Below are 57,671 nucleotides of genomic sequence, written 5' to 3'. Positions count from 1 at the left end.
TACGGTCCGCATCTGGCGCCCCTGGGGCTCACGCATCCGCAGTACCTCGTCCTGCTGACGCTGTGGGAGGAGGACGGTCGGCGCCAGGGTGACATCGCCCAGACCGTCCGGCTGGAGCCCGCGACGGTCTCGCCGCTGCTGGCCCGCCTGGAGCGTGCCGGGCTCATCACCCGTCATCCCGCTCCCGAGGACGTGCGCAGTCGGATCGTCCGCCTCACCGACGCGGGGCGCGCCCTGCGCGCAGACGCGGAGGGCATCCCGCACGCCATCCTGGAGGAGCTCCAGATGGACACGGACGAATTGGCCGACTTGCGCGACCGTCTCTTCGCGCTCGTCGCCCGCGTCGAACTCGACTCAGCGGAGGACTGCTGAAAGTCCTCCGCTGAGCCGGTCGGGTCGCGCGATCAGCCTGCCTCTGGATCGTCGCTGTCCTCCGCGAGGATCTCGTGGATGCGTCGCCGGGCCTCGTCGAGCACTGCGACGGCCCGTTCGACCTGGTCGGTCGTGCCGGAGGCGGTGACCTGCGCGACCGCCTGACCCAGGAGCGCACCCGCCTTGGGGACGGAGCCCAGGCGACCCAGGTCGGGGCCCGACGAGAACTCCCAGGGAGCGCGCCGACTGCTGTCCTGCAGGCGCTTCGCCTCCGTCCGGCCCTCGTCCGTGAGCGAATAGGTCTTCCGGCCGGCGTCCTCCTCGACGGTGAGCAGCCCCTCGTCGGCCAGGAGCTGGAGAGTCGGATAGACGGATCCGGCGCTGGGCTTCCACGCACCCTCGGACCGCTGCTCGATCTCCCGGATGATCTGGTAGCCGTGCATCGGCTCCTGGGCGAGGAGATGGATGACGGCCGCCCGGACGTCGCCTCGGTTGGCGCGGCGCCCGCCGTGGTGCCCGTGTCCTCTGCGTCCGGAGCCCGGTCCGCCGCGTCCGGGGCCGCCCCAGGTTCCGCCCCAAGGAGTGTCCCACGATCCGCCGCCCGGGCCGTTCGCCCCCGGCCAGCCGCCCCAGGCGCCGCGGATGCCGCCCAGCAGATCCCAGGGAGTGCTCACGGGGCGGACTTCGTCATCGCCCGGTCCGGGGGTGCCGCCGCCTCCGTAGCTGCGGGGGCCGTAGTCGTCGTCGTGCTGTGATGAAGGTCCATTCATGGTGTCCACATCCTCGAAGCGAGTGCTCTCGATGTATCGCCTGTCAGGCGATCAGGCGGAGAGCGGGCGGATGCCGCCCTCTCTCGATATATAACGATACATCTGCGACAGTCCGAACGATATGCCTCGAGGCTGTGGATCGGCTGCGCCGCGTCCCGAGTTCAGACCCGCGATTCCTCCCACGCGGCATGCAATCGTGCGAAGCGACCGCCGGCCTCGATGAGGACCGCGGGCGCGTCGTCCTCGACGATCCGGCCCCGGTCCAGGACCAGCACCCGATCCGCGATCTCCACGGTCGAGAGGCGGTGGGCGATGATGATCGCCGTCCGTCCCTCCAGCACCGTCGACAGCGCCTCCTGCACCAGTCGCTCCGACGGGATGTCCAGATGTGCCGTCGCCTCGTCGAGCACCAGCACGTCCGGGTCCGCCAGGAACGCGCGCGCGAAGCTCACCAGCTGCCGCTGCCCGGACGACAGCCGCCCGCCTCGCTTGCGCACATCCGTGTCATACCCGTCCGGCAGACGGGAGATGAACGGGGCCAGACCCACCGCCTCGGCGGCCGCGCGCATCTGTGCGTCCGTGGCCCCGGGCCGTCCCAGCCGGATGTTCTCCGCGATCGATCCGCCGAACAGGTAGGACTCCTGCGTCACCATGACCGCGGACTCGCGCAGCTCCGCATCCGCGAGCCGCCGCAGGTCCACCCCGTCGAGGGTCACGCGCCCGGCGGTGGGGTCGTAGAACCGGGTCAGCAGCTTCACGAGTGTCGACTTGCCGGCGCCCGTCTGCCCCACGACCGCGACCGTCTGGCCCGCCGGGATCGCAAGGTCGAAGCAGGGGAGCACTGTCTCGCCGTCCGCGTAGGAGAACTCGACGTCCGCGAACTCGATCGCCCGGCCGCCCCCGGCCCGCGGCGGCAGGTGGGTGGGGCTGGCGGGTTCGACGACCTCGGGAGCGGCGTCGAGGACGACGGTGACCTTCTCCAGCGCTGCGGACGCCGACTGGTACATCGTGATCGCCTGCACCAGAGAATCGAGTGGACCATAGAACCGTCGCACGTACAGCAGGAACGCGGTCAGCATCCCCACCTGCACGGTCTCCTGCATGACGAGCCAGCCGCCCACCAGCAGCACCGCCGCCGTCGACAGCGAGGCGATGAGCCGGGTGCTGGCCGCGAACCACGCGACGTTGAAGAGGCTGGAGGTGGTGGCGCGGCGGTACTCGTCGTCCTCGGCGTCGATGCGGTCGAGGTTGTGCGACTCGCGGCGGAACGACTGCACCGCACGGATGCCGCCCAGCGTCTCCACGATCTGCACGATGACCTTCGCGATCGCCGTGCGGGTCCGGCGCTGATTGCGCCGCTGCGCGCGATTCGAGGCGATCGACACCCACAGCAGCGGGATGAACCCCAGGAACACGACGATCGCCAGTCGCAGGTCCATGACCAGCAGCGTCACCGCGATCGCGCCCATCATCGACAGGCCCGCGACCAGCTCGACGAGCGATCCGGTCAGGAACGTCTGGATGTTCTCCATGTCCGACGTCTGCCGCGCGACCAGCCGGCCGGACGTCGACCGCTCGTGGTAGGCGATGCCCAACCGCTGCACGTGGTCGAAGAGCCGGCGGCGCAGCGCGACCATGAGGCGCTGCGCCAGCGTGCCCGTCATCCGCGTGCCCCAGAAGTCCAGCACGCCGATGAGCAGCGTGAGCAGCAGGAACAGGGTCATCGGGACGACGAGTGCGCGCATGTTCCCCGCGATCGCTGCGGGGATGCCGTGGTCCATCGCCTGCGCGATGAGCGCGGGGCCTGCCGCATTCGCGACCCCGAACGCCACCATGACCGCGATGACGATGACGTACCCGGTCCGCTCCGGCCGGACGAGGTCGAGCAGCAGCCGGCGGGCGCGCGCCGCGATGTCCGGCGGCAGTTCGTCCGGCTCGTGCGGACTGCGCGAGTCCTGCGCGTCCGTCGCCCCGCTCATGCGCTCACCCCCATGAGATCGCGGTACACCGCCGAGGTCGCCAGCAGCTCCTCGTGCCCGCCCACCGCGACGATCCGGCCGGCATCCATGACCGCGACGCGGTCCGCCAGGGCGGCCGTCGAGGGCCGGTGGGCGACGATGAGGGCCGTCGTCGTGTCGAGGACGGTGCGCAGCTGCTGCTGGACGCGGTCCTCGGTCTCCACATCGACGGCGGAGAGCGGATCGTCCAGCACGAGGAACGGCGGATGGCCGGCGACCGCGCGGGCCAGGGCGATGCGCTGTCGCTGTCCGCCGGACAGCGACAGGCCCTGCTCGCCCACCTCCGTGTCGAGGTCGTCCGGCAGCTCGGCCACGAAGTCCGCGGCCTGCGCGATCGTGAGCGCCTCGCGGATCCGCTCCTCGTCGATCGTGGCCGCCCCCTCGATCGCCTGCGTGCCCATTGCGACGTTCTCGCGGATCGAGGCGGAGAAGAGGATCGGCTCCTCGAACGCGACGCCCACGCGGGAGCGCAGGTCCGACAGGGTGAGCTTCCGCACATCCACTCCGTCGATGCGGACGGAGCCGCCGGTCACGTCGAAGAGGCGGGGGACCAGCGCCGCCAGTGCGGTCTTGCCGCTGCCGGTCGTGCCCACGAGCGCGACCGTCTCCGCCGGTTCGATCCGCAGCGTCGCACCGCGCAGCAAGGGCTCGTGCGCATCATCGTGCTGGAAGACGACGTCGTCGAACTCGAGGACGCCGGGCTGCGGCGCGGGGCGAGGTGCGGCGTCCGTCGCCTCCGCCGCGGCACCGACCGCGGGACGTCCGTCGCGGTCCGGGTCCGTGATCCGCGGCTCCTGATCCATGAGCTCCCAGTACCGGGCGGCGGCGGTCGCGGACATGAGGGCATCGCCCAGGAGGAACCCGAACATCTCGATGGGCATCCGCAGATACATCATGAGCGTGAGGGCTGCGACGGTCTGCCCCAGCGTGATCCAGCCGTCCACGACGCCCCACGCGCCCACGATCGCGAAGCCGACCATCGCCAGCTGCGGCAGGACCATGACCGCGCCGAACAGCCAGGCCTCGAGTCGGACCTTCGTGATCTCGTGGTCGCGCAGTCGGTCGACGATCGCGCGGAAGCGGGCCGTCGCCCACGGGCTGCGGCCGAACGCCAGGAGCACGCGGATGCCCTGCACGGACTCCTCGACGGATGTCGACACCTCGCCCATGACGTCCTGCGCGGCGCGCGAGGCGATCTTGTACCGCGACGAGAACCATGCGACCCCCACCATCGTGGGCAGCGCCACGACCAGCAGGATCACGACGAACACGGGGTGGATGAACGCGAGCATGATCGCGCCGATCGCGATGAGGAACGGCGTGATGACGATGAAGGGCAGGCCGAATGCCGCGAAGCGTCGCAGCATGCTCAGGTCGTTCGTCGCCCGCGACAGCATCTGCCCGGAGTCCCACGCATCGTGGTGCGCCACGTCGAGCCGCTGCAGGTGCGCGAACAGCCGGCGCCGCCACAGCACCTCCCACTCCGCCGTCATCGCCGCGGTGATCGTCCGGCGGATCAGCTGCGACGCCGCCTCAACGAGCCCCACGGCCGCGACCGCCGCCACCAACAGCGTGAGTCCCCTCAGGTCCCGTTGCGCGATGGGGCCGTCGACGGCGGCGCCGGTGAGGACCGGGACGAAGAAGCCCACGCCCGTGGAGACGAGCGCCAGCAGGATGCTCACGACGTAGCGCCAGACCCGGGGGCGGACGTCCGGTCAGAACCGCAGCAGATCGTGCATCGGTTCCTCAGCCCCGATCCGACGGGAGGGTCCGGGTCAGGCGGACCACGACCTCGGCGTGGGTGGTGTGCGGGAACATGTCGAGCAGGCGGGCCTCGACGATCCGGTACGAACCCATGACGTCCAGGTCCGAGGCCAGGGTCCGCGGGTTGCAGCTGGAGTAGACGACGTCCTCGATGCCCGAGTCCTCGATCCACTGCGCCAGGTCCCGGCCCAGCCCGCGGCGGGGCGGGTTGACGATGAGGACGTCCGGCGGCGCATCGGTGGTGAAGCCGGTCGCGAAGCCGGTGGCGTCCGCCGTGGCGAACTCTGCGGCGAGGCCCAGCTCGCGGGCGGTGCGGGTGGCGGACTCGACGGCCTGAGCGGAGGTCTCCACACCGATGACCCGACGAGAGCCCTCACCGAGCTGACGCGCGCAGTGCAGTGCGAAACCGCCCACCCCGCAGAACAGGTCCCACACGGTGAAGGGGGCGGGCGCTGATGAGGAGCCGGCGGTCGTGTCCGGTCGGGAGCCGGGGGCGGGCGCTGAGCCGGCCCGGGCCTCGGCGATCGTGTCCACCCAGGCCGCGACCTGCAGGTACAGCTGGGAAGCGACGATCGTGTTCGTCTGCAGGAACGACTGGGGCAGGACGCGCAGCGGCACCCGCCCCTGGACGACGGTGAGGGCGTCGTCGCCGGTGATCGGGACCTCGGTGGGGCCCTCGAGGACCGCGGCGTGGTCCGGCTGCAGGTTGGCGGTGACGACGCGGACCTCGAACCCGGCGGCGGCGACGGCGTCGGTCAGCAGCGCGATGTGCTCGGCCAGGCGGGGGACCGGGCGCTCCGTGCGGAGGACGAAGCGGACCATGACCTGGCCCGAGGGCGCCGCGGTCACGAGGACGTGCTTGAGCTCGCCGCGGCGGCGCGCCACGTCGTACGGGGCGACCTGGGCGCGGCGGATGAGCGCGGGCAGGGCCGTGAGCACCGCCCGGATCGGCGGGGGATAGAGGGGGCAGTCGGAGAGGTCGACGCCCCGGCCGTCCTCGTCGAGCAGGCCGAACGTGGGAGCCTCCGCGGTGCCGCCGGCGACCATCTTCGCCTTGTTGCGGAAGCCGGCCTCCGGGCTGCGGACGGGCGCCCGCCAGGGGGAGGGGGCGCGGGAGAGGTGGGGTGCGTCCTGGACCGGGACGGCCTGGGAGTCGGCGTCCTGGGGAGGGGCAGCCTGCGCGAACGGGGCCAGCAACTGTGACAGCTGCTCCTGCAGGTCGTCGATCCGGGTGCGCGTGCGGACCGGCAGCAGCGTGCACGAGCGGCAGCGGCCCGCATCGTAGTGGGCGCACGGCAGCGGCGGCGGATCGGACGGGATCCCGGTGGAGCCGATGGCCACCGGGGTGCGCGCGGGCGGGGGAGTGGGCATCGCGGTCAAGCCTACCGGGGCGGGAGGCGCCAGGGGAGGGCGCGGACGGCGCCTCGTCGACGGGCGCCCGCGTGCTCCCCGAGCGTCCAAACTCTGATGTCCTACTATCTCAGGCTGTGAGACCAATCGCTGTGCGATTCGATTCCGCGCCCGCCGCTGTGTACTGTCTCACCCATGAACGTCCTTCTCGTCGTCATTACCCAGCGCGCGGTGACCCCGTAGCTGTCGACTGACGACGTCCCGCGCGCCCTTTCCAGAACGGAAGGGCGTTTTTTTGTGCGAGGCACCCCGGGCGGGGAGCGGCGCACAGGCAGGGCGGGACATGAGGGCGTCGCTCCAGACGCCCATCAGGGAATCGATCACCGAAGGAGCCCATCGTGGCAGGCCCAGCACAGACGCAGACGACACGCGTCACACCACCCACCCCCAGTCCGGTGCCCTCCCCGGGTGGGGCCGCGCACCGCGGCTCCCGATCGCAGCCGGAGGTCATGACCGGCGCGCAGGCGGTCATCCGCACCCTCGAGCGGCTGGGCGTCGACACCGTCTTCGGCCTGCCGGGCGGCACCATCCTCCCCACGTACGACCCGCTGCTCGACTCGGAGCAGATCCAGCACGTCCTCGTCCGGCACGAGCAGGGCGCCGGTCACGCTGCGACCGGCTACGCCGCGGCCACCGGACGCGTGGGCGTCTGCATGGCGACCTCGGGCCCGGGCGCGACCAACCTCGTGACCCCGCTCATGGACGCGCAGATGGACTCCGTCCCGCTCCTGGCGATCACGGGGCAGCAGTCGTCCAAGCTCCTGGGCACGGATGCGTTCCAGGAGGCGGACATCGTCGGCATGACGATGCCCGCGACGAAGCACTCCTTCCTGGTGACTCAGGCCAAGGACATCCCGCACGCCATCCGCGCGGCGTACCACATCGCCAGCACCGGCCGCCCCGGGCCCGTCCTCGTCGACATCACGAAGGACGCCCAGCAGGCGGAGCTGGAGTTCGTGTGGGACGAGGAGCTGGACCTGCCCGGCTACCGTCCGGTCAACCGTCCGCACGCCAAGCAGATCCGTGAGGCCGCGTCCCTCATCGCGGAGTCGAAGCGCCCGGTCTTCTATGTGGGCGGCGGCGTGATCCGCTCGGGTGCCCACGAGGAGCTGCTGGCCCTGGCGGAGGCGACGCACATCCCCGTCACCACCACCCTCATGGCCCGCGGCGCGTTCCCCGACTCGCACGACCTGCACCTGGGCATGCCCGGCATGCACGGCACGGTCCCCGCCGTCGCCGCGATCCAGAAGGCGGACCTCCTCATCGCGGTGGGTTCCCGCTTCGACGACCGCGTCACCGGCGACCTCGCCTCCTTCGCCCCGCGGGCCCGCGTCATCCATGCGGACATCGACCCCGCGGAGATCGGCAAGAACCGCGTGGCGGACGTCCCGATCGTGGGCGACGCCGCCGAGGTCCTCGACGCCCTGCTGTCGGAGATGAAGCAGCACCACGCGCAGGCGCTGGAGGATCGGCGCCCCGAGTGGTGGACCCTGGCCGACGGCTGGCGGAAGAGCTACCCGCTGGGCTACGAGGCCAACGATGAGGGACTGTGCGATCCGCAGTACGTCATCCAGCGCATCTCCGCGCTCACCGGCCCGGAGGGCGTCTACGTCGCGGGCGTGGGCCAGCACCAGATGTGGGCCGCCCAGTTCGTCGAGTACGAGCGCCCCAACTCGTGGCTCAACTCCGGCGGCCTGGGCACGATGGGCTACTCCGTGCCGGCCGCGATGGGCGCGAAGGTGGGCGAGCCCGACCGTCAGGTGTGGGCGATCGACGGCGACGGCTGCTTCCAGATGACCAATCAGGAGCTGGCCACCTGCGTCATCAACAACATCCCCATCAAGGTCGCGATCATCAACAACTCGTCGCTGGGCATGGTCCGCCAGTGGCAGACGCTGTTCTACGACGGCCGCTACTCGCACTCCGACCTCAACACCGGTCACGAGTCCGTGCGGGTGCCGGACTTCGTGAAGCTCGCGGACGCCTACGGCTGCGAGGGCATCCGGGTCACCCGCAACGACGAGGTCGATGCCGCGGTCGCCCGGGCGCTGGAGATCAACGACCGTCCGGTCGTCATCGACTTCGTCGTCCCGGCGGACGCGATGGTGTGGCCCATGGTGGCCGCCGGCGTGAGCAACGACCAGATCCAGTACGCCCGCGACATCCGCCCGGACTTCTCCGGCGAGACCGAGGAAGGGGAAGAGGCATGAGCCGCCACACGCTGTCCGTCCTCGTCGAGGACAAGCCCGGTGTGCTGACCCGGTTCACGGGTCTCATCGCCCGTCGCGGGTTCAACATCCACTCCCTGGCCGTCGGCACGACCGAGGTCGAGGGACTGTCCCGCATCACAGTGGTCGTGGACGTCGCGGACACACCGCTGGAGCAGGTGACGAAGCAGCTCAACAAGCTGGTCAACGTCATCAAGATCGTGGAGCTGGAGCCGGAGACCTCGGTCCGCCGTGCTCACATGATCTTCAAGGTCCGCGCCGACGCCGTGACGAGGGTGCAGGTCGCCTCCGTCGTGGAGATGTTCGACGCGCAGATCGTCGACGTGGGACTCGACGCGGTGAGCGTCGAGGCGACCGGCGAGCAGGACAAGGTCGACGCGCTCCAGCGGGTGCTGGAGCCCTTCGGCATCAAGGAGATCGTGCAGTCCGGGATGATCGCGATCGGACGTGGGCCCAAGTCCATGACCGACCGCTCCGGACGCTGATTTCGAGACACCCTTTCGGGCTGAGACCGGCCCGTACTAGATTGGGACGCGGGCATTCGCATCCCACCATTCGAGAAGGAGAAACCCCATGGCAGCAGAGCGCTTCTACGACGATGACGCAGACCTGTCCGCACTGCAGGGCAAGAAGGTTGCCGTCATCGGCTACGGCTCGCAGGGCCACGCGCACTCGCTCAGCCTCCGCGACTCCGGAGTCGAGGTTCGGATCGGGCTCAAGGAGGGTTCGAAGAGCCGCGACAAGGCCGAGGCCGAGGGCCTGACCGTCGGCACCCCCGCCGAGGTCGCCGAGTGGGCCGACGTCATCACGATCGCCGCTCCGGACCAGGTCCAGGCGCAGATCTTCAACGAGTCCGTCAAGGACAACCTGACCGCGGGCAAGACCCTCGTCTTCATCCACGGCTTCAACATCCGCTTCGGCTACATCCAGGCGCCCGAGGGCGTCGACGTCGTCATGGTCGCCCCCAAGGGCCCCGGCCACGTGGTCCGCCGCGAGTTCGTCGACGGCCGCGGTGTGCCGGTCCTCGTCGCTGTCGAGGTCGACGCCTCCGGCAGCGCCTGGACGACCGCCCTCGCCTACGCGAAGGCCATCGGCGGACTGCGCGCCGGCGGCATCAAGACGACCTTCACGGAGGAGACGGAGACGGACCTGTTCGGCGAGCAGTCCGTCCTGTGCGGCGGTGCCTCGCACCTCGTCCAGTACGGCTTCGAGGTCCTCACGGAGGCCGGCTACCAGCCGGAGATCGCCTACTTCGAGGTCCTGCACGAGCTCAAGCTCATCGTCGACCTCATGGTCGAGGGCGGCATCGCGAAGCAGCGCTGGTCGTGCTCCGACACGGCCGAGTACGGCGACTACGTCTCCGGCCCCCGCGTCATCACGCCGGAGGTCAAGGAGAACATGAAGGCCGTCCTGGCGGACATCCAGAACGGCTCGTTCGCTCAGCGCTTCATGGACGACCAGGCCGCCGGCGCTCCGGAGTTCAAGGAGCTGCGCGCCAAGGAGGAGCAGCACCCCATCGAGGCCACCGGCCGCGAGCTGCGCCAGATGTTCGCGTGGCTCAAGGACTCCGAGGACGACTACGTCGAGGGCACCGCGGCGCGCTGATCCCCCCGTGTCCCATCCCTGACACGGATCGACGAGCCGAGCGCCCCGCACCCACCGGTGCGGGGCGCTCCGCGTCCGGCGGCGTGTGACCCACCGCGCGTCGCGACGGTGCTATACCCTGGTCGGGTGACCGAATACCGCTTCGAGACATTTGAACCGGCTCTGGAGGACGGCGCCCCCGACCAGCGCACGACGGCGTACATGCAGGCGGTGCGCGCCGGCTTCCACGACAAGCGCGTCGAGGGGGAGAAGCTCCTCAAGCGCACACAGCGGGCGATCGCGGATGAGCGCGTCTTCACCGCTGTCTATGCGGACAGCGCACCTGCCCTCGCCCTGGACCCCACGATCCCCGTCGCCACGTTCGCCCACTTCGAGAAGACGATGAACGTGGGAGGGGGAGTCCTGGTGCCGGCCCACCTCATCACGTGGGTGACGGTACGACCCACCCACCGCCGGCGCGGTCTGCTGCGCAGCATGATGACCGCGAACCTGGCGAAGGCCGCCGAGGCCGGCTACCCGTTCGCGGCGCTCACCGTGACTGAGGGCAGCATCTACCGCCGCTTCGGCTTCGGTGCGGCCACCTGGTACAACGAGGTCGAGGTCGACACCCGCGCGGGCTTCGCGATGGCCGTCGAGCCCGACCGGCGCGTCGAGATGGTCGACCCGCACGTCCTGCGCGACCTGGGCCCGCAGCTCTACGAGCGCTTCCAGCACAAGTCCCCGGGCGCCACCGGACGTCAGCGCGTCCTCGTCGATGTGGCCTCGGGCGACCTCAACCTCACGACGGACGAGGCGGACCCCTCCACCCGGGCCGCCCTCCACTACGACGAGCACGGCGAGCCGGACGGCTACGTGAGCTACCGCTTCGCGGGCTGGGACGTCGCCCCGGCAACTCTCGAGGTGCTCGACTTCGTCGCCGCATCCGATGCCGCCTACGCCTCGCTGTGGGCGTTCCTGGGGGCCGTCGACCTGGTCGAGCGCGTCCGCTTCGGCTACTCTGCGCAGGAGTCGCCGCTGCCGTGGCTGCTGACCGACCCGCGGCGGGTGAAGATCACCGGACAGAGCGACGGCATGTGGCTGCGGATCCTCGACGTCGTCGACGCACTCGAGGCGCGTCCGTACTCCGTCGCCGGTGAGCTGACGCTGGCGGTCCGCGACGACATGGACCATGCCGAGGGCGTCTACCGACTCCGCTCGGACGGCAGGGCCGGCACTGTTGAGCGCATCGCTGACTCCTCCGACTCTCCGGAGGGCCGCGCGGCGGACCTGCGCATGGGTGTGCCGGAGCTGGGCTCCCTGTACCTGGGCGGTGCGGACCCCGTCGTCCTCGCCCGCGCAGGCCGGATCACGAAGGCCTCCGATGAGGCCGCCGTGAGGGCCCGCGGACTGCTGGCCCTGGAGCGGGCGCCGTACGCGCCGAACGACTTCTGAGGAGTGGACTCATGCCACTCCTCAGTTCGACGACCAGCGCCCGCTGCATCCGCTCGTGGCCGCTCCTGCAGCGCGGCGACGAGACGCACACCCCAGCCTGCGCGCACGCGCACCGTCCCGCGACGGACGGCTGTGATGCTCCTCTCATCGCGTTCGACCGGATGTGTCGCACCGGAGTCCACGGGGCCTCGGACGCCGGTGATCTCGCACCCAACCCCGCCAGCTGCGCCCGGAGGTGCCGTCGCCCGCGCGGGTGACGGATTGTGACAATGTGACGAAGCGCGGCGCGCTGTGTCGGCGCGAGACCTACCGTTGATCGCATGTCCTCAGCACCCTCCATCCGGGCCGCGGATCTCCCGCCCGCTCTCACCCCCGCTCCCACCCCGCATCCCCGCTTCACCGAACTGCCGCAGGCGGACCACGCGAAGACGCTCCGGGCCTCGGGCACCGGCACCGGCTCGCAGCAGACGCGGGTGCGGGTGCGCGACTTCGCGTTCGTCTCCGACGAGCCGGTGGCGATCGGCGGCCGCGACGAAGGCCCCACGCCCATGGAGTACCTGGCCGGTGCGGTGAACGCGTGCATCACGGTCGTCATCGATCAGTCCGCTGCGCGCTGCGGCCTGCCCGTCGACGCGGTGCAGACGTACACGCTGGCGAAGCAGGACACCCGTGGGCTGGCGGGCCGCGCGGACGTCCAGCCGTACATGTACGCGTACCGGTTGCAGATCGTCATCGCGACCGGCGAGACGCGCGAGACGGAGCTCGTCTCCTTCGCCGCGGCCGCCGAGCGGACCTGCCCGGCCATCAATCTCCTGCGCGATGCGAACACCGGCCTCGAGGTCGTGTGGTCCTTCGTCGCCGAGGCCGAGGACGGTGCCGCGGAGGCGCTCAGCAACGCGGCCTGGGGCTACCCCGTCGCGGGCGCCGCACCCCAGCCGTTCCTCACCGTCGTGAACGCGGATCGCGCGGGAGACCGCGCATGACCGCCGTCGGCCTCTGGACTTTGGGGCTGGCCCTGGCCTACACCGTCTGGCTCGTGGTGGGCGGGCGATGGCTCGTCGCCCGCCGGTCGACCGGCTCGAACTTCTTCGTGAGCGGCCGGTCCTTCAGCCCGTGGACCGTCGCCTTCTGCATCACCGGTCTGTTCTCCGGCTCCTCCTACATCGCGATCGTCGAGCTGAGCTACCGCACCGGCGTCTCCGCCATCTGGTACGGCGTCGCGGAGACCGTGCAGATCATCCTCATCGCACTCCTGCTGGTGAAGCCGCTGCGCAGGAAGCTCGTCGTGACGGTCACGGGCATCATCGGCGACCGGTTCGGCCGCGCCGCACAGGGTGTGGCTGCCGTCATCACCGGCTTCACCTTCCCCATGTACTCGCTGGCGACCGCGATCGCGTTCGCCTCCGCGCTCACCGTCATCACGGACGTGACGCTGTGGCAGTCGATCGCGCTCACCGCGGTCATCCTCTTCGCGTTCCTCGTCTTCGGCGGCATGCGCTCCGTCGCGTTCAGCCAGACGATGAACGTCATCGTCATCGCGGCGATGTTCCTCGTGGGCGTCTGGGCGATCCTCGCCTCGCCGGGCCTCGATGGTCTCGGTGAGTACACGCGCGCGAACCCGGAGATGGTCGCGCCCGCGAACGCGGGCGTCTCGCTCATCGTCGCGTGGTTCGGCACGTTCATCGTGAATGTGCCGCTCGCGCAGGCGGCGTTCCAGATGTCCATGTCGGCGCGCACCCCGGAGGACGGGCAGAAGGGCCTCTTCCTCGCCGCCGTCATCGGCGCGCCGCTCATCCTCCTGGGCGTCGTCGTGGGAGTCGCATCCGCCGCGGTCGTCCCCTCCGACGGCCGCCCGCTCCTGGCGATCTCCGAGTACATCACGCAGACGCTGCCGCCGTGGGCCGCCGCGGTCTTCTTCGTGGGCATGTGGGCGTGCGCGCTGGGCTGGGCCGGCCCCTGCCAGTTCTCCGGCGCGACGTCGCTGGGCCGCGACCTGGGTGGAGCCCTGCGCCCGCAGGCCAGCCAGGAGCAGCTCGTCCGCTACACGCGGGTCGCCCTGGTGCTGCTCACCGTCGTCCTCATCGTGTTCAGCATGCTCCGCGCGGAGGACTCCGCGTGGTGGAACATCATGGCCTGGACCCTGCGCAACGGCGCGACCTTCGCCCCCGTGCTCGCGGCGTTCTTCTGGCCGGTGGCCACGCGCTCGGCCGCGATGGCGTCCCTGCTGGGCGGCTTCGGCGCCGGCTTCGCGTGGTACGCCCTGTCCGGCTTCGATTCGACGGAGTTCCTCCTGGGCACGCACCCCGTGTGGGTCGGCATGATCGCGAACATGGTCGCCCTCGTCGTCGTGAGCCTGGCCGCGGGACGCTGGACGCTGGCGCAGGACCGGACACGGCGGGTCCGCGGGGCCTCGGCCCTGGGTGCCGCCGTCGTGCTGGCCGGCGTGCTCGTGACCTTCTGGTCGTGGGCGGCGACGCACGGGCTGGTGGGCCTGGGCCTGTTCCTCGTCGTGACCGCGCTGTTCGCCGCGGTCCTGCTGCTGACGGTCCCGGATGGGTCTGCGGATCCGTCGGAGGACACCGCCGCCGAGGCCGTGGCCGGCCCTGCGGACGCCGCACCTGCCGACTCGGTCCCGGAGGACGCAGTCGCGGGGGACACCTCACAGCGCTGAGTCCTGCGGTCACACCGCTCTGCCGCGAGCCTCCATGCGCCGAATGCATGGAGGCTCGCGGCTTCTGCCGTGCGGAGCGCATGGAGTCCTGGCAGGCTGAGGGAGTGGAAGCGCGAATCTGCACTGCGCTCTCGTAACAGGCACCACCTCGAAAGGACCCCTCTGTGATCACCCAGACCCGCGACGGCGACATCCTCACGATCGCGATCGACAATGCAGCGAAGGCCAACAGCCTCACGGCGGAGATGCTCACGCAGCTCATCGACGCGTTCGACGCGGCCTCTGCAGATCAGTCGCTGCGCGGTGTGCTGCTGACCTCCCGCGGGGGCGCCGGCTTCTCCGCCGGCATGGACACCGCGCAGTTCGACCACGCGGACTCGGAGCGCGCGTACGCGACGATCACGCATCTGGGCGAGGTCTGCGAGGCGGTGAAGAACTGCGATCTGCCGGTGGCGACTGCGATCCGCGGCTACTGCGTGGGCGGGGCCCTGGAGATCGCCGCTGCTGCGGAGTACCGCGTGGGTGCAGAGGACTCCTGGTACTCGATGCCGGAGGTGAGGATCGGCATCCCGTCCGTCCTGGACGCCGCCAACCTGTGGCGCGTCATGGGCTGGACGAAGGCGACGGAGCTCATCATGACCGCGAACCGCTTCACCGGGCAGGACATGGATCGCTGCGGCTTCCTCAACGCACTCGTCCCGGCCGATCAGGTCGAGGAGCGGGCGCTGCAGTACCTGCGCGACACGATGGAGTCCGACCGTGCGGTCATCGCCCAGCAGAAGCGCCTCTTCCGCACGTGGCGCAACACGCACGAGCAGACCGCGATCGCGGACAGCCGCAAGGAGTTCGCGCTCGCCTTCGCGCGGAAGGGCGACGCGCAGCGCCGGGACGCGCAGTGACGGCCGCGGCGCAGTCCGCCGGTGTCGCGCAGCCGGCCGGCGCGCTCGCCGGCGTCCGCGTCCTCGAGCTGGCGCGCACGCTCGCCGGCCCGTTCGCCGGGCATGTGCTGGCGGACCTGGGTGCGGACGTCCTCAAGGTCGAGCAGCCCGGCAGCGGCGACGAGTCCCGCCGCTTCACCCCGCCCACCTACGCGGGTGACAGCTGCTACTTCCAGGCCGTCAACCGGAACAAGCGGTCGATCGCGCTCGACCTCACGGATCCGGACGACCGGGCGACCCTCTACCGCCTCGTCGAGGACGCGGACATCGTGACAGAGAGCTTCCGCACGGGCGTGACCCAGCGGCTGGGTGTGGACTACGAGACCCTGCGGCAGATCAACCCGCGACTCATCTACCTGTCCGTATCCGGGTACGGGCGTGAGGGGTCGCGGGCGACCTGGCCGGCCTATGACATCGTCATGCAGGCGGAGACGGGCCTCATGTCGATGACGGGCACGGAGGCCGGCGAGGTCGTGAAGATCGGACCGTCGATCGCGGACATCTCGACGGGGATGTACTCCTCGATCGGGCTGCTGACCGCGCTCTACCACCGGGAGCGCACGGGTGAGGGGCAGTACTTGGACGTGGCGATGTTCGACGCGCAGTTCGGCGTCATGAACAACTGGGCGCTGTCCGTCCTGGGCACCGGGGAGGCGCCGCGACCCATGGGCGTGGGCAACCCCGCCCTGGCGCCGTACCAGACGATCGCGACGGCGGACGGCGACTACATGCTGGGCTGCGGGAACGACGGACACTGGCGCCGGTTCTGCGAAGCGATGGGATTCGAGGACCTCCTGGCCGATGCGCGGTTCACGACGAACGACGACCGGGTCGCCCACCGCGCCCCGCTCATCGCAGCGGTCGAGGATCGGACCCGCGGGCTGACCCGCGCGCAGCTGGATGCGGTCCTCAAGGACGCAGGCGTGCCCGGCTCGCCGGTGAATGACCTCCAGCAGGTGCTCGAGGATCCCTTCGCCGCAGAACGGGGCATCCTCCAGCCGCTCACCGGCCGCGAGGGCGTGAGCGCGGTCAAGTTCCCCGTCACCTTCGCGGGCACGCCGGTCATGGAGTACCGGCCCGCACCGGATCTGGGTGCCGACGAGGCCCAGTGGCAGGAGCGGTGAGGCCGCGGACCAGCTGACCCTCCGGTCCAGCTGGCGCGCCGGGCTGACTCAGTGGGCCAGCCCGGCGCGCCTCACCCCTCCAGCAGTGCGTCCACGAAGTGCCGGGCCAGGGGAACTGGCTCGACCTCCGGGATGACGATGCACACGACCCGCTCGTAGCCCGGCAGCTCGGCGGTCGCCAGGTCGCGCACTCGCATGAGGCTCAGGTTCGAGGTGGGCACGACCGACCAGCCCAGTCCCGCCTCGACGAGGCCCGCGATCGTGAGCGGCGAGTTCGTGAGCGTCTCCACCTGCACGCTCACGCCCTCCTCCTCGGCGATCCGCTCGAGGCAGCGCTGCACGCCGGAGGTGGCCGTGTACCCCACGCCCAGGTGTGCCAGCGCGAATTCCCAGGTCGGTGACGGGGGCAGGTCCGCCGAGGCCGGGGCCACCAGGTGGAACCGCTCCGATACCAGCGGGGTCACCGTCACCCCGCGGGTCTCCGGGAAGAGCGGCCGCTCCTCGCCGTCGGGCAGTCGCAGGCGGGCCGCGGAGATCGCGACGTCCGTGTCGCCGGACATGACGGCGGTGATCCCGTTGCCGGAGACGTCGTCCGTCGCCGTGAGCGTCGCCCGCGGGTGGCGCTCACGGAACAGGTTCGTCCAGATCGCCATGCGCTCGAACGCCATCGACGGGAGGACGGAGACCCGCAGGTCGCCCGCGTCGCCGGCGATGCGGCTGGTGAAGGCCCGCATCTCGCGGGTGCGGGCGTCCAGGATGGCCTGGGTGGTCCGGGCGAACTCCTGCCCCTCCGCTGTGAGACGCAGCCCCGCGGTCGACCGGTCGAAGAGCGGCACGCCCAACCGCCGCTCCAGGTCGCGCAGGATCCTGCTGAGCTGGGACTGCGACAGGTGCAGCGTCAGTGCGGCCTCGGTGATGGTCGGGGAGTCCGCAAGGGTCCGGAAGACCTCGAGGTCCCGCATGCTGGGGCTCTCCTCACCTGTTCGCGTCATGGTCACATCCTGCCGCGCGTGAGTCCCGCCGCTACTCCTGCCCCAGTCCCTGCGCGGGCGCGACCCGCGACATGCTGCGCGCCGGCAGGGCGGAGGCCAGCACCGCCGCCACGAGCGCGGCGACCGCGACGACCGCCAGCGGGATCGGTGGCACGGACAGGACCGGAGTCGCCGTGTCCACGATGAGCGAGGCGGTGCCCACCCACCCGAAGAGCACGCCCAGCCCCACGCCCACGACCAGCGCGATGACGGTCATGAGCAGCGATTCGGTCGTGATCATCCGGCCCACCGCTCCGCGGCTGAAGCCCAGCGCACGCAGCAGCGCGCCCTCCCGCCGCCGATCGATGACGGACAGCGTGAGCGTGTTGCTCACCCCGATGACCGCGATGACGACGGCGGCGGCCAGCAGGCCCAGCACGACGGCGATCGCCACCTGGAACGTGTCCGCGTACTGCGCCCGCAGCAGCGCCGGGCCCGCTTCCGTCGTCACGTCCAGAGCGCCCAGTTGCGAATCGACCGCCTCGATCTGCGACAGCGACGCGTCGTCGGCCAGCCGCACCCATGTCTGGGCGCTCGCCTCCGCACCGGCGGCCTCCGCGATCCGCGCGGCGTCCTCCCCGCTCACCAGAGCGGTGCCGCTGGGAGCGTCGCGCGACGGCTCGACGGAGAGGGTGAAAGCCTCCCCGCCCACGTCGACCCTCGCCTCGAGGTCCGCGTACTCATCCGTCGCGGCCTCGCCGCCCAGGTCGGACGGCGCCAGCCGGATGGTCCCCTCCTCGATGTCGAAGCCGTCGCTGCGCAGCACCGTCTCCTCCGCGTCGTCCGCACTCACGACGGTGAGGTCGCCGGTCAGGTCCGCCGCGGCCTCGGCAGAGGTGTCCCCGCCCGAGGCCGCGGCCGGCGCGTCCGCGATGGTCACCTCTGCGCGGGCCGCGGGGACGGCCGCGTGCTCGTCGGTGATGGGTGCGTCGTCCAGGACGGAATCGACCTGCGCGCCCGAGCCGTCGACGACGAGGTCGACGGGCGTGTCCTCCGCCGTCTGCTGCTCGATCGTGCGCTGGAGGCTCGCGGCACCGATGAGCACCGCGGACACGAGGGTGACGCCGATGAGCAGTGCCGCGGTCGTCGACGAGGACCGGCCCGGTGCGGAACTGGCCGATCGGCCCGCCAGGAGGACGGTCGTCGACCGCCCTGTGAGCCGGGACAGGACGCGGCCCATGAGACCCAGCAGCGGCGGCACGAAGGCGCGTGCGGCGATGAGCACCGCGACGAAGAGCGCGAAGCAGCCCAGGATGCCGATGGGGACGGAACTCGTCGTCACGGCCAGCAGGCAGCCGGCCAGACCGGCCGCGCCCAGCGCAGCGCCCACGAGCGCGCGGATCCACGGGAACCGCGACCGCGCGGGGGCGACGTCGGCTGGTCGCAGAGCCTCGATGGGGGAGGCGCCGCCCGCCTTGAACGCGGGGACCATGCCGGCGAGGACGGTGACCGCGATGCCCACGAGCGGACCCACGAGCAGCGCCGCCGGTGTGACGGAGAGCTGTGCGAAGTCCGGCATCCAGAAGGCGCGTGCGACACCGGACAGCCCCCAGCCCAGGAGGAGTCCCAGGGCCACGCCTGCGGCCGCGCCGACGATCCCCAGCACCAGTCCCTCGATCAGCGTCGCCCCGCGCAACTGGCGCGCGGTCGCGCCCACGGCGCGGTAGAGGGCGAGGACCCGGGCGCGGGAGGCGACCAGCACCTGGAACGTGTTCGAGATGACGAGCGAGGCGACCCCCACGGACAGGAGGCCGAAGGCGACCCCCACGATCGCGAGCATGTTCGACGACCCGGACAGGTCCTCGAGCTGGTCCTGGACGACCTCCTCGACGGTGAGCACCTGGACGGATGCACCGTCGACGGCGTCCCCGATCGCGGAGGCCAGCGCGGCCTGGTCCGTGCCGTCGTCGGCGCGGACGCGGATGGCGTCCGGGACGACCTCGGCCGGAGCCTGCTCCAGTCCCTCGTCGGTCATGTGGAGGGTCAGCCGCATCGACGAGGTGTCCGGCAGCAGGCCGGAGACGGTGACGGACTCCTCCTGCGGGCCGGACGTGACGCCCTCCAGCGCGATCGTGTCGCCCACCGCCACGCCCAGCGCGTCCGCGTCCTCCTGGGTGAGCGCGACCTGGTCGGCGGCATCCGGCAGCGAGCCGTCGACCGGCTCCGCGTCGGTCGTCGGCAGTCCCGTGACCGAGGCGGCCACGGACGTCGTGCCCGCGTTCGCCATGAGGAAGCCGGACTCCTCGAGGTGGGCGTCCGCGACACCGTCGACCGCGGTGACGTCCGCGAGAAGATCCTCGGTGAGCACCTCCGCATCCTCCTGTGGTGCGGAGGGGTCGACGGATTCATCGACCATGACGGCGACGTCCGCGTCCGACCACGAGGAGCGGACCTGGTTCTCCATCGTGTCTCCGAAGGCCTGGGAGAACAGGAGAGCCGCGACGATGAACGCGACGGACACGGCGATCGCGATGCCCGCGGCGACGAGGCGGCCCGAAGCGCTGCGCAGGTTCGAGAGTGCGATTCGGATCATCGGGCACCCCCGGTGTGGGTCGTGCCCGCGGCGTGGCCCGGGACCGGGGCCGCGCCGGCACCTGCGGGAGCCGCGCCCCCTGCTTGCCCGGCACCCGCGGTGACGCGGGTGAGAGCGGCGGCCACGGCCTCGGCGGTGGGGGAGTGCAGTTCGCCGGCCGGGCGGCCGTCGGCCAGCAGGAGGACCCGGTCGGCGCGGGCGGCGGCCTGCGGATCGTGGGTGACCATGACGACGGTCTGCCCGTAGTCGTCGACCGAGGCCCGCAGCAGTCCCAGCACCTCGTCCCCGCTGGCGGAGTCGAGGTTGCCGGTGGGCTCGTCCGCGACGATGACGTCCGGGCCGGTCACCAGGGCGCGGGCGACGGCGACGCGCTGCTGCTGGCCGCCGGAGAGCTCGTGGGGCCGGTGGTGCAGGCGGTCGCCGAGGCCCAGCCGGTCGACGATGCGGCGGACGATGGTGCGGTCCACCGTGCGGCCGGCCAGCTGGGAGGGCAGCAGGATGTTCTCGCGCGCCGTCATCGCGGGCACGAGGTTGAAGGCCTGGAAGATGAAGCCGATCCGGTCGCGCCGCAGGGCGGTGAGCCGGGCGTCCGACAGGCCGGTGAGCGGGGTGCCCGCCAGGATGACCTCGCCGGAATCGGGGGTGTCGAGGCCCGCGAGCATGTGCAGCAGGGTCGACTTGCCGGAGCCGGACGGGCCCATGATCGCGGTGAAGCATCCGGCGGCGATGTCGAGGGTGAGCCCGTCCAGCGGCCGGACGCGGGCCTCGCCCTCGCCGTAGGTCTTGACGAGGCGGATGGCGCGGATCGCGGGCTCCGAGGCGGGGGAGTGGTGCGGCTGTGGTGCGTACTGAGTGCCGGGTGCGTGCTGCGGTGCCGGCTGCTGGGCGTGTGGGTCCTGCGACTGCGGCTGGTGGGGCACGGGCTGTGGCTGCTGTGGTGAGTGCATGTCTCCAGCGTCGTCGCCGGCGGGGCCGCGCACATCGGACTGCGGGATGGTCATCAGTGTGGTGGAGACCACTGTGCACTGTGCGGGGAGGCCGCGGTGTCATACCGGGGTACGACGCGGCGTGAGTGCGTGGAGCTCAGGCGCCGGGGCTGACGATGCCCGCGTCGTAGGCGAAGATGACCGCCTGGACGCGGTCGCGGGCGCCCAGCTTCATGAGGATGCGGCTCATGTGGGTCTTGACGGTGGGCTCCGCGAGGACGAGCGCGTCGACGATCTCCGCATTGCTGAGGCCCTGCCCCACGAGTGCGAGGACCTCGCGTTCGCGCGGGGTGAGGGAGGCGAGGATGCGGGTCCGTTCCGGATCCAGGGGCGGGTGGGAGGCGCCGGTCGTGGGCGTGTGTGCGGAGGTCGGTGCCGCGGGTGACTGTGCGGACGGTGACGCGGACGCGGGAACATGCCCTGATGTCGTAGGAGACGCTGTCGTCGTGGTGTGGCGTGTCGAGTCGCTGTCAGCGGGACCGTCGACCGGCATGGACGGACCGTCATCCGGCGCGGATGACAGGAGGAGCTGGGTGTCGAGGAGTCGGCGGGTCGTCGAGGGTGCGATGACCGCGCCGCCGTCGACGACCGTGCGGATCGAGTCCAGCAGGATCTCCGGCAGCACGTCCTTGAGGAGGAAGCCGGACGCGCCGCCGCGCAGCGCCGCGAGCGCGTACTCGTCCTCGTCGAACGTCGTGAGGACGATGATCCGGGGCGCCCGGACGGTCCCCGCATCGGCGAGCTCCAGGATGCGGGAGGTCGCCTGGATGCCGTCCAGCCCGGGCATGCGCACGTCCATGAGGACGACGTCCGGCTGGACCCGTGTGACGAGGCTGATGGCCTCGTGCCCGTCACCGGCCTGCCCCACCACCCGGAGGTCGGTCTGCGAGTCGATGACGAGGGAGAATCCCGCCCGCACCAGGGACTGGTCGTCGACGAGGGCGACGCGGATGGGTGCGTCCGACGAGGCGGGAGCATGCGGCGAGGCGGGAGCGTGCGGATCCGTCATCGGGCGCTGTCCTCGATCGACTCCACGGGTGCCGGAGACGGATCCGCTCGTGGTGCGGCGGGCGCGCTGGGCGGCGTGGTCGTCGACTCGTCGGGCGAGCCACCGGATGACGCGTGGGTCTGATCGTCCGGCGACGCAGAGTCCGATTCGGAGTGATCCTTCGGGGTTGTCGCCGGGAACCGCGCGGTCACGGTGAAGCCGGGCTCCCTGCGGTTCCGCCCGGCTGTCACCGAGCCTCCGTACAGGGCGGCGCGCTCGCGCATCCCGGTGAGGCCGTTGCCGGTGCCCTCCGCGCTGTCCGGGTCACGTGGTGCGGAGACGCCGTCGTCGGTGATCCGGACGATCACCTCCCGGTCCGTGTCCCTCAGGTCCACCTGCGCCCGTGCGCCTGAGCCCGCATGCTTGAGGACGTTCGTGAGCGCCTCCTGGACGATGCGGTAGACGGCGAGTCCCGCGCCCTCCGACAGACGCTCCGCCGACCTCCCGCTGTCGAATCCGTCGATGCTGACCGCCAGCCCGGTCGCGCGGACGTCCGACACGAGCGACGGGACGGAATCGATCCCCGGCAGCGGCGCGGTCGGCTGCTCCGTCAGCCCGTCCGCGCGCAGGACGCCCAGCAGGCTGCGGGTCTGGGCGAGGGCGTCGCGACCGGTCGTCGCGATGGTGGTGAGGGCGGCCTCGGCGGCGTCGGGGTTGCTCGCGGCCGCATAGCGGCCGCCGTCCGCCTGCGCGATGACGACGGACAGCGAGTGGGCGATGATGTCGTGCATCTCGCGGGCGATGCGCATGCGCTCGGCGTCCGCGGCCAGCCGCGACTCCGACTCCCGCTCCTTCTCCAGGAGGCGGTTGCGCTCGCGGATGTCGTCGACGGCCGCGCGGCGGCGATGGAGGAGGATCCCCCACAGCCAAGCGGAGAGCACGATCGCCGCGCTGAGGGCGATGAGGACGACGAGGGCGATGTGCTCGGAACGGTCGACCGGACGTCCGCCGGGACCCATCGCGCTCTGCAGAGCCAGCATGTACGCCCAGACGCCGATGGCCAGCGAGCCCACGAGGCCCAGTCCCAGCACGATCCGCGAATCGCGGCGCGACCCCCACACGGCGGTCGAGAACACCGTGAGCGGGACCGCGAGGACCGCCATGGACGGACCCGTCCCCACGAGGACGGCCATCGTGCACCCCACGGCGATGAGGACGGAACTGGTGAGAGGAGTGATGCGTCGCAGAGCCAGAGGGAGAGTGATGAGCAGCGCGATCGTCGCGTCCAGCCACCGGGGGGCGATGCCGGTGGTGTTCACCAGCACGCGGGCCATGATCGAGTTCACACTGACGACGGCGACGGGGAGCGCCCAGAGGAGACCGTCGGAGATCCACGGATGAGCGCGGAGGACCCCGCGCAGCCGTGACCATGCGCTGCGCGGGGTCGATGCGGTCGTCGACGAGGGCGGGGTCATGCGTCCCACGCTAGTGGTGAGCGGCGGGCGGGACATCGTCCTCAGGGATGATCTCCGCCCGGACTCAGTCACCGGCGGTGGCCGCGGCCCGATGCGTGCGGAGGGTGCTCACGATGTTCCAGGCCGTGAGGACCCAGATGAGCGGGATGAGCCAGACCTCCGTGTCGAGGAGGGAGGCGTTCCCCAGGTCCGGATGCATGACCTCCTGAGTGAGGAGCGCGACGGTGAGGAATGCCGCCATGAGGATGTCCACCCCGATCGTCGCGATCCGTGTGGCTGCCGTCGTCCGGTTCGTGGCGACGTGGACGGCCGCGATCGCGGCGAGGCCGGCGAGCAGTGCCCAGTAGCCCACGAACCAGCCCACGCCCAGATCCGGATTCACGAAAGGCTCGCCGTCGTTCAAATGCCCCACGTAGAGGAACGTCGTGGGGACGAGCGGGAGCGCGGCCAGCAGGACGAGGAGGATGAGGGAGACGATCCCGTCTCCGCGGACCGAGCTGCCCGATGGCGCGATCTCCTCCAACTGGTCGACGGTCCACCGGCGCGGAGACCTGCCGGGTGCTGTGCCGGATTCCGCCCGATCGACGAGCGCGAAGACGAGGGTGAGGACCGCGAAGACGGTCAGCAGCGCGGACACCGTCCGTCCGATCGCGGTGCCCAGCAGGCCGCCCAGTTCCACCGGGTGCACGGTGAGTGAGTGGGCGAGGCCGCTGGCGACGAGCGTGATGACACCCACGGTGGGCAGGAGCCACGTGAGCGCCCACAGATACGTGCGGTAGAACCGCGGTCCGATGAGGTGCTGAGGCGTGCGTGCGAATTCCCGGGCCAGGGACTCGGGTGACCCGAGCTCCTCGAGGACCGCGGCCTCGGCGGCGGGGTCCGGGTGGGGGAGACCGGGGGATCGGCTGTGATCGAGGTCGGCGGCCTCGGGATCGGGGTCGACGGCCTCGGCGCGGGCCTCGAGCATGTCGGCGATCATGGCGCGGACCTCGGCGACGACCTCGTCGCGCTGGGATTCCGGCAGTCGCCGGGCGACGGAGCCCACATACCTGTCGGTGAGGGTGCTCATGGTGTGGAGTCCTTCCAGAGGTCGGTGAGGCTGGCGGTCAGGGCCAGCCATTCGGTGCGGAGTTCGTCAGCGACGCGGGAGCCCGCGTCCGTGAGCGTGTAGTACTTCCGGGGACGGGGTTCGTCCGTGTTCCACTCGGCGGTCAGCAGGCCCTGCTTGTCGAGTCTGCGCAGGAGGGGGTAGAGGGTGTTCGCCTCCACCTGGATCCCGGCCTCCGCGAGCGTTTCCAGCAGCGCGTACCCGTACTGCGGCCGCCGGCAGGCGACGAGGCACGCGAGCACGACGGTGCCGCGTCGCACCTCTTGGAGGTGGAGGGCGAGGGCATCGGGGGCGTCCTGCTGGACGGACGGGTCGGGGGTGGCCATGCACAGCACGATACTGTGTCACACACACTATGACAAGAGACGCAGGGTTGTGCGGGGGCTGCGGTGGGTTCGAGCAGGGCGGCGTGTCGTTCACGATGTGAACCCCCGCGCGCACCTGAGAGCCGGAGTCACTACAGTGGGGTGATCCGCGAAGACGCTCCAGGAGGAGAACTGTGTCCAAGCCCGTCGTGCTGCTCGCCGAGAACCTGTCGCCCGCCACCGTCGAGGCCCTGGGTCCCGACTTCGATGTGCGCCAGGTCGACGGTACGGACCGCCCCGCACTCCTGGAGGCGCTCGCCCAGGCGAACGCGGTCCTCGTCCGGTCCGCCACCCAGATGGACGCCGAGGCGATCGCCGCAGCGCCCCGCCTCCAGGTGATCGCCCGCGCGGGCGTGGGCCTCGACAACGTCGACGTGCCCGCCGCCACGACTGCCGGCGTCATGGTCGTGAACGCGCCCACCTCGAACATCATCTCCGCCGCCGAGCTCACGATGACGCACCTGCTGGCGTCCGCCCGCTTCTTCGGTGCCGGCCACGCCTCCCTCAAGGAGGGCCGCTGGGAGCGCAAGCGCCTCACCGGTGTCGAGCTGTACGAGAAGACGCTGGGCATCGTGGGCCTGGGCCGGATCGGCGGTCTGGTCGCCGAGCGCGCCGCTTCGTTCGGCATGAACCTCGTGGGCTACGACCCCTACATCTCCGCCTCGCGCGCCGCTCAGATGGGCGTCAAGGTCGTCGACCTGGACGAACTGGTCGCCACCTCGGACTTCATCACCGTCCACATGCCCAAGACGCCGGAGACGATCGGCATGATCGGTCGCGAGCAGCTGGCGAAGGCGAAGCAGGGCGTCCGCGTCGTCAACGTGGCCCGCGGCGGCATCATCGACGAGGAGGCCCTCGCCGAGGCCGTCGCCTCCGGCCGTGTGGGCGGCGCCGGCATCGACGTGTGGAGCCAGGAGCCGCCGGAGCACTCCGCGCTCATGGAGCTGGACGCCGTCAACGTCACCCCGCACCTGGGCGCCTCGACGGACGAGGCGCAGGAGAAGGCCGGCGTCGCCGTCGCCCGCTCCGTCCGCCTGGCCCTGGCCGGCGAACTGGTCCCGGACGCGGTCAACGTGGCCGGCGGCCGCATCGACGAGGACGTGCGCCCCGGCATTCCGCTCACCGAGCGACTGGGCCGGATCGTCGCCGCGCTGACGGAGACCGTCACCCACTTCAAGATCGAGGTGAAGGGCGAGATCGCGTCGAAGGACGTGGGCGCCCTCAAGCTCGCAGCCCTCAAGGGCCTGTTCCGCGGACGCGTCGACGTCCCCGTCTCCTACGTCAACGCACCCGTGCTGGCGGAGGAGCGCGGCATCGACACGGAGCTCACGACCTCCAGCGTGGCCGACGGCTTCCGCAACGTCATCACGCTCGTGGCGACGACGGCCTCGGGCGCGCAGGTGTCCGTGTCCGGCACGCTCACCGGCCCCAAGCAGGTGCAGAAGCTCGTCGAGGTCAACGGCTTCGAACTCGAGATCACGCTGACGGACCACCTGCTCATCTTCGAGTACGTCGACCGTCCCGGCGTCATCGGCATGTTCGGCCAGTCGCTGGGCCGCAACAACGTGAACATCGCCGGCATGCAGGTGTCGCGCGCCTCCGAGGGCGGCAACGCACTGTCCGTCCTGGCGGTCGACTCCGAAGTCACGGCGGAGATCGTGCAGACCGTCGCCGCCGCAGCGGACGCCGCGCACGCGGCCGCAGTCAACCTGACGGAGGACTGAGCCCCCGCGCAGAATGCGCGACAGCTGAGCAGCACGGAGCGGCCGGATCGCACACGACCCGGCCGCTCCGTCATGCAGAGGATCGGAAGGAACGGACGACATGGCAGAGCAGGACGCGACCCGCGCAGGAACCGGGGCCGGTGGAGGTGCCGCGACCCACGGTGGGGGAGCGGCGGGTGCGGGGCAGACCGTGCCGGCCGGGGCCTCGGCGGCGGAGGCACCGGTCGCACCGACCCGGTGGACCGGGTACGTGCGGATGCTGGGACCCGGCATCGTGCTGGCACTGGCGAGCGTGGGCGCCTCCGACATGGTCACGACGCTCAACTCCGGAGCCCAGTTCGGACTGGCACTGGTCTGGGTGTTCGTCGTGGGACTGCTGCTCAAGTACGGGCTGTCCGAGGCGATCGCGCGCCTGCAGCTGACGGCGGACCGGTCGTTCCTGTCACATGCGACGGACGCGGGGGGTCGACTGTTCCCCGTGCTCCTGCTCATCGCAGAGCTGCTGGTGGGGCTGTTCTTCGGCGCCGGTGTCGCGGCGATCACGACGCTGGTCGTGCAGGCGCTGTTCCCGTCGCTGCCCTTCTGGCCCACCCTGCTGGTACTGGTCGCGTCCGCGGTGGTGCTGCTGTGGATCGGGCGATACAGCGCGGTCGAGAAGGCGATGGTGGGCTTCGCGATCCTCATGTTCCTGGGCATCGTGTCCCTGGCGATCGGGTCGCTGGGCGATGGCGACGCGCAGCGGACCGCGGTGCAGACGATCGTGCCGGTGTACCCCAGCGACTCGCCGCTCGCGGTGCTGTCGCTGATCGGCGGTGTGGGAGGTGCGACCGGCATCATGGCCTACACGTACTTCGTGCAGGAGAAGCGGTGGAGCGGGCCCACGTGGAAGAGGGTCGTGCGCGTGGACCTCGCGTTCAGCTACATCCTCATCGGCGTGTTCGCCGTCGCGATGAGCGTCGTGGGTGCGTTCTGGCTGTTCGGGCAGGGGCACACGATCGAGAGCAACGACGCGGTGTTCCAGGTGGGCGATCTGATCGGAGATCAGCTGGGCGCGTGGGCGTGGGTGCTGTTCCTGCTGGCGTTCTTCTGCGTGACGTACTCGAGCCTGCTGGGCGGTTTCCAGGGCATCGCGTACGTGACCGGCGACTGCCTGCGCGTCATCCGCCGGTACCCGCATCAGGACGAGCCCCGGTTCGCGATGTCCGCGAAGGCGGTCGAGTTCAAGATCGCGCTGGTCTGGCTCACCGTCTGCACCCTGGGGCTGCTGACGGTCGAGCGGGTGCTGGGCTACGACCGGCCCGTGACGCTGGTCCTCGTGTACGCCGCGATCAGTTCCTTCATCCTGCCGATCCTGGCGGTGCTGCTGCTGATCCTGCTGAACCGCGGATCCGTGGCGGCGTCGCTGCGCAACGGGTGGCTGTCGAACTCCGTGCTGGTCCTGTGCCTCGTCCTCTTCACCGTCCTGGCGGGCGTCCAGGTGGTCGAGACGGTGCGGGGGCTGCTGGCCGTGTGAGGGGGAGTCGCAGGGTTCCGCAGGGTGCTGACAGCGCCCCGAATCCTGCCAACCTGGCGGATCTCTGATTGACTGGGGAGAGTTCCATGCGATTCCGGCGACCCCCAGCGGACGTCCGCGCAGTACGACGCCGCGGATCGCTGCAGTCGACAGGGAGGCGCGATGGCGAACCCGGAGCACGAAGCAGAACCGACAGAGATGGCGGGGACTGCGGTCTCAGCTGACAACGAGAGTGAGACCCAGACGCCGATCGCGGCGGAGCCGGACAGTGCACCGCCATCCGACGGCGCGCAGACGGTCGTCACCGGGGAGGTGCACCCCCGGATGAAGATCAAGGACTCCGACACCGACGAGGAGATCACCGCCAAGCTCATCAAGCAGGGCGTGCGGCTGGGGAAGGGCACCATCGCGCCGCGGGTGTTCTGGCCCTCGCTCATCTTCGTCCTGGGGTTCGCACTCTTCGCGATCATCGCCCCGAACGCGACGGACACGGCCCTGACGGGCACGCAGAACTGGATCGTCACGAACCTGGGCTGGTTCTACCAGATCGTCATCGCCGTGTTCATCGTGTTCGCGATCATCATCGCGTTCAGCCGGTTCGGCAAGATCACGCTGGGCCGTGACGGGGAGAAGCCGGAGTTCGGCGTCCTGTCGTGGTTCGCGATGCTCTTCGCGGCCGGCATGGGCATCGGCCTCGTCTTCTACAGCGTGGGCGAGCCGCTCACCTTCGCCACGAGCGGTCCCAAGCCGGGCTGGCCGGGCACGGAGACGGTGGACGGAGTGACCTCGGTCCTGCCGGGCAGCGAGAGTCAGGTCGCGCTGCTGGCCATGGCGCAGACCTTCGTGCACTGGGGTCTGCACCCGTGGGCCTGCTACGCCGTCATCGGACTGGCGCTGGCCTATGCGATCCACCGCCGCGGCCGTCCGGTCTCCATCCGGTGGGCGCTGGAGCCGATCTTCGGCGAGCGGGTCAAGGGATGGATCGGCGACCTCATCGATGTGCTGGCCGTCTTCGGGACCCTCTTCGGCATCGCGACGTCGCTGGGCCTGGGCGTCCAGCAGATCTCGTCCGGCATGATGGCGATGGGCGTGGTGGACAGCGTGGACAACACGCTGCTCGTCATCCTCGTCGTCATCATCACCCTCCTTGCGACGACGTCCGTCATCTCCGGTCTGGGACGCGGCATCAAGTGGCTGTCGAACATCAACCTCAGCATGGCGGGGATCCTGCTGATCTCCGTGCTGCTGCTGGGGCCCACGCTGTTCCTCTTCCAGAACCTCGCGCAGTCCGTGGGCGTCTACCTGGCTGAAGTGCTGGGGATGACCTTCGACGCCGGTGCCTACACCGGTGAGGACGGTGCGGCGTGGTCCGCGTCCTGGACGATCTTCTACTGGGGCTGGTGGATGGCATGGGCTCCGTTCGTCGGCGTGTTCATCGCGCGCATCTCGCGCGGCCGCACGGTCCGCCAGTTCATCGCCGGAGTCCTCCTGGTGCCCACGACGGTCGGCTTCATCTGGTTCGCGATCATGGGAGGTGCGGGACTGCACCGCCAGCTGTTCGGAGAGGCGGGCCTCGTTGATCCGGTCGAAGGTGTCATCCCGGAGGCCGCGCTGTTCGACATGCTGGGCGGTCTGCCGCTGGGGTCGATCCTGTCGGTCATCGCGATCGTCCTCGTTTCGATCTTCTTCATCACGTCTTCTGACTCCGGTTCGCTGGTGGTGGACATGCTCGCCTCCGGCGGTCATCCCAACCCGCCCACGTGGTCACGCGTCCTGTTCGCGATGCTCGAGGGGCTGCTGGCGATCGGGCTGCTGCTGTCCGGCGGTCTCACCGCGCTGCAGGCGGGGTCGCTCGCGACCGCGCTGCCCTTCAGCGTGATCCTCCTGCTCATGTGCTGGGCGACGTTCCGGAATCTGAGCCAGGATCAGAAGCGCCGGGACGAGATCGAGTTGCGGGCGCGGTACGAACGGTTCAGCCGCCAGCTGGCCGACGACTTCGATGATGCGTTCGGTGGACAGGTCGACTCGCGTGTCGACGAAAGGATCGACTACAGGATCTCCCGGACGACCGGGGTCTTCGATCGTCGGTCGCGTGAGGGCCGTGGTCAGGAGCGCGGCCAGGAACCGGGGGAGAAGAAGCACTTCGGCTTCGGCCGCCGGAAGGAATGAGGACCGGGAGAGTCTGAGCCTCCGGCCCGGGGCTGTGCGGTGCTGACAGCGCGTCGGCGCTCCGCGACCCCGGGCCGTTCGCGTGTCAGCGGTAGGTGACCATCTCCGGCTGCTGGTGGGTGTGCTCGTTGAACGAGACGAGGCTGACTCCGCCGCGGCCGGTGACGATCTTCGTGATGCCGGTGTTGATCGTCACGCGGGTGAACGCCATCCACTGGTCGAAGTCGCCGCCCATGAGGCGGGAGACCGTCCGCCCGATCGACCCGGCGCTCGAGACGATGAGTGTGCTCTCCCCGCTGCCGGTGGCCGCGCGTGCGTCGTCGAAGGCACGGTCGACCCGTGTCGTGAAGGCGGAGTGCGTCTCCTCGTAGTCCCCGTCGTTCCGGCTGTCCGCCCACCGGGCGATGCCGCGCTCCAGTTCGTCCTGGAACACCCGCGAGTCATGTGCGGCTCGCGGGTCCGTGTCCGTGAGAGCACCGGTGATGCTCCATGCGGAGTACTCGTTCCAGCCGGAGTCCAGGCGCGTGGGGATGGCGGTGGCGTTCGTGCGGCTCGTGTCGTCTGTGGTTGTCGTGGACAGAGGGGGCGCCTCTGCTGGGATGGTGGTGCCGGGGTCCGAGTGGGCCGTGGCACCGGGGCCCGTCCGGACGACCGTGCCCGGATCCGTCTGCGCGAGTGCGGACTCCGCGGTGCCGATCGCCCCGGGGGTCTCCGGAGCACTCACGGCGCCCAGTCCCTCGAGGATGCCCTGGGCCGTCTGCTGCTGGCGGAGCATGGACCCGTGGATGATGCGAGTGGGACGGACACCCAGGGACGCGAGATGTGCGCCGGTGATGCGGGCCTGCTGATGCCCCGTGTCGGAGAGACGGTCGTAGTCGTCCGTTCCGAACGACGCCTGTCCGTGCCGCACCAGATACAGAACACCCATGTCGCTCCTCGCTTCCTCTTCCCGCCGCACACATCCTTGTGCGAGCGATCGATCGCCACGTGCAGTCTACGAGGTGCGCAGTTGGTGCTGTGTGAGCGTCCGCGAGACGGAGCTGCGCAGGCGGGCCGCAGTGCATGCAGCGCAACACTGAACACGTCCGGACGGTCGTGCGTGGAGAAGTGCGCGGTTGACTGTGCACTTCCGTTGTTGAGTGAGTCACTTTCAGCACCGTTCAGGTGCGTGGATTGCACACTCAATCCACAAACTGCACACTCAATCGGCTGAGTGCCACGGCGCAGTGCGTCTTTCGCAGCGATATGTCGTGCGCACCGTGTCTGGCGCCCTGCGTACACACACGTGTGAAGTGCGACATGCGGATCCACAGCGGTGAGCGAGGACGTATTCGAGCTGATGCAGAAGGCTAGCGTCAGGCGCATGGAACGACCGACCGAGCATCCTCTGCGCGACTCGCAACCGCTCCGTCGGGTCGAGGTGCCGGTACTGGTGCACAGTTCGACGATCCAGGACTTGGGTCTCACGCCGTTCCATCTGACTCGGCGTGCCGGATTCACTCGGGTCGTCCGCGGAGTCGTCGCCCACCCGACGCGGAAGGTATCGGTCGACGTCCCACGATGGGCCGACGAACGCTGGATGGGCGTCCGACTTCGGGTGGCGGCGCTTCAGCTCTCGCGCCCCGAGGCTGTGGCATCACACGGGACAGCTGCGCTCTTGCACGGGTGGGTGCTTCCCGGCCGGATGCAACGCGGTGACCAGATTCACCTGACGACGGATGTGTCCGCCGTGCGCCGTCGCGAGGTCGTGTCGCATCGGTACGAGGTGTCTGACGTCCTCGACGCGTACGGCATCCGCCTCACTGGTCTGTCGGAGACCCTCCGCGACATCGCGGACGGCCTCTCCGACGTCCAGCTGCTCGAGCTCCTCGAGGGAGTGTGCGGTCACTGGCACGGCACGCCCTCCGTCACTCCCGAAGAGCTGCTCGCGGCGGTCCCGCACTGGCCGCGCTTCCGGGGGAGTGCTCGGCTGCTGCGCGTCCTCCCGTATGTGCGCGCGGACGTCGGCTCACCGCAGGAGACCCAGCTGCGCCGGACGATCGTGGCAAACGGGTTGCCGGAGCCTCGGGTGGCGCACCCGGTCGTGATCGCCGGGATCACGTTCCATCCCGACCTCTCCTACCCGGACCTGCGCATCGCGATCGAGTACGAGGGCGACCACCACCGGACGGACGCGCGCCAGTGGGACTCGGATATACGCCGGGAGGGGCTCTTCCGCGACGTCGGCTGGGCCTACTTCCGCGTCACGCGCTCGACGAACATGCGCGAGTTCCTCGATCGGCTCGAGGCGGAGGTCACCCACCGCAACAGCACGTGACGAGACCCCACCTGACGCGATCCTGCCTGGCCCGATCCTGCCTGACCCGCCCCTCGCCGATCACGCGTTCCAGAGGCCGTACGACGAGGCGAGCTCCTGGATCTTCCGGGCGCGCGCCAATCGCGGCAGGTAGGAGCCGTCGGTGATCTCCGCGCCCTCCTCCGCGTCCAGGAGCAGCTCGCGGGCCCAGCGCTGCTCGTCCTCGGACGGGGCCAGCGCCTCGTTGATGGTCGCGGTGAACGAGGGCGACAGCGTGAGCTTGCCCGCCATGCCCATCTTGATCGTCCACGCGCAGTCGTCGCGCAGCTGCTGATCGGTGGCGCCCAACCCGGACGGCCCGTCGATGGCTCCGGGCAGTCCGCCCACCCGCGACGCGATGACGAGCCGCGACCGCACGTACGCGAGCGCCAGCGGATCGTCGGACATGCCGGTGTCCTTGCGCAGGTCGTTCGTGCCCAGCGCCAGGCGGAACGTGCCCGGCGCCCGCGCGATCTCCGTCGCGTTCTCCACGCCGATCGCCGTCTCGATGAGCGCCAGCACCGGCACGCCGGCACCGCCCCTCATCGCCGTCCACGTGACCTGCTCGGGCGCCTCCGTGTTGGGCAGCATGAGGCCGCGCAGCCCGGGCAGCCCGTTGAGCGCCGCCAGGTCGTCCTCCCAGTACTTCGACTTCACGTCGTTGATCCGCACCCATGCCGTCATCTGCGGCTCCCCGCTGTCCGGATCGAGCTCCGACAGCGCCCGGACCACGTTGTCGCGTGCCTCGTCCTTCGCCTCATCCGGGACGGCCGCCTCCATGTCGAAGATGACGGAGTCCGCCTCCGACCGCTGGGCCGGCTCGAACAGCTGCGGTTTGACGGCGTTGACGAGCAGCCAGGTGCGGGACAGCTTGGCGGGCAGGGACGCGGCACGGGCATTCCGGATGGGGGGTGTCGACATGAGAACGAGTCTAGGGTGCGGACGCGCGCGTCCGCGCCCTCGGAATCCCGCCAATCCCACGACTCGAGATCCCCAGTCGAATGATGAGACCGCGCCGCTACGATCCCTTCCATGACCACGTTCAAGATCGCAGTGATGCCCGGTGATGGCATCGGCACGGAAGTCGTCCCCGAGGGCCTCAAGGTCCTGTCCCGCGCGATCGAGGTGACCGGCACGGACGCGACCCTCCAGACGGAGCAGTTCGAGGCGTCCGCCCGCCGCTGGCACGAGACCGGCGAGACCCTCACGGACGACGAGCTCGAGCGCCTCCGCGACTTCGACGCGATCTTCTTCGGCGCGTGCGGCGACCCGTCCGTCCCCTCCGGCGTGCTGGAGCGCGGCATCATTCTCAAGCTGCGCTTCGGCCTGGAGCACGGCGTCAACCTGCGCCCCTCCAAGCTGTACCCCGGCGTCGCCTCGCCCCTGGCGAACCCCGGCGACATCGACTTCCTCGTCGTCCGCGAGGGCACGGAGGGCTCGTACACCGGCCAGGGCGGCACGCTGCGCGAGGGCACTCCGCAGGAGATGGCGACGGAGGTCTCCGTCAACACCCGCTACGGCGTCGAGCGCACGGTCCGCTACGCCTTCGAGCGCGCGCAGGCCCGCGACAAGAAGCTCGCCTACCTGCACAAGACGAACGTCATGGTCCACGCGGGCCACCTGTGGCGCCGCACCGTCGAGTCGATCGCGCCGGAGTTCCCGGACGTCGAAGTCACCTATCAGCACACGGACGCCGCCATGATCTACATGGTCGCGAAGCCTGAGGACTACGACGTCATCGTGACGGACAACCTCTTCGGCGATCTCGTCACGGACCTGGCCGCCGTCGTGACGGGCGGCATCGGGCTGGCCGCCAGCGGCAACATCAACGTCGAGGGCACGGCTCCCAGCCTCTTCGAGCCCATCCACGGCTCGGCCCCGGACATCGCCGGCCAGGGCAAGGCCGATCCCACGGCCAGCATCCTCTCCGGCGCCCTCATGGCGGAGCACCTGGGCCTCACGCGGGTCGCCCAGGCCATCCAGGCCGCCGTCGAGGCCGACCTCGCTTCCCGCGGCGACGCCCCCCGCACCACGTCCGAGGTCGGGGACGCCATCGTGTCCCGCCTCGCCTGAGAGGCCCGTTCGTACGGCACCCGGCCGCGGCCTCGGGAACACCGCTCCCGAGGCCGCAGCCGGTCCGGTCTCCCCAGCCCCTCCCAGCGCTCCGCCCACCTGCGGAGCGGGGTGGGGTCCGCAGGCGACCCTGCGTTAGAGTGACCGCAACCACACACCATCTCGCAGAGAGAGAAGGACGCAATGACGACGTTCGCACTCCAGAAGAATCCGCAGCCGCAGACCCCGTCTGTGCGCGATGTGATTCTGGGTGCTCCCGTGTTCGGCACGCAGTTCACGGATCACATGTCCCACATCCGCTACACGACGGAGCAGGGCTGGCACGGGCACGAGGTCGTCCCGTACGGCCCGCTGTCGATCGACCCCGCGGCGGCCGTCCTCCACTACGCGCAGGAGATCTTCGAGGGCATGAAGGTCTACCGTCATGCCGACGGCTCGGTGTGGACCTTCCGCCCCGACCGCAATGCGGAGCGCATGAACAGGTCGGCGGAGCGCATGGCTCTGCCGCAGATGGACGACGGGGACTTCCTGGACTCGCTCCGCGCACTGGTCGAGCAGGACAAGGACTGGGTGCCCACCCCGCGCGACGACCAGGACGAGGTGAGCCTCTACCTGCGTCCGTTCATGATCTCCGTCGAGCGGTTCCTGGGTCTGCGCCCCACGCAGCAGGCGGACTACTACGTCATCGCCTCGCCCGCGGCGGCCTACTTCGCCGGCGGCGTCAAGCCGGTGCGGATCTGGCTGTCGGAGAACGTCAAGCGCGCGGGCAAGGGCGGCACCGGCTTCGCGAAGTACGGCGGCAACTACGCGGCGTCGACCGCGGCGATGATCGAGGCCGGCCAGAAGGGCTGCGACCAGGTGCTCTTCACGGACGCGACCGACGGGACGCACCTGGAGGAGCTGGGCGGCATGAACCTCATGCTCGTCACCTCCGACGGGAAGCTGCTGACCCCGCCGGTGTCGGAGACGATCCTGGACGGCGTCACCCGCCGGTCGATCCTCGACCTGGCGCCGCAGCTGGGTCTCGCCCCGGAGGAGCGGCCCATCACGGTCGACGAATGGCGCACGGGCGCGGCGGACGGCACGATCGTCGAGGCGTTCGCGTGCGGCACCGCCGCCGCCGTCACCCCGATCGGCAGCCTCGCCGCCGAGGGCTGGTCGTTCACCCAGAGCGAGCAGCCCGGCGAGGTCACCATGAACGTCCGCCGCACTCTGCTGGACATCCAGTACGGCCGCGCCGAGGCCCCAGCCGGCTGGATGGTGCAGCTGGCCTGAGCTGACGGAGACATCCGGACCGCTGCGGTCCGGAGGAGGGGAGTGGGTCCCATGAGAGCAGATCTCACGCTCTGCGCCGCGTGCGGCGTGGAGGCGGCGGACCCGCTCCCCTCCGTCTGTCCCATCTGCGAGGACGAGCGGCAGTTCGTCCCCCGTGGCGGCCAGGTGTGGACGACGACGGGTGAACTCGCGGAGTCCGGACGGCGGATCGTCCTCGACGAGGTGGAGCCGGGTCTGCACTCCCTGCGCGTCGAGCCGCGCACCGGGATCGGGCAGACGTGCTACCTCGTGAGGACGTCCTCGGGGAACGTCCTCTTCGACGTGCCCCCGTACCTCGACGACGAGGCCGTGGCGGCGGTCGCCGGGCTGGGCGGGATCGACGCGATCGTCGCGAGCCACCCCCACATGCACGGGCTGCAGGTCGCGTGGAGCGAGGCGTTCGCGGGTGCCCGCATCCTCGTCGCCCGCCGCGACCGGTCGTGGGTGCAGCGTCCCTCGCCGCACGTCACGGAGTTCGAGGATGAGGCGGAGGTGCTGCGAGGCGTCCGCGTCCGCCGCGTGGGCGGGCACTTCCCCGGCAGCTGCGTGGTGACCTTCGAGGCCCGCGACGGGGCGCTCGTCCTGCTGGGCAGCGACTCGATCTCACCCGTCGCCCGGGAGGGGTGGGTCACCTTCATGCGGTCGTTCCCCAACTACCTCCCGCTCTCCGCCGGTGCCGTGCGCGGCATCGCCCAGCGGGTCGCGGACCTGCCCGTCGAGCGCATCTACGGCAGCTTCGGCCAGCGGACCCGTCAGGACGGAGCGCGGGCGATCGCGGAGTCTGCGGAGCGCTACGCGGAGTGGGTCTCCGGCGTGCACGACGACCGTGTGGGCCACGACGACGAACCCGTGGGGCACGACTGAGTCTTGGTCACAGAATGATCACGATGCGGCACGCGTCACCCCCTTTTTCGCAGAAGCGCGAAAAAGGGGGTGTACTGTCGCACGCATGTCATCTTCAGAGGCTCGCGCAGGTGCGGGCACAGCCACCGTCGGCTCCGCTCTGCCGACGACCGCGGACGTCATCGCGGACCTCCCCTGGCGCTGGCGCGTCCAGGGCTCGATCTTCCTGGTGGGCGGCCTGGGCTTCATGTTCGACGCCTGGGACGTGGCCCTCAACGGGTTCCTCATCCCGCTGCTGAGCGACCACTGGAGCCTCTCCGTCGGCCAAGCCGCGTGGATCGCGACGGTCAACCTCATCGGCATGGCCGTGGGCGCGTTCGTGTGGGGCGGCATCGCGGACCGGATCGGGCGGAAGAAGGCCTTCACGCTCACCCTCCTGTGCTTCTCGATCTTCACCGCGCTGGGGGCGCTGAGCCCCAACATCTGGATCTTCTGCCTCCTGCGGTTCTTCGCGGGGTTCGGTCTGGGCGGCTGCATCCCCGTCGACTACGCGCTGGTGGGCGAGTTCTCCCCGGCGAAGCACCGCGGTCGTGTGCTCACGGCCCTGGACGGCTGGTGGCCGATCGGGGCGACCCTGTGCGCCTTCGTCTCCGCCTGGCTCATCTCCTTCTCCGACTGGCGTGCGGTCATGCTCATCATGATCCTGCCTGCCCTGCTGGTCTTCGGCGTGCGCCTGTTCGTGCCGGAGTCGCCCATGTACCTCGCGAGCGTGGGCCGGCACGAGGAGGCGGACGCGATCGTGCGGAGGCTCGTGCGGGCGACCGGCGCGGAGGTGACCCAGTGGCGTCGTGCAGAGGTCGCGCCTCCCGCAGCGACCCCGGGCACCTGGCGCGGGAAGCTCGCGGCGATCACCGGCCAGATCGCGGACCTGTGGCGCTGGTCGACCCCGCTCACACTCGTCGCGTGGTCCCTCTTCGTCTCCGTGCTGCTGCTCTACTACGCGGCGCTCACGTGGCTGCCCAAGATCCTGCAGACGCAGGGGCTGGCGGACGAGGCCGCGTTCATCGTCACCGGTCAGATGACCGCCGTGGGCATTGTGGGCGTCGTCGTCTCCGCCCTGTTGGTGGAGAAGATCGGCCGCAAGTGGCAGCTGGGACTGTCCGCCATCCTCGCGGCCGCCGCACTCGTGGGCTTCTCGTGGGTGCTCGAGGCATCGGGGGTGGAGCTGTCCGGTACCGCGCAGACGCTCATCCTGGTCTTCGGCTTCCTCATCCAGATCGCGATCCCCACGCTCTACACGTACGTGTCGGAGCTCTACCCCACGAGCCTGCGGGCCTCCGGGTTCGGGTGGGCGTCCGCCGCCTCCCGCGTCGCGACGGGCATCGCCCCGCTGGTGTTCGGCTCGTTCCTGTGGCCGGTCCTGGGGCTCACGTGGACCTTCGCGCTCACCGGCGGACTCGTCGTCATCGCGATCATCCTCATGGCGGTCCTCGCGCACGACACGACGGGACGCGAGCTGGACTGACCTTCCGGTCGGGTCGGCCCCGCGGCTGCCCGGGCCGACGGCGCACTGCGGGTCCGGACCGAGGCCGGGGTGCGTCCGTGCCCGTCGCTAGGGTGGGTGCCATGACGGAACGCATGGCACCCACCCCGCCCGACCCGCACCTCTGGCTCGAGGACATCGAGGGCGACGACGCCCTGGCCTGGGTGGACGCGCAGAACCGCCGGACGCTCGACGCGTTCTTCGACGCGGACGCGCAGGCGACCTCGGACGCCATCCGTGCGGCCCTGGACTCGGAGGACCGGATCCCCGGCGTCAGCAAGCTGGGCGAGCACTACTACAACTTCTGGCGCGACCGGCAGCACCCCAAGGGACTGTGGCGGCGCACCACGTGGGACTCCTACACGACGGACGCCCCGCAGTGGGAGGTCCTCCTGGACGTCGACGCGCTCGCGGCCGCAGACGGTGTCGACTGGGTGTTCCACGGTGCGCGGGTGCGCCGCACGGACCGCCGCCGTGCGCTCATCCTCCTGTCCCCGGACGGCGGCGACGCCCACGAGGTCCGCGAGTTCGACCTCACCACCCGCACCTTCGTGGACGAGGGGTTCCACCTGCCCACCGCGAAGGCGCAGGCCGCCTGGTTGGACGACGACACGCTGCTCATCGCGACGGACTTCGGTCCCGGCTCGCTCACGGACTCCACGTATCCGCGCAGTGCCCGCGTGCTGCGCCGCGGGCAGGGCCTGGACGAGGCGCGGGAGATCCGGTCCGTGCCGCAGGAACTCCTGTCGATCTTCACCGGTGTCGACCGCACGCCCGGGTTCGAGCGCGCCCTCATCGTCGAGGCGATCGACTTCTACCGGTCGCGCACGTGGGTGCGGGACCTGCCGCTCACGGATGCGGGCCTGGTGCCGGAGGACGACCTCACCGCCGGGTGGACCCTCATCGACGTGCCGGAGGACGTGTCGGTCGACTTCGACCGCGACGTGCTGCTCTTCCGACCCCGCACGGAGTGGACGGGTACCGGCTCCGGCGGCGCGCCGTTCACGATCCCGGCCGGTGCGCTGGCCGTCGCCCCGTACGACGCGTACGTCCACGACGGGGGAGCCGCCGCGGTCACCCCGCGCGTCCTCTTCAGCCCGGAGACCGGTCCACAGCCGCGCACCTCCCTGCAGGGCTGGTCGTTCACCCGCGATCACCTGGTCCTGTCCTTCCTCACGGACGTCCGCTCGCAGCTGCGGATCGTCGACCGCGCAGACCTGCTGGGGGACACCGTCGCCGAGGCCGCGGCCGGCTCTGCAGACCGCGGTGCGACCGCGGGTGCGGGTTCACCGGCTGCGGGTGCTGAGGAGACCGCACCGGGAGGATCCGACCTGCCCGGCCGGGAGTTCCCGGGGCTCGACCCGCTGCTGTCCGTGGGCATGGGCGCCGTCGACCCGGACGACGATGCGACGGCCAACGACGTGTGGATGACCGTGAGCGGCTTCCTCACCCCCACGACCCTGCTGCGCGGCACACTGGGGGCCGGGGACTCCCCGGACCAGGCGCCTGCGCCGGTCAAGCGGGCGCCGGAGCTCTTCGACGCGACCGGCCTGCAGGTCACCCAGCACATGGCACAGAGCCAGGACGGCACCCGGGTGCCGTACTTCCAGGTGGGGCCCGCGGCCTCGGCGGCGGGGGCGGACGGCCAGGCGAGCCCGGCACCCGTCCTGCTGGACGGGTACGGAGGCTTCGAGGTGAGCCGGCTGCCCGGCTACGCGGCCACGATCGGAGTGGGCTGGCTGGAGAAGGGCGGCACCTACGTCCTGGCGAACATCCGCGGCGGCGGCGAATACGGCCCGCAGTGGCACACCGCCGCGCTGCGGGAGAACCGGCACCGAGCGTACGAGGATTTCGTCGCCGTCGCCCGCGACCTCGTGGCGCGCGGGGTGACGGTGCCGCAGAGCCTCGCGTGCTCCGGGGGCTCGAACGGCGGGCTGCTGGTGGGCAACATGCTCACACAGTTCCCCGACGACTTCGGGGCCGTGTCCTGCGGCGTCCCGCTGCTGGACATGCGTCGGTACACGCAGCTGTCCGCGGGTGCCTCGTGGGCCGCGGAGTACGGCGATCCGGACGATCCGGACGACTGGGAGTTCATCCGCACGTTCTCGCCGTACCACCTGCTGGACGGGCCGGGGGAGCGGTCGTACCCGCCGGCCCTGTTCTGGACGGCGACCTCGGACGACCGGGTGGGGCCGGTGCAGGCGCGGAAGATGGCCGCGAAGATGCAGGCGCTGGGCGTCGAGGACGTGTGGTTCTACGAGGACCGGGAGGGCGGGCACTCGGCGGCCTCGGACAACGAGCAGGCGGCCCGGACCCGCGCGCTGTCCTACGCGTTCCTGCTGCGCAGCCTCACGGGGGCGCGCACGCAGAGCTGAGTCATCGGTGGCCTCAGGCCGACGACGCCGGGACTGTACGCACGGAGGGGGTCCGCACGCGCGGAAGAAGGAGCCCCGGTTCCCCTCATGCACTGCGGGGAACCGGGGCTCCGGTCCGGTGTGGTCGTGGCGATCGGGCTGTGTGGTTCGGCCTCAGGCAGGTCCGTCTCAGGGGGTCGAGCGGCGCAGCGTCAACCAGCCCGCCAGGGCCGCGAGGGCGACGAGGACGCAGAGGACTCCGGTGACGCCCAGTGGGCCGGCCTCCGCGAAGACGCGCACGACGTCGCCCCACAGCTCGAACCGTGTGATGACGAACAGGGTGCCCACGACGAGGACGCCCAGGCCGATCGCCGCGAGGGTGACGACGAGCGCCCCGCCGCGGCGGTAGAGGGTCGCCATCCAGAACCCCACGAAGAAGACCAGCAGGGTGAAGGAGAGGTAGAGGAGTCCGGCGACCGCGCCGCCCTGCTCCCACAGCCACGGCAGGCGGGAGATGTACCCGTTGATGCCGTAGCCGTTCGTCGCCTGCTCGAGGTAGCCCAGCAGGACGACGACGAGTGACAGGCCGCTCGCGGCCAGGAGCGCCGCCAGTGCCGTGCCCAGGAAGAACTCCCGGCGGGTGGCCGTGAGGGCCTGCGCGAACGGGAACGTGAGGCCCATCGCCTGGACGCCCGCGCCCACGAAGTACCAGAGCGGGGCCTGGACCGCGCCGCCGTACATGGGGCTGTCGGCGCCGATCATCGCGTAGATCGCGATCGAGACGACGACCGCGGCGGCCAGGATGATGAGGGGGATCCCCACGAACGTGTAGCGGTTGAGGTACTGGATCCGCACGACGCCCCAGATCCGCGAGGCCGCGGACGGCACCGGTGCGGGGGCCTGGGAGACGGCGGGTGTGCTGTCGACTGCGGCGGTCATGATGCTGCCTTCTCTGTGGTCTGGGTCGCGGACCGGGCGGAGCGCTGGTCGCGCTGGGACAGGCGGACGATGAGCTGCTGGAGGGGGACGGGGGAGTGCTCGAGCCCCAGGCGGTGGGCCTCGTCCGCCTCCGCCGCGGTGAGGGTGCCCATGACCGTGACGGATGCGACGCGTCCCAGGGACTCCCGGTGCAGGATCTCGCGCGTGCCGATCACGTGGCTGACGGTCTCGGCGTCGCCGGTCAGGGTGACCGCGCGGCCGCGCAGCGCATCCGTCGACTCGTGCAGGAGGAGCCTGCCGTCGTCGATGAGGAGGACGTTCTCGATGAGGTCGGCAATCTCATCGATGAGGTGCGAGGACAGGATGATGGTGCGCGGATGGTCCGCGTAGTCCTGCAGGAGCCGCTCGTAGAAGAGTGAGCGCGCGACCGCGTCCAGGCCCAGGTACGGCTCGTCGAAGAACGTGATCTCCGCGCGCGAGGCGAGGCCGATGACGACGCCCACCGCGGACAGCTGACCGCGGGAGAGCTTCTTGATGCGCGTGGTGAGCGGCAGTCGCAGGTCCGCCACGAGCGTGCGGGCGAAGGCCTCGTCCCAGCGCGGGAAGAACATCGCCGCCGCGCGCAGTGCGTGCCCCGCGGTGAAGTCGTCCGGGTACTTCTGGCTCTCCCGCACGAAGCATAGGCGGGAGAGCACCCGCGCGTTCTCCAGCGGATCCTCGCCGAAGACCCGGACGGTGCCCGTGGTGGGGAAGTCCTGTGCGGTGAGGATCGACATGGTCGTGGTCTTGCCGGAGCCGTTGCGGCCCAGCAGGCCGGTGATGGAGTTCTCCTCCACCTGCAGCGTCAGGTCGTCGACCGCGGTGACGTCCTTGAAGGTCTTGGTCAGATGGGCGACGTCGATGACGGCGGTCATGATGTCTCCTGTCGTAGGGGTGCGCCGACCGTCGAGGCGGCGTCGGTGGAGTGGTCGGGGGAGTGGAGCGCGGCGGAGTGCGCGCCGGGTGCGGGCTGCGGCTCCGCGGCGCGGTGCTCGATGAGGTGCCGCACGTCGTCGCGGGAGAGCCCCAGCCGTTCCGCCTCCGCCAGGAGCGGGGCGACGTAGGTGCGGGCGAAGGTCTCCCGCCGCTGGGCCAGCAGACGTTCGCGCGCGCCGGTGGCGACGAACATCCCGATGCCCCGCTTCTTGTAGAGGATCCCCTCGTCCGTCAGCGACGCGACGCCCTTGGCCGCCGTCGCGGGGTTGATGCGGTGGAACGCGGCGAGTTCGTTCGTGGAGGGGGCCTTCTCCTCCTCGCCGAGCGAGCCGTCGACGATCGAATCCGCGATCGACTCGGCGATCTGGAGGAAGAGGGGACGCCCGGGATCGAACATCGTCTCTCCTGTCTGCCTGGCCGCCCGCAACCGGGATCGCTCCCGTCGAGGTGGATTGGTTACTTACTCGACTAGGTAACCATTCAACCGATGGTCCGGTCAAGGGGTGCAGCGGATCATGACGGAGTAGGTTGGGGACATGACGACTTCGGAGAGCGGCGGCACCCGGCAGCATCACGCGGAGTACAAGGTCCCCGGCGGCAAGCTGGTCGTTGCGGACCTGGAGACGGCGGGCGGTGAGATCACCGCCGCGAAGATCTCCGGCGACTTCTTCCTCGACCCGGAGGAGGCGTTCGACGCGCTGGCTCCGGCACTGGTGGGGGCCGCCGCGACGGCCTCGTCGGACGTGCTGACCGGCCGGCTCGAGTCGGCGCTCGCCCCGTTCGCAGACGACCTGGACCTCCACGGCATGAGCCTCGCGGACGTCGCGGTCGTCGTCCGCCGGGCGCTGGCGGATGCGCGCGAGATGGCGGACCTCGACTGGGAGGTCGTCCACACCCCCGTCCTGCCCACGCGGCTGAACGTCGCCCTCGACGAGTACCTGCTGCGCGAGGTCGAGGCCGGACGCCGCGGTCCCACCCTGCGGATCTGGGAGTGGGAGGACCGGGCCGCCGTCATCGGCGCGTTCCAGTCGTACGTGAACGAGCTGGACCCGGACGGCGTCGAGCGCCACGGGGTCGAGATCGTCCGGCGGATCACCGGCGGCGGTGCGATGTTCATGGAGGGCGGCAACTGCATCACGTACTCGATCTACGCGCCCGTCGACATCGTCGCGGGCCTCGACTACACGGACTCGTACGCGTATCTGGACCGCTGGGTCATCGAGGCGCTCCGGGCACACGGCGTCGATGCGTGGTACGTGCCGATCAACGACATCACCTCGTCCAAGGGGAAGATCGGCGGCGCCGCGCAGAAGCGCACCCGGAAGGCCGTCCTCCACCACGCGACGCTCAGCTACGACATCGACGCGGACATGATGACGGACGTGCTGCGGATCGGGAAGGCGAAGATCTCCGACAAGGGCATCGCCAGCGCGAAGAAGCGCGTCGACCCCGTCCGCAGCCAGACCGGCGCACCGCGGGAGGAGATCATCGCGACGTTCATCGATACCTTCGTCCAGCGGTACGGCGCCCGCGTCGGCGAGCTCTCCGCCGAGGAGATGGCCGGCGCTCAGGAGCTGGTCGAGCAGAAGTTCGCGACGGAGAAGTGGATCCACCGCGTGCCGTGAGCGACCGCAGGGTCGACGCATGTCGATCATGACCCGCGAAACCGTCGGCGACGGATGAGGATATGGGGGTCACGGAGATCCGGATGGTGCGGTAGCCGGCGGTCCGTGGGCGCCTCCTCCCGGACGCCGCCGCGGTCGTTGCAGGTGGCCGTAGTCCGGTCGGTCCGCACTGCGGGGATCGCCGCTCGGGTGACTAGACTGGGACCCGATCTGCGGGGTCGCTGCGGACACGTCCCAGCCCCGCCCCGCAGCCTCGCGACAGACCGTCCCGTCCCCGACAGAAGGGCCCTCCCCGTGCGCCACGTCGAACCCGTTGTCTCGCTCATCGCCAAGCCGCAGATCGACTGGGAGGCGATCGATGCGTACCTTGACGAGGTGGGCGGGCGGTCCTGGTCCGACCGCGTGCAGAACGCGCCGTCGCCGGACGCCGAGGACCTCCTCGAGTTCTCCGGCCGCATGTGCTATCGCTCGTGGGAGCCGGGCCTCAACCCCAATGTGTCGCGAGTCCGCACCGACTCCGCGGCGTACCTGGGCAACGTCATCGGCTCGCAGCACGGGTCCGTCCTGGAGCACGCGAACTTCACGTTCATCCTCCACAACGTCTCCCGCGTCCTCACGCACGAGCTCATCCGCCACCGCGCCGGCTGCGCGTACTCGCAGGAATCCCTGCGGTACGTCCGCCTCGACGAGGTCCCGTTCTGGTTCCCGGAATGGGCGCGCGAGGACGAGGAGCTCATGGAGCGCAGCCTCAAGGTCCTCGAGACCCTCGAGGAGCACCAGAAGTGGATGGCGGAGCACTTCAAGCTCGACGAGGAGGGCACGAACTTCGCGCACAAGAAGCACATGACCTCGTTCATGCGCCGCTTCGCGCCGGAGGGCCTGGGCACGGGCATCGTCTACACCGCGAACCTCCGGTCGCTGCGCCACGTCGTCGAGATGCGCACCGCGCCCGGCGCGGAGGAGGAGATCCGTCTCGTCTTCGACAAGATCGGACGGATCATGCAGCAGGAGGCACCGGCGATCTTCGCGGACTACACCGTCGAGGACGGCGCCTGGCTGCCCGGGACCAGGAAGGCCTGAACCACTATGGCTGACATCCACGCCGCCCAGTTGGAACCCACCAAGCCCGAGGCCGTCGCGACATACCTGTCGGCCCGCCTGGGCGCGGGGGTCACCGCCGAAGACCTGCGGATGATCACGTCGTTCCGCTTCGACGATCCGGCCGGCGAGGTGGGCTGCGAGACGCACATCGTGGCCGTCACGGTGCCCCAGCGGGGCGAGCTGCTGGTCCAGGTGCCGTTCACCTACCGCGGTGCCCCGCTCGAGGGAGCGCCTGAGGAGGCGCTCGTGACGCGGATGGACCACTCGGTGCTGGGCGACCGGTGGGTCTACGACGCCGCCTTCGACCCCGTGTACGCGACGGAGCTGCTGCTGGCGATCACGGACGCCGGCGGTGCCGCGGAGCAGTTCGCGGTGGGCTCCGACGGCAGTCGCACCCAGATCACCGAGGGCCTGGCGAATGTCCGCGGAACCGGCGCCCCGACGGATCCCGCGGACGCTGCCATCGACGACATCGCGGCAACCGACGACGCGCTCCTGCCCGCGGTCGAACGCACTGCCGAGGCGACCGCCATCCGCCTGCGCGGAGCGAGCGTCGCGGTGCTGACCGTGCTCGATGCGGACGGCCGCTCCGACGGAGCCGGCGGACGTCTCCTCGCGACGTGGGACGGGCAGCAGACACCGGTCGAACTGGCGCGCCTGGCACGCTGATCCGTCCCGCCGCCCCCGGCGCTAGGGTGGGCTCATGGATTCCGATGGCGCAGTTCAGACCCCCGCCGGGGCACCTCTCCTGCTCGACCGGCCGGAGCCGGGCATCGCCCGGATCACCCTCTGCCGACCGGACCGGATGAATGCCGCCGACCACGCACTCGTCACCCGGCTGCATGCCGTGCTGGACGAGATCGACGCGGACCTCTCGATCCGGGTCGCCATCCTCACCGGGCGGGGACGGGCGTTCTGCGCAGGGCTCAACCTGACCGGATACGGCGACGACGAGCTCGTCGCTCAACAGGGAGCGCTGCCCCGCACGATGGCGCGGCAGAAGGAGATCGCCTCCCTCGTCGCGCGGGTCCGCGGCCTGCGGGTGCCCGTCATCGCTGCGGCCAACGGGGCGGTGGCGGGGCTGGGCCTGTCCCTCCTCTGCGCCGCGGACGTCCGCTATGCCGTTCCGGAGGCGAATCTGGCGGTCGGGTACATCCGCGCGGGCTTCTCCGCCTGCGACATGGGGCTCTCGTGGATGCTTCCGCGGATCATCGGGGTCGCCCGCGCGCAGGAGCTCATGCTCACCGGCCGCCGCTTCACCCCGGCCGAGGCCTGCGAGGCCGGACTGCTCGCGGACGTCGTGCCCGCGGAACAGCTGTGGGACCGTGCGCTGGAGACCGCCCGGCAGATCATGCGCAACGCACCGATCTCCGTCGAGATGACGAAGGAGGGGCTGTGGAAGGCGCTCGAGAACCCGTCGTTCGAGGCCGCCGTCGAGTTCGAGAACCGCCAGCAGGTCTACACCGCGATGACGGAGGACCGGCAGGAGGCGACGGCCGCATTCCTGGAGAAGCGGACGCCGCACTACGTCCGGCGCTGAGCCGCGGTCGCCGCACTCATCAGGGCCGGCGACCGGCGGTCGTCACGGCCGGATGATCGTGAGGCCGCCAGCGGTCGCGGGGCGGCCCAGCGCCTCCAGCGCGGCGGGTGCCTCGTCCAGGCCGATCGTGCGGGTGACGAGGTCCTGCGGGCGCAGACGGCCCTCGAGGACGAGGTCCAGCAACGGCCCGTAGTCCGCGGCAGCCATGCCGTGCGAGCCCAGGAGGCTCAGCTCCAGGGACACGATGCGGGGGATCGCGGTGGTGGGCGGACCGGTGAGCAGTCCGATCTGCACGTGACGGCCCAGCGGTCGCAGTGACAGCAGCGCGGCGTTCATCGTGGCCTCGAGCCCCAGGGCCTCGACGGTCACGTGCGGACCGGTCTCGGAACCCAGCTGGGCAGCGGCGGTCCGGACGGCCTCGGCGACCTCGGCCTCGCTGAGCCCCGTCGAGTCGACGGTGGCGCCGGCGCCCATCCGGGCCGCCAGCTCGAGAGCATCGATGGAGATGTCGACGGCGATGACGCGGGCTCCGATCGCGTGGGCGATCATGACGGCGGAGAGGCCCACGCCGCCGCAGCCGAACACGGCGACGACCTCGTCGGTCTGCACCTGCGCGCGGTCGTGCAGTCCGCGGAACGCGGTGGCGAACCGGCAGCCCAGGGGGAGGACGGCCTCGGCGGGCAGGTCTGCGGGCACTGCGACGAGGTTCGCGTCCGCGTAGCGGATGACGACCTCCTGAGCCCACGAGCCCCAGTGGGTGAAACCGGGCTGGGTCTGCGCGGGACAGACCTGCGCCTGGCCCGCCAGGCAGAACTCGCACGTGCCGCAGCCGTTCACGAAGGGGACGGTCACGCGGTCGCCCGCAGCGAACCGGGTGACCTCCGCACCGACCCGTGCGATCGTGCCCACCAGCTCGTGGCCGGGCACCTGCGGTGCGGTGACGGAATCGTCGTGACCGGCCCAGGCGTGCCAGTCGGAGCGGCACACGCCGGTCGCCTCGACGGCGATGACGACGCCGTGGGCGGGCGGGGTGAGCGGATCGATGTCGACGACGGCGGGGGTCTGACCGAAGGATTCGTAGAGGACTGCGCGCATGGACGGGAGTCTATGCGGCGGCGGTGATCCCGGCCGCGTCGTTCGCCGTGATGAGACGGCGGCGGATCTCGTTGCCACGGCCAGCGAACGCGCTGGCGGATCACAGCTGGAGTGCGGTCCGTGTCCGGGTGGTCGAGGTCTCCACTGCGGCCTCGGACTCGTCCCGCGTGGCCAGACTGGGGATCGCCCGGGTCAGTGCATGCGCCCAGTCCTCGGACCACGCGTCGGGGAAGCAGCGGCGCAGCAGGTCGATCATGATGGGGACCGCCGTCGAGGCGCCGGGAGACGCGCCCAGGAGACCGGAGATCGAGCGATCACCGCTGGTGACGAGCTCCGTGCCCTGCTGCAGAACGCCGATCCTGCGGCGATCGGGAGTCACGAGTTGGGCCCGCTGACCGGCGGGGAGGAGCTCCCAGTCGTCGAACCTCGCACGGGGGAAGAACCGTTGGACCTGCGCGAACTTCGTGCGCGGCCGTGCTGCGAGCTGCGTGATGAGGTAGCGCACCAGGGGAAGGTTCTGCAGCCCGGCCGCGGCTATGACGTGGACGTTGTGCCAGCGGAGCGTGGTGAAGAAGTCCGTGAGCCTGCCGTGCTTGAGGAGCCGGGTGCTGAACGTCGCATAGGGGCCGAAGAGCAGGTGGCTCTGCCCGTCGACCTCGCGCCGGTCCAGGTGCGGCACAGACATGGGCGGTGCGCCGATGGGCGTCTGCCCGTAGACCTTGGCCGCATGCTGCTGCACCACCTCTGGTGAGGAGCAGCGGTAGAACGCGGCGCCCACCGGCAGGACCGCGTATCCGCGAACCTCCGGCAGGTGTGCGCGCTGGAGGAGGCGCAGAGCCATTCCGCCGGCGCCCACGAAGACGTGCCCGGCGCTGATCGCGAAGCGGTCTCCACGGGGTCCCCGCCCCTCCACGACCCACCCGCCAGTACCGTCGCTGCGCAGGGTCCGCACCTCGTGACCCAACCGAATATCCCCACCGCGGTCGCTGATGACAGCGGCGAGTTGGCGGGTGAGGGCGCCGAAGTCGACGTCCGTCCCGTGCGGGTGACGGGTCGCTGCGATCGGCTCGTCATCGGTTCGGCCCGCCATGACGAGGGGCGCCCACGACGCGATCGTCTTCCGGTCCTCGGTGTACTCGAGATCGGCGAAGTGCGGATCGCGCACGAGCGTCGCGTGCCGGCGGCGGAGCATCTCGACATCGCGAGCGCCGAACACCACATCCATGTGCGGGGTCGTGTGGAGGAAGGCGTGCGGATCGATGAGCCCCTGCTCCGCCAGGTGCGCCCACCACTCGCGCGTGGTCTGGAACTGCTGCGCGATGCTGATCGCCTTGGCCCCGTCATCCGGGTCCGGCATGTAATTGAGTTCGCAGTAGCCGGAATGCCCGGTGCCGGCGTTGTTCCACGGGGCGGAGCTCTCCGTCGCGAGATCCTCTGCCCGCTCGAGCATGACGATGCGGCAGGAGGGCTGGAGGACGGCCAGCATCGATCCCAGGGTCGCGGACATGATGCCGCCGCCGATCAGCACGACGTCAGCGTCGTGTGTCGATGAGGTCCGAGTGTGTGCGCGGGAGTTCATGGATCTGCCTCTGCTCGATGGGTGGATGGGTCAGGGGTCGACCGCTGGATGTGCCCAGTGCCGGTGGGTGATTCCAGACTGGTGCCGACGCGTCTGATCCGTCCAATGAATGATGTAGTCAGTAGAATCCACATATGGATGAATGGATGCCGCGGTTCGCCCCGCAGCTGCGCGCGCTCGTCGAGCTCGGCGCGCAGGACGGGCACATGACCGAGGCTGCCGCCGCGCTGAATGTGCCGCAGTCGTCGATGAGTCGCCGGATCCACGCGCTGGAGACCGACCTGGGCGTGCCGCTCCTCGTGCGGACGGGGCGCACTGTCTCGCTCACGCCCGCAGCGCGCGCTCTCATCGCCCGCGTGCAGGGCCCGCTGCACGCGTTGGAGCTGGCGGTGGGTGAGGCGACGGGGACGATGGATGCGGAGCACGGCACCGTGCGATTCGGGTTCCCCCTGACGATGGGAGCGGGGCAGGTGCCGGATCTGCTCGCGGAGTTCCGTCGTCGGCATCCCGGCATCCGGCTGCACCTGACGCAGGCGCACGGGTCCGCGCTGACAGCCGCGCTGAGGTCAGGCGACCTCGACCTGGCCCTCACGATCCCACCGCCTGACGATCTGCCGCACAGCGTCCTGGGCACGCAGCCGATCGTCGCCGCCCTTCCGCGTGATCACCCGCTCGCCGGCCGGGCGCAGCTGCGTTTGGAGGAGCTGGCCGAGGAGACCTTCATCGCGAACCCGCCCAGCTTCCACCTCCGGCAGCGCACCGAGCACTGGTGCCGCGAGAGCGGGTTCGTCCCGTCGATCCCGCTGGAGATCACGGAGTTCGCGACGATCCGCGAGCTGGTGGCACGCGGCCTGGGCATCGCGCTCCTGCCGTCGCGTCACGAGCCCGACGCGAGCGTGGTCGAGGTGCCGCTGTCAGGCACGGGCCACGACGGTCGCGACATGGACTACCGGCGGGACATCGCTCTCGTTCGCAGCCCGCTGCCGGTGTCACCGGCGACAGAACGACTCAGCGACCTGCTCCAGCAGCAGCTGGAATCCCGGCCGCGTCGATCGCCGTGACGAGACGGCGGCGGATCTCGTTGCCACGGGCCGCGAACGCGCGCTGACGGCGGACGTACTCCGCCTTGCCCTCCGGGGTCTCGATCGCGACGACGCCGTAGCCCCAGTCGCGCACGTCGTAGGGGCTGGCCTCCATGTCGAGGGTCCGGATGTCGCGGGCCAGATCGAACGCGTCGAGGACCACCTCGGACGGGACGATCGGGATGAGTTTCATCGACCACTTGTAGAGGTCCATGCCGCCGTGCAGGCAACCGGGCTGCTCCATCTCGCGCATCGACTCGCGGGTGGGCTGATGCTCGTTGAGCGGGCGCGCCTCCGGGGTGAAGAAGCGGAACGCGTCGAAGTGCGAGCAGCGGACGCGGTGGTTCTCCACGACCCGGTCGGTCTGCGCGTGTGTGAGGCGCAGCGGCACCTGGTCGTGGCGGACCTCGTCCGGGTCCTGCCGATAGACCATCGCCCACTCGTGCAGGCCGAAGCAGCCGAACGTCCCCTCGCGGGACAGGGTCCGCTCCAGGAGGTCGCGGATGAAGAGTGCGCCGCTGCCGCGTGCCTCGTGCCAGCGGTCCAGGTCGATCTCGGTGAGGCCATCACGGGTGCGGTACCACTTGCGCTGAGCCAAGGTGCGGACGTAGGACTCTGCTGCTTCAGACCCGGTCGCATCCGCCTCCACTGCTACGCCCGCGCCGGGATGCCAGGTGGAGAGCTGGCCCGGCGTGAACGGGTAGTACGTGTAGAGGAAGTCCTCGACCGGATGGGCCTCGCCGCGGGACCGGCGGTCCAGATGCGCCTGTGTCCGCGCAGCCACAGCGGCAGAGTGGGCCTCCGCCCGGCGGGCGGCCTGGGCTGCGGTGAGGACGGTCGGGGAGAGCACCCCACCAGTGTAGGCGGGCACTCTGGCGCGAGCCGGTGGTGCATGGCGGTGTGCGGACGGTTGGCGCAGGCCCGTTCGTGCGGGCACAATCGCTTCATGCATGAGGGGACCCGGCCGCCGCTTCGCACGCTCCTCATCGACAATCACGACTCGTTCACACTCAACCTCTTCCACTCGCTGGCACGGGTGAACGGCCGCGAGCCGCTGCTGGTCCCCAACGACTGGGACGGCTGGGATCCGCAGGTGCTGGAGACGGTCGACAGCGTGGTCCTGTCCCCGGGTCCCGGCACCCCGTTGCGTCCAGAGGACGTGGGCATCTGCGCCGAGGCCGTGGCCGCCGCCCGCGTCCCCGTCCTGGGCATCTGCCTGGGTCACCAGCTCATCGCGCACCTGCACGGAGCGCACGTGGGGCACGCGCCGGAGCCTCGGCACGGGCGGGTCTCAGCTATCCAGCACGACGGGACCGGTCTGTTCGCGGGGATCCCCGCACCGTTCAGCACCGTCCGCTATCATTCGCTGGCCGCGACCGAGGTCGTGGAGCCCCTGCGCATCACCGCTCGATCCGAGGACGGCGTCGTCCAGGGCATCGAGCACAGCACCCTGCCCCTGTGGGGCGTCCAGTTCCACCCGGAGTCGATCCTCACGGAGCACGGCGAGACGCTCCTGGATAACTTCGCGACGCTCACACGCGAGTGGCACGCAGCGCGGGGTGCCGAGGCCGGTGCGGGGGAGCCAGCCGCCGCTGGTGACCGCTCGGCAGCAGGGACTGGATTCGAGTCCCAGGCCTCCCCGCAGGCCGAGCCCACCCGTGTGATCCCGGTCGTCCGGGCGACCGTTCCGTACACGGGAGACACAGCCCACCTGTTCGACGCGCTGCACGGCGCGGACCCGTGCGCGGTTCTACTCGATGGCAACCTGCCCGGCGATCCACGTGGCCGCGTCTCGATCCTGGGCGCACCCACCGGTCCGCACGGCCGCATCGCCGAGGCCCGCGTCGCGGCGGGCACCGTCACGATCACGGACGTCCCCGCGGGGACGCGGGGTGCCACCGAAAACGTCCCCGCGGGGACGTCCGAGTCAGGGGGGACGCCTGAGTCGACCGTCGTGCGCTCGGGGCTCTTCGATTGGCTCGAGGCGGAGCTGCGCCGATTCCGTGTCGACCCGGCCGATCTCGACGGCCTGCCCAGCGGCTTCGGCCTGGGCTGGGTGGGGAACCTGGGATACGAGCTCGCGGCCGAATGCGGCGGGCCAGCGCCCCGGATCGCTGCAGGCTCCGGCAGCGACGACTCGGCGACAGCGTCCTCCGACACACCGCCGGAGGTGACACTCGTGTTCCTCGACCGCGCCATACTCGTGGATGCGCAAGAGGGTACGGCGCACCTGCTCGCCCTCGACTGGCCCGAGGAGCCCGGTGAGGCGACCGCGTGGCTGGAGGCGGCCTCGGCGGCGGTGACGGAAGCCGGCACCCGAGCAGTTCAGTCGGACGCGGCCCGAGAACCGAGCAGTCCGCCAGCGTGCGTCAGCCCCCCGGAAGACGCGCCGGTTCCCCGGCATGAAGGAGTACCCGCAGAATCCAGCCCTGCCGACCGCGGCCGAGCCGCGGAGCGCGCAGCCCAGGCAGGCGTCGTCGCGCGCGTCACGCGGGAGGAGTACCTCGACCAGATCCGGACCGCGCAGGACCTCATCCGTGACGGCGAGACATACGAGGCCTGCCTCACGACGCAGTACGAGGGACCTGTCACGGCACTGGGAATCGACGCGCCCACGGCCAGCACCGACGTAGCCGCGGACCTCATCAGCGCCGACCCGCTCTGGGACGTCTACCTGCGGATGCGGCGGGACAACCCGGCCCCGTTCGGCGCCTACCTGCGGCTGCCGGGCGCGACCGTGCTGAGCGTGTCCCCGGAGCGGTTCCTGCGCATCGATGCGACCGGCCGCGTCGAGTCCTCGCCCATCAAGGGGACTCGGCCCCGGGGTGCGACGCCGGAGGAGGACGCGGCACTCATCGAGGACCTCGCGACCTCGGAGAAGGACCGGTCGGAGAACCTCATGATCGTCGACCTCGTCCGCCACGACCTGGGTCGCACCGCGGTGACGGGATCCGTCCGCGTGCCCACGCTCTTCGGCGTCGAGACCTACGCGAGCGTCCACCAGCTGGTGAGCACCGTGACCGCGCAACTGCACCCGGACGCCAGCCCCGTCGCGTGCGTGCGGGCGGCGTTCCCGCCCGGTTCGATGACGGGCGCGCCCAAGCGGCGCACCCTCCAGATCCTCGACGCGCTGGAGCAGGGCCCTCGCGGGGTCTACAGCGGGGCGATCGGCTGGTTCTCGCTCACGGGAGCCGTCGACCTGAGTGTCGTCATCCGCACTCTCGTCGTGACGGGCGACCGGCTGTCCTACGGCGTGGGCGGCGCGATCGTCGCCCTGTCCGACCCCGCCGCCGAGCACGACGAGACCCTCGTGAAGGCCCGCCCGCTCCTGCGGCTGATCGACCGATGACCGGCGCCGGTGTGTGGGAGTGGGACTCCGCCGCCGGGATCTTCATCCGGGAGGACGAGGGCTCGGGTTCGGCTGCGCCCGCGGCTCAGTCCGAGCGCCTGCTCGTCGCTGACTCGTGGCTTGTGACCGACGGCCGCGTCCGTGCATTCGACGCGCACCACCGGAGGTTCGAACGGTCGTGCCGGGTGCGCACCCATTCGATCGATGCCGCCGAGGCCGTGGTCACCGCGGCTCCTGCGGCCGCCGCCGAGGCCGCATCCGATCGCTTCCGGGACGCGCTCGTCGCGCTCCTGCCGCGCACGGGGGACTGGTTCCCTCGGGTCGAGCTGGTGGACGGCGGGCCGTCACAGACCGAGGATGCCGTCCGCCTCCGCCTCCGCGTGCGCCCCGCGCCGGCCCGCGGGATGACCGTCATCGTGTGGGACCCGCAGGTCCCCGACTCACGCGTGCACCCGCAGATCAAGGGACCGGACCTCGACCAGCTGGGGGAGCTGCGGACGAAGGCGCTCGCCCTCGGCGCGCAGGAGGTGATCCTGACCGATGAGGCCGGCTACGTCATCGAGGCCGCGAACTCCTCCGTCTTCTGGTGGGAGGACGGTGCCCTCTGGACCCCGGCCTCGGCGGTGGTGCCCCTCGAGGGGGTGACCGCGAGCCTCGTGGCGGAGATCGCCCAGCGGCGCGGGATCACGGTGCGCAGTCGCCGGATCACGCGGGCGGAGCTCGAGACGCACGAGGTCTGGCTCACGAACGCCCTGCACGGGATCCGTGCTGTCTCCGAGTGGCGCATGTCAGGACGAGGCTCGGCAGGCGACGCACTCACCGGGTCAGAACCACCCGGCAGCCCCGCGACCCACGCCCCGATCGACCGGGGTCGTCTGCAGGACTGGCGCGATGAGTGGGACGCGCACGCGCGCCCTCTGCCGGACAGGACTGCGCGGGACTGACCCCGCGACTGCCGACAGGCCAGTGCTCACCAGTTGAAGAACGAGAGCACATCGTAGGCGTCAGCGACGCGGTGTCCCAGAAGCCGGAGGAGCACGGTCAGGACCACCGCGACGACGAGCGAGACGCCCAGCATGCCCCAGCGGAACGCGTCAGAGACGTCGATGATCACGACGATGACCATGAAGAGCGTCCAGAAGTGGGACAGGACCATGAGCGCGCCGACGACGAAGGAGAGGCAGTTCTTCACTCGCGCGACTCTACCGCGACGGTCTCGACGGGCTCTGTGATCGCAGCCGGCTCGGTGCTCGCAGCAGAGTCTGCGCGCCCGGCAGCCTCGCCCTCGTCGCCCGCACCCGACCGCGCATCATGCGCCCCGCGGCTCCGCGGCCGTGTCCCGTGCACCTTCCGCCAGGTCACGAGGACGACCACCACGAGGCCCGCGAATGCCACGAGCGTCCAGATCGCCAGCGGCAGAAGCACACCATTCACGTCGAACGGTCCACCCGCGATGAGCGAGCGCATGCCGTCAACGGAGTGCGTGATCGGCAGCCACGCGTGCAGTGCCTGCAGGAAGCGCGGGGCCGTCTCGATCGGGTAGGTGCCGCCCGCGGCGGACAGCTGCACGACCATGAGGATGAGAGCCAGGAATCGACCGGGAGGACCGAAGCCCGCGATGAGCAGCTGGTTGAGCAGGAAGAAGCACAGGCTCACGATGAAGCTGAGTCCGTACATGCCCGCTGTGCTGCTCATGTCGATGTCCACCCAGAAGCGCACGACGGTCACCATGAGGACGCTCTGGACGAGGCTCATGAGGACGGCTGGCAGCAGGCTGACGGCGACGGCGCGCACGCGCGACCGCGACTCGATGATCGCTCGCACGTTGAGCGCCGGCATCATGAGGAAGTATCCGATCGCACCCACCCACAGGGCCAGACTCGCGAAGTAGGGAGCCAGGCCCCAGCCATAACCGGGCACCTCGTGCAGCCGCTCCTCGTTCAGTTCGACGGGGTCCGCGGCAGTCGAGGACAGGTGATCGCCCTCCTCGTCCGTGTACGTGGGCACCTCGTCGCGGCCGTCGTCCAGGCCGGTCGCCAGCTCCCCAGCGCCGTCGTCCAAGTCGCCCAGGCCGCTGCGGAGGTCGCCGGCGCCCGAGGCCGCATCCCCGGTTCCCGAGGCCAGCCGGTCGGTCCCCTCGCTCAGGTCGTCGGCACCGCGGGACAGCGCGGAGACGCCATCACTCAGGTCCGCAGACGCGGTCGCGGCACTGCCGGTCGCCTCCGACAGCTGGTCGGCCGCATCGACGAGGCGGCCGGTGCCGTCCGTCAGAGCCTCCGCCCCCTCGTGCAGCAGATCTCCGCCGTCGGCCAGGGAGTCCGCGCCGTCGCGCGCATCCTCCAGTCCGCTTGCCAGGTCATCCGCGCCGACGGGCAGCGCGTTGAGTCCGGTGGGCGTGCCGTTCTCCGGTGCGGTGCCGACGAGGGCCGACGCGCCGTCCGCCAGGCTCTGCGCGCCGTCGTCCAGTGCGCTCGCCCCGTCGCTCACGTCGCCGGCGCCCGTCGTCATCGACTCGACGGCCGCCCGCTTCTGGTCGTCGGAGAGGACGTCCCAGTTCTCCAGCAGCGTGTCGCCGCCGGCTGCGACCTTGGCCGCGCCGTCAGCCAGCGGTCCCGTCGAGTCCGCGAGGTCGCCGGCGCCCTGCTCCAACTCCTGCGCGCCCGACAGCGCGTCGTCCGCGCCGGTGGCCAGGTCATCCGCGCCCGAGGCCGCGGCCCCGACACCGTCGGAGAGGTCACCGGCACCGTCGCGCAGGTCCTTGGCACCATCGACCAGCTTGTTCGCCCCGTCGTCCAGCGTCCGCGCGGCGTCCGGCAGGGACGAGGTCTGCTCGTCGAGCTCGCCCAGGCCGTCGGCCAGCTGCGAGGCTCCGGTCGAGGCGGTCGAGGCTCCGGCCGCCAGCTGCGAGGCGCCGTCGGACAGGTCGTACGCCCCGTCGGTGAGGGTGTCGAGTCCCACGACCAGGTCGTCCGCGCCGTCCTTCGCGGAACCGGTGCCGTCGGAGAGATCATGCGCCCCGTCGGCGGCCTCGGCGAGGTTGTCCCCGATCTCGTTGAAGCCGACCGTCACCTGCGCGAGGAACTCCTCGCTCACCTGCTGGGCGACGGAGGCCCGCACCGCCTCGCCCACCTTCGATCCGATGTTGCCGATGACGATGTTCGACGCGTCATCAGTCTGAATGGTCAGCCGCGAGGCCGTCGCAGCCATCGGATCGTCGTCGCCCAGGGAAGCGGCGGCGGAGGAGAAATCCTCGGGAATCGTGAGGACTGCACGCACCTCGCCGTCCTCCAGCGCGTCCGTCGCCTCGTCCGCGCCCATCGTCGTCCACGTGAACGAATCATCGGAGTCGAGCAGCTCGTCCGTCAGGTCCTGACCCAGCGCCAGCTCCTCGCCGTCCGAGTCCGTCGTGGGGGAGTCCTCGTTCACGATCGCGGCCTCCATCGTCGAGAGGTCGCCGGTGGGGTCCTTGACTGACCACACGAGCAGTCCCGCATAGATGAGCGGGATCAGCGAGAGTGCGGTGAGGATGATGATCCGCTGGACGCGGGGGCTGAAGCGGGACAGCATGTGCGGCCCTTCTGCTGTACGGGAACAGAATGTTTACAACTGTAAAACTGACAGGTGTAAAAGTATTCCGCTATGGTGTCTCTGTCAAGACGCACGAAGCGTGGGTGGAAGGGGTCGATGTGGAGACGGCGGCG

47 protein-coding genes (2 of these 47 cut by a window edge) are annotated in these 57,671 nt (G+C 70.6%); 26 read left to right on the top strand and 21 right to left on the bottom strand.

The window, feature by feature from the left end:
• Nucleotides 1–372, top strand: the 3' portion of a protein-coding gene (locus tag HGBR_RS08695) for a MarR family winged helix-turn-helix transcriptional regulator (RefSeq protein ID WP_019158949.1). It extends 84 nt beyond the left edge of the window; the window shows 372 of its 456 coding nt (coding positions 85–456); the start codon falls outside the window, past its left edge; the stop codon is at nucleotides 370–372.
• Between the two features lie 32 nt (nucleotides 373–404).
• Here the strand turns inward: HGBR_RS08695 and HGBR_RS19470 are convergent, their stop codons facing one another.
• The 4 genes from HGBR_RS19470 to HGBR_RS08675 all read right to left on the bottom strand — a co-directional run bounded on the left by HGBR_RS19470 (nucleotide 405) and on the right by HGBR_RS08675 (nucleotide 6,295).
• Nucleotides 405–1,016: a PadR family transcriptional regulator gene (locus HGBR_RS19470; protein ID WP_245533315.1), complete on the bottom strand. Its 612-nt coding sequence runs from the start codon at nucleotides 1,014–1,016 to the stop codon at nucleotides 405–407.
• A 287-nt stretch (nucleotides 1,017–1,303) separates the two neighbouring features.
• Complete coding sequence (locus tag HGBR_RS08685) at nucleotides 1,304–3,121, bottom strand: ABC transporter ATP-binding protein (protein WP_019158947.1); 1,818 nt, start codon at nucleotides 3,119–3,121, stop codon at nucleotides 1,304–1,306.
• Nucleotides 3,118–4,842, bottom strand: a complete 1,725-nt coding sequence (locus tag HGBR_RS17195) for an ABC transporter ATP-binding protein (protein WP_019158946.1) — start codon at nucleotides 4,840–4,842, stop codon at nucleotides 3,118–3,120. Before HGBR_RS17195 ends, HGBR_RS08685 begins: the two co-directional genes overlap by 4 nt.
• A 64-nt stretch (nucleotides 4,843–4,906) precedes the next feature.
• Nucleotides 4,907–6,295, bottom strand: coding sequence for a methyltransferase domain-containing protein (locus HGBR_RS08675; RefSeq protein ID WP_019158945.1), 1,389 nt, complete (start codon nucleotides 6,293–6,295; stop codon nucleotides 4,907–4,909).
• A gap of 374 nt (nucleotides 6,296–6,669) precedes the next feature.
• Between HGBR_RS08675 and HGBR_RS08670 the strand changes: the two genes are divergently transcribed.
• From HGBR_RS08670 to HGBR_RS17185, 8 genes are all read left to right on the top strand, one after another.
• A complete protein-coding gene (locus tag HGBR_RS08670; protein ID WP_051013369.1) occupies nucleotides 6,670–8,544 on the top strand; it encodes an acetolactate synthase large subunit in 1,875 nt (624 codons plus the stop codon).
• Entirely contained in the window at nucleotides 8,541–9,047 is a 507-nt protein-coding gene (gene ilvN, locus HGBR_RS08665; protein WP_019158943.1) for an acetolactate synthase small subunit, read from the top strand. The genes HGBR_RS08670 and ilvN overlap by 4 nt, the downstream gene beginning before the upstream one ends.
• Nucleotides 9,048–9,087: 40 nt before the next feature.
• Nucleotides 9,088–10,167: a ketol-acid reductoisomerase gene (gene ilvC, locus HGBR_RS08660; RefSeq protein ID WP_261795167.1), complete on the top strand. Its 1,080-nt coding sequence runs from the start codon at nucleotides 9,088–9,090 to the stop codon at nucleotides 10,165–10,167.
• A gap of 126 nt (nucleotides 10,168–10,293) precedes the next feature.
• A complete protein-coding gene (locus HGBR_RS08655; RefSeq protein WP_019158941.1) occupies nucleotides 10,294–11,598 on the top strand; it encodes a GNAT family N-acetyltransferase in 1,305 nt (434 codons plus the stop codon).
• Between the two features lie 320 nt (nucleotides 11,599–11,918).
• A complete protein-coding gene (locus HGBR_RS18855) occupies nucleotides 11,919–12,581 on the top strand; it encodes an OsmC family protein (protein ID WP_019158940.1) in 663 nt (220 codons plus the stop codon).
• Nucleotides 12,578–14,269 carry a sodium:solute symporter family protein gene (locus tag HGBR_RS08645; protein WP_019158939.1) on the top strand — a complete coding sequence of 564 codons (1,692 nt, stop codon included), beginning with the start codon at nucleotides 12,578–12,580 and terminating at the stop codon, nucleotides 14,267–14,269. Before HGBR_RS18855 ends, HGBR_RS08645 begins: the two co-directional genes overlap by 4 nt.
• A gap of 164 nt (nucleotides 14,270–14,433) precedes the next feature.
• A complete protein-coding gene (locus HGBR_RS08640) occupies nucleotides 14,434–15,168 on the top strand; it encodes an enoyl-CoA hydratase/isomerase family protein (RefSeq protein ID WP_019158938.1) in 735 nt (244 codons plus the stop codon).
• Entirely contained in the window at nucleotides 15,165–16,331 is a 1,167-nt protein-coding gene (locus HGBR_RS17185; protein ID WP_019158937.1) for a CaiB/BaiF CoA transferase family protein, read from the top strand. Before HGBR_RS08640 ends, HGBR_RS17185 begins: the two co-directional genes overlap by 4 nt.
• Nucleotides 16,332–16,402: 71 nt before the next feature.
• On the opposite strand, the gene HGBR_RS08630 is transcribed toward HGBR_RS17185, so the two are convergent.
• From HGBR_RS08630 to HGBR_RS08600, 7 genes are all read right to left on the bottom strand, one after another.
• A complete protein-coding gene (locus tag HGBR_RS08630) occupies nucleotides 16,403–17,323 on the bottom strand; it encodes a LysR family transcriptional regulator (RefSeq protein ID WP_083882809.1) in 921 nt (306 codons plus the stop codon).
• A 31-nt stretch (nucleotides 17,324–17,354) separates the two neighbouring features.
• Nucleotides 17,355–19,895, bottom strand: coding sequence for an FtsX-like permease family protein (locus HGBR_RS08625; RefSeq protein ID WP_019158935.1), 2,541 nt, complete (start codon nucleotides 19,893–19,895; stop codon nucleotides 17,355–17,357).
• On the bottom strand, nucleotides 19,892–20,896 hold the full coding sequence (locus HGBR_RS08620; protein WP_315968868.1) for an ABC transporter ATP-binding protein: 1,005 nt from the start codon (nucleotides 20,894–20,896) through the stop codon (nucleotides 19,892–19,894). The genes HGBR_RS08625 and HGBR_RS08620 overlap by 4 nt, the downstream gene beginning before the upstream one ends.
• Nucleotides 20,897–20,978: 82 nt before the next feature.
• Nucleotides 20,979–21,890 carry a response regulator transcription factor gene (locus HGBR_RS08615; protein ID WP_019158933.1) on the bottom strand — a complete coding sequence of 304 codons (912 nt, stop codon included), beginning with the start codon at nucleotides 21,888–21,890 and terminating at the stop codon, nucleotides 20,979–20,981.
• The gene (locus HGBR_RS17180) at nucleotides 21,887–23,344 is read right to left on the bottom strand and encodes a sensor histidine kinase (protein ID WP_019158932.1); all 1,458 of its coding nucleotides are present in this window, start codon (nucleotides 23,342–23,344) and stop codon (nucleotides 21,887–21,889) included. Before HGBR_RS17180 ends, HGBR_RS08615 begins: the two co-directional genes overlap by 4 nt.
• A gap of 64 nt (nucleotides 23,345–23,408) precedes the next feature.
• On the bottom strand, nucleotides 23,409–24,413 hold the full coding sequence (locus HGBR_RS08605; RefSeq protein ID WP_019158931.1) for an HAAS signaling domain-containing protein: 1,005 nt from the start codon (nucleotides 24,411–24,413) through the stop codon (nucleotides 23,409–23,411).
• The gene (locus HGBR_RS08600) at nucleotides 24,410–24,778 is read right to left on the bottom strand and encodes a PadR family transcriptional regulator (RefSeq protein ID WP_019158930.1); all 369 of its coding nucleotides are present in this window, start codon (nucleotides 24,776–24,778) and stop codon (nucleotides 24,410–24,412) included. Before HGBR_RS08600 ends, HGBR_RS08605 begins: the two co-directional genes overlap by 4 nt.
• A 173-nt stretch (nucleotides 24,779–24,951) precedes the next feature.
• On the opposite strand from HGBR_RS08600, the gene serA reads away from it, so the two are divergent.
• The 3 genes from serA (at nucleotide 24,952) to HGBR_RS08585 (ending at nucleotide 30,223) form a co-directional block, all read left to right on the top strand.
• Complete coding sequence (gene serA / locus HGBR_RS08595) at nucleotides 24,952–26,541, top strand: phosphoglycerate dehydrogenase (RefSeq protein ID WP_019158929.1); 1,590 nt, start codon at nucleotides 24,952–24,954, stop codon at nucleotides 26,539–26,541.
• 100 nt (nucleotides 26,542–26,641) lie between these two features.
• The gene (locus HGBR_RS08590; RefSeq protein WP_019158928.1) at nucleotides 26,642–28,054 is read left to right on the top strand and encodes an Nramp family divalent metal transporter; all 1,413 of its coding nucleotides are present in this window, start codon (nucleotides 26,642–26,644) and stop codon (nucleotides 28,052–28,054) included.
• Between the two features lie 162 nt (nucleotides 28,055–28,216).
• Complete coding sequence (locus HGBR_RS08585; RefSeq protein WP_019158927.1) at nucleotides 28,217–30,223, top strand: BCCT family transporter; 2,007 nt, start codon at nucleotides 28,217–28,219, stop codon at nucleotides 30,221–30,223.
• Between the two features lie 85 nt (nucleotides 30,224–30,308).
• On the opposite strand, the gene HGBR_RS20550 is transcribed toward HGBR_RS08585, so the two are convergent.
• Complete coding sequence (locus HGBR_RS20550; protein ID WP_019158926.1) at nucleotides 30,309–31,151, bottom strand: histidine phosphatase family protein; 843 nt, start codon at nucleotides 31,149–31,151, stop codon at nucleotides 30,309–30,311.
• An 801-nt stretch (nucleotides 31,152–31,952) separates the two neighbouring features.
• On the opposite strand from HGBR_RS20550, the gene HGBR_RS18850 reads away from it, so the two are divergent.
• Complete coding sequence (locus tag HGBR_RS18850) at nucleotides 31,953–32,540, top strand: hypothetical protein (RefSeq protein WP_147522398.1); 588 nt, start codon at nucleotides 31,953–31,955, stop codon at nucleotides 32,538–32,540.
• Nucleotides 32,541–32,600: 60 nt separating this feature from the next.
• Here the strand turns inward: HGBR_RS18850 and HGBR_RS08570 are convergent, their stop codons facing one another.
• Nucleotides 32,601–33,479: an HpcH/HpaI aldolase/citrate lyase family protein gene (locus tag HGBR_RS08570; protein WP_019158924.1), complete on the bottom strand. Its 879-nt coding sequence runs from the start codon at nucleotides 33,477–33,479 to the stop codon at nucleotides 32,601–32,603.
• Between the two features lie 111 nt (nucleotides 33,480–33,590).
• Here HGBR_RS08570 and HGBR_RS08565 point away from each other — a divergent pair, with 111 nt between their 5' ends.
• The 5 genes from HGBR_RS08565 to HGBR_RS08545 all read left to right on the top strand — a co-directional run bounded on the left by HGBR_RS08565 (nucleotide 33,591) and on the right by HGBR_RS08545 (nucleotide 40,706).
• Nucleotides 33,591–34,631: a 3-isopropylmalate dehydrogenase gene (locus HGBR_RS08565; RefSeq protein WP_019158923.1), complete on the top strand. Its 1,041-nt coding sequence runs from the start codon at nucleotides 33,591–33,593 to the stop codon at nucleotides 34,629–34,631.
• Between the two features lie 183 nt (nucleotides 34,632–34,814).
• Entirely contained in the window at nucleotides 34,815–35,906 is a 1,092-nt protein-coding gene (locus HGBR_RS08560; protein WP_019158922.1) for a branched-chain amino acid aminotransferase, read from the top strand.
• 51 nt (nucleotides 35,907–35,957) lie between these two features.
• Complete coding sequence (locus HGBR_RS08555; RefSeq protein WP_019158921.1) at nucleotides 35,958–36,809, top strand: MBL fold metallo-hydrolase; 852 nt, start codon at nucleotides 35,958–35,960, stop codon at nucleotides 36,807–36,809.
• Nucleotides 36,810–36,894: 85 nt separating this feature from the next.
• Nucleotides 36,895–38,313, top strand: coding sequence for an MFS transporter (locus tag HGBR_RS08550; RefSeq protein WP_019158920.1), 1,419 nt, complete (start codon nucleotides 36,895–36,897; stop codon nucleotides 38,311–38,313).
• Between the two features lie 101 nt (nucleotides 38,314–38,414).
• Nucleotides 38,415–40,706 carry a prolyl oligopeptidase family serine peptidase gene (locus tag HGBR_RS08545; RefSeq protein WP_051013368.1) on the top strand — a complete coding sequence of 764 codons (2,292 nt, stop codon included), beginning with the start codon at nucleotides 38,415–38,417 and terminating at the stop codon, nucleotides 40,704–40,706.
• A gap of 168 nt (nucleotides 40,707–40,874) precedes the next feature.
• Here HGBR_RS08545 and HGBR_RS08540 read toward each other — a convergent pair whose 3' ends face one another.
• The 3 genes from HGBR_RS08540 to HGBR_RS17165 are packed head-to-tail and all read right to left on the bottom strand — an operon-like array spanning nucleotide 40,875 to nucleotide 42,996.
• A complete protein-coding gene (locus tag HGBR_RS08540) occupies nucleotides 40,875–41,624 on the bottom strand; it encodes a hypothetical protein (RefSeq protein WP_019158918.1) in 750 nt (249 codons plus the stop codon).
• Entirely contained in the window at nucleotides 41,621–42,538 is a 918-nt protein-coding gene (locus tag HGBR_RS17170) for an ABC transporter ATP-binding protein (protein WP_019158917.1), read from the bottom strand. Before HGBR_RS17170 ends, HGBR_RS08540 begins: the two co-directional genes overlap by 4 nt.
• Nucleotides 42,535–42,996 (bottom strand): GntR family transcriptional regulator, encoded by a 462-nt coding sequence (locus tag HGBR_RS17165; protein ID WP_019158916.1) that lies wholly within the window; start codon nucleotides 42,994–42,996, stop codon nucleotides 42,535–42,537. Before HGBR_RS17165 ends, HGBR_RS17170 begins: the two co-directional genes overlap by 4 nt.
• Before the next feature lie 139 nt (nucleotides 42,997–43,135).
• On the opposite strand from HGBR_RS17165, the gene lplB reads away from it, so the two are divergent.
• The 4 genes from lplB to HGBR_RS08510 all read left to right on the top strand — a co-directional run bounded on the left by lplB (nucleotide 43,136) and on the right by HGBR_RS08510 (nucleotide 46,865).
• Complete coding sequence (gene lplB, locus HGBR_RS08525; protein ID WP_019158915.1) at nucleotides 43,136–44,224, top strand: lipoate-protein ligase small subunit; 1,089 nt, start codon at nucleotides 43,136–43,138, stop codon at nucleotides 44,222–44,224.
• Between the two features lie 294 nt (nucleotides 44,225–44,518).
• On the top strand, nucleotides 44,519–45,304 hold the full coding sequence (gene thyX, locus HGBR_RS08520) for an FAD-dependent thymidylate synthase (RefSeq protein WP_019158914.1): 786 nt from the start codon (nucleotides 44,519–44,521) through the stop codon (nucleotides 45,302–45,304).
• A gap of 6 nt (nucleotides 45,305–45,310) precedes the next feature.
• Complete coding sequence (locus HGBR_RS18845; RefSeq protein WP_019158913.1) at nucleotides 45,311–45,994, top strand: maltokinase N-terminal cap-like domain-containing protein; 684 nt, start codon at nucleotides 45,311–45,313, stop codon at nucleotides 45,992–45,994.
• Nucleotides 45,995–46,028: 34 nt separating this feature from the next.
• The gene (locus HGBR_RS08510) at nucleotides 46,029–46,865 is read left to right on the top strand and encodes an enoyl-CoA hydratase/isomerase family protein (RefSeq protein ID WP_019158912.1); all 837 of its coding nucleotides are present in this window, start codon (nucleotides 46,029–46,031) and stop codon (nucleotides 46,863–46,865) included.
• 42 nt (nucleotides 46,866–46,907) lie between these two features.
• On the opposite strand, the gene HGBR_RS08505 is transcribed toward HGBR_RS08510, so the two are convergent.
• Together HGBR_RS08505 and mqo are read right to left on the bottom strand one after the other, a co-directional pair.
• Entirely contained in the window at nucleotides 46,908–47,960 is a 1,053-nt protein-coding gene (locus HGBR_RS08505) for an alcohol dehydrogenase catalytic domain-containing protein (protein ID WP_019158911.1), read from the bottom strand.
• Nucleotides 47,961–48,060: 100 nt separating this feature from the next.
• Nucleotides 48,061–49,539, bottom strand: a complete 1,479-nt coding sequence (mqo, locus tag HGBR_RS08500) for a malate dehydrogenase (quinone) (RefSeq protein ID WP_019158910.1) — start codon at nucleotides 49,537–49,539, stop codon at nucleotides 48,061–48,063.
• 134 nt (nucleotides 49,540–49,673) lie between these two features.
• Between mqo and HGBR_RS08495 the strand changes: the two genes are divergently transcribed.
• Complete coding sequence (locus HGBR_RS08495; protein WP_019158909.1) at nucleotides 49,674–50,600, top strand: LysR family transcriptional regulator; 927 nt, start codon at nucleotides 49,674–49,676, stop codon at nucleotides 50,598–50,600.
• On the opposite strand, the gene HGBR_RS08490 is transcribed toward HGBR_RS08495, so the two are convergent.
• The gene (locus HGBR_RS08490) at nucleotides 50,548–51,471 is read right to left on the bottom strand and encodes a hypothetical protein (RefSeq protein WP_019158908.1); all 924 of its coding nucleotides are present in this window, start codon (nucleotides 51,469–51,471) and stop codon (nucleotides 50,548–50,550) included. The genes HGBR_RS08495 and HGBR_RS08490 overlap by 53 nt on opposite strands.
• A 96-nt stretch (nucleotides 51,472–51,567) precedes the next feature.
• Between HGBR_RS08490 and pabB the strand changes: the two genes are divergently transcribed.
• A complete protein-coding gene (gene pabB, locus HGBR_RS17155) occupies nucleotides 51,568–53,970 on the top strand; it encodes an aminodeoxychorismate synthase component I (protein ID WP_019158907.1) in 2,403 nt (800 codons plus the stop codon).
• Nucleotides 53,967–54,914, top strand: a complete 948-nt coding sequence (locus HGBR_RS17150; RefSeq protein WP_019158906.1) for an aminotransferase class IV — start codon at nucleotides 53,967–53,969, stop codon at nucleotides 54,912–54,914. Before pabB ends, HGBR_RS17150 begins: the two co-directional genes overlap by 4 nt.
• Before the next feature lie 26 nt (nucleotides 54,915–54,940).
• Here the strand turns inward: HGBR_RS17150 and HGBR_RS08475 are convergent, their stop codons facing one another.
• Together HGBR_RS08475 and HGBR_RS08470 are read right to left on the bottom strand one after the other, a co-directional pair.
• Complete coding sequence (locus HGBR_RS08475) at nucleotides 54,941–55,162, bottom strand: hypothetical protein (protein WP_019158905.1); 222 nt, start codon at nucleotides 55,160–55,162, stop codon at nucleotides 54,941–54,943.
• Nucleotides 55,159–57,537: a YhgE/Pip domain-containing protein gene (locus tag HGBR_RS08470; RefSeq protein ID WP_019158904.1), complete on the bottom strand. Its 2,379-nt coding sequence runs from the start codon at nucleotides 57,535–57,537 to the stop codon at nucleotides 55,159–55,161. The genes HGBR_RS08475 and HGBR_RS08470 overlap by 4 nt, the downstream gene beginning before the upstream one ends.
• A gap of 29 nt (nucleotides 57,538–57,566) precedes the next feature.
• Between HGBR_RS08470 and HGBR_RS18840 the strand changes: the two genes are divergently transcribed.
• Nucleotides 57,567–57,671: the 5' portion of a TetR/AcrR family transcriptional regulator gene (locus tag HGBR_RS18840; protein WP_083882807.1), read on the top strand. The gene runs 588 nt beyond the window's last position; 105 of the gene's 693 nt are visible here — the first part of the coding sequence; the start codon lies at nucleotides 57,567–57,569; its stop codon lies off the right edge, out of view.

The sequence above is a fragment of the Brevibacterium senegalense genome, from assembly GCF_000285835.1.
GTDB lineage: Bacteria > Actinomycetota > Actinomycetes > Actinomycetales > Brevibacteriaceae > Brevibacterium > Brevibacterium senegalense.
This window is presented reverse-complemented; position numbering and strand designations above follow the sequence as displayed.

Excerpts from the sequence above, each read along its gene's own strand:
- HGBR_RS17180 (WP_019158932.1), bottom strand. The coding sequence starts at position 23,344 with ATGACCCCGCCCTCGTCGACGACCGCATCGACCCCGCGCAGCGCATGG.
- HGBR_RS08545 (WP_051013368.1), top strand. The coding sequence starts at position 38,415 with ATGACGGAACGCATGGCACCCACCCCGCCCGACCCGCACCTCTGGCTC.
- HGBR_RS08685 (WP_019158947.1), bottom strand. The coding sequence starts at position 3,121 with ATGAGCGGGGCGACGGACGCGCAGGACTCGCGCAGTCCGCACGAGCCG.
- HGBR_RS17165 (WP_019158916.1), bottom strand. The coding sequence starts at position 42,996 with ATGTTCGATCCCGGGCGTCCCCTCTTCCTCCAGATCGCCGAGTCGATC.
- HGBR_RS08615 (WP_019158933.1), bottom strand. The coding sequence starts at position 21,890 with ATGACGGATCCGCACGCTCCCGCCTCGCCGCATGCTCCCGCCTCGTCG.
- HGBR_RS08585 (WP_019158927.1), top strand. The coding sequence starts at position 28,217 with ATGGCGAACCCGGAGCACGAAGCAGAACCGACAGAGATGGCGGGGACT.
- ilvN (WP_019158943.1), top strand. The coding sequence starts at position 8,541 with ATGAGCCGCCACACGCTGTCCGTCCTCGTCGAGGACAAGCCCGGTGTG.
- HGBR_RS18845 (WP_019158913.1), top strand. The coding sequence starts at position 45,311 with ATGGCTGACATCCACGCCGCCCAGTTGGAACCCACCAAGCCCGAGGCC.
- HGBR_RS08675 (WP_019158945.1), bottom strand. The coding sequence starts at position 6,295 with ATGCCCACTCCCCCGCCCGCGCGCACCCCGGTGGCCATCGGCTCCACC.
- HGBR_RS18855 (WP_019158940.1), top strand. The coding sequence starts at position 11,919 with ATGTCCTCAGCACCCTCCATCCGGGCCGCGGATCTCCCGCCCGCTCTC.
- HGBR_RS08645 (WP_019158939.1), top strand. The coding sequence starts at position 12,578 with ATGACCGCCGTCGGCCTCTGGACTTTGGGGCTGGCCCTGGCCTACACC.
- HGBR_RS08555 (WP_019158921.1), top strand. The coding sequence starts at position 35,958 with ATGAGAGCAGATCTCACGCTCTGCGCCGCGTGCGGCGTGGAGGCGGCG.
- HGBR_RS17150 (WP_019158906.1), top strand. The coding sequence starts at position 53,967 with ATGACCGGCGCCGGTGTGTGGGAGTGGGACTCCGCCGCCGGGATCTTC.
- pabB (WP_019158907.1), top strand. The coding sequence starts at position 51,568 with ATGCATGAGGGGACCCGGCCGCCGCTTCGCACGCTCCTCATCGACAAT.
- HGBR_RS08505 (WP_019158911.1), bottom strand. The coding sequence starts at position 47,960 with ATGCGCGCAGTCCTCTACGAATCCTTCGGTCAGACCCCCGCCGTCGTC.
- HGBR_RS08605 (WP_019158931.1), bottom strand. The coding sequence starts at position 24,413 with ATGAGCACCCTCACCGACAGGTATGTGGGCTCCGTCGCCCGGCGACTG.
- HGBR_RS08590 (WP_019158928.1), top strand. The coding sequence starts at position 26,642 with ATGGCAGAGCAGGACGCGACCCGCGCAGGAACCGGGGCCGGTGGAGGT.
- mqo (WP_019158910.1), bottom strand. The coding sequence starts at position 49,539 with ATGAACTCCCGCGCACACACTCGGACCTCATCGACACACGACGCTGAC.
- HGBR_RS17170 (WP_019158917.1), bottom strand. The coding sequence starts at position 42,538 with ATGACCGCCGTCATCGACGTCGCCCATCTGACCAAGACCTTCAAGGAC.
- HGBR_RS08470 (WP_019158904.1), bottom strand. The coding sequence starts at position 57,537 with ATGCTGTCCCGCTTCAGCCCCCGCGTCCAGCGGATCATCATCCTCACC.
- HGBR_RS08495 (WP_019158909.1), top strand. The coding sequence starts at position 49,674 with ATGGATGAATGGATGCCGCGGTTCGCCCCGCAGCTGCGCGCGCTCGTC.
- HGBR_RS08625 (WP_019158935.1), bottom strand. The coding sequence starts at position 19,895 with ATGATCCGAATCGCACTCTCGAACCTGCGCAGCGCTTCGGGCCGCCTC.
- HGBR_RS08510 (WP_019158912.1), top strand. The coding sequence starts at position 46,029 with ATGGATTCCGATGGCGCAGTTCAGACCCCCGCCGGGGCACCTCTCCTG.
- HGBR_RS20550 (WP_019158926.1), bottom strand. The coding sequence starts at position 31,151 with ATGGGTGTTCTGTATCTGGTGCGGCACGGACAGGCGTCGTTCGGAACG.
- HGBR_RS08600 (WP_019158930.1), bottom strand. The coding sequence starts at position 24,778 with ATGGCCACCCCCGACCCGTCCGTCCAGCAGGACGCCCCCGATGCCCTC.
- HGBR_RS08560 (WP_019158922.1), top strand. The coding sequence starts at position 34,815 with ATGACGACGTTCGCACTCCAGAAGAATCCGCAGCCGCAGACCCCGTCT.
- HGBR_RS08565 (WP_019158923.1), top strand. The coding sequence starts at position 33,591 with ATGACCACGTTCAAGATCGCAGTGATGCCCGGTGATGGCATCGGCACG.
- HGBR_RS08540 (WP_019158918.1), bottom strand. The coding sequence starts at position 41,624 with ATGACCGCCGCAGTCGACAGCACACCCGCCGTCTCCCAGGCCCCCGCA.
- HGBR_RS08630 (WP_083882809.1), bottom strand. The coding sequence starts at position 17,323 with ATGACGCGAACAGGTGAGGAGAGCCCCAGCATGCGGGACCTCGAGGTC.
- HGBR_RS08550 (WP_019158920.1), top strand. The coding sequence starts at position 36,895 with ATGTCATCTTCAGAGGCTCGCGCAGGTGCGGGCACAGCCACCGTCGGC.
- lplB (WP_019158915.1), top strand. The coding sequence starts at position 43,136 with ATGACGACTTCGGAGAGCGGCGGCACCCGGCAGCATCACGCGGAGTAC.
- HGBR_RS08620 (WP_315968868.1), bottom strand. The coding sequence starts at position 20,896 with ATGACCATCCCGCAGTCCGATGTGCGCGGCCCCGCCGGCGACGACGCT.
- HGBR_RS08570 (WP_019158924.1), bottom strand. The coding sequence starts at position 33,479 with ATGTCGACACCCCCCATCCGGAATGCCCGTGCCGCGTCCCTGCCCGCC.